General features: G+C 38.3%; 35 protein-coding genes, 1 other RNA gene and 1 riboswitch. Of the genes, 19 read left to right on the top strand and 17 right to left on the bottom strand.

The window, feature by feature from the left end:
* Nucleotides 1-26 precede the first annotated feature (26 nt).
* The gene (gene tgt, locus PF272_RS03370; protein WP_065238966.1) at nt 27-1,151 is read right to left on the bottom strand and encodes a tRNA guanosine(34) transglycosylase Tgt; all 1,125 of its coding nucleotides are present in this window, start codon (nt 1,149-1,151) and stop codon (nt 27-29) included.
* Nucleotides 1,152-1,235: 84 nt separating this feature from the next.
* Nucleotides 1,236-2,315 carry a tRNA preQ1(34) S-adenosylmethionine ribosyltransferase-isomerase QueA gene (gene queA / locus PF272_RS03365; protein ID WP_271141627.1) on the bottom strand — a complete coding sequence of 360 codons (1,080 nt, stop codon included), beginning with the start codon at nt 2,313-2,315 and terminating at the stop codon, nt 1,236-1,238.
* A 268-nt stretch (nt 2,316-2,583) separates the two neighbouring features.
* On the opposite strand from queA, the gene menC reads away from it, so the two are divergent.
* Nucleotides 2,584-3,573 carry an o-succinylbenzoate synthase gene (gene menC, locus PF272_RS03360; RefSeq protein ID WP_271141626.1) on the top strand — a complete coding sequence of 330 codons (990 nt, stop codon included), beginning with the start codon at nt 2,584-2,586 and terminating at the stop codon, nt 3,571-3,573.
* Between the two features lie 110 nt (nt 3,574-3,683).
* On the opposite strand, the gene groL is transcribed toward menC, so the two are convergent.
* The gene (gene groL / locus PF272_RS03355) at nt 3,684-5,330 is read right to left on the bottom strand and encodes a chaperonin GroEL (RefSeq protein ID WP_271141625.1); all 1,647 of its coding nucleotides are present in this window, start codon (nt 5,328-5,330) and stop codon (nt 3,684-3,686) included.
* A gap of 28 nt (nt 5,331-5,358) precedes the next feature.
* Nucleotides 5,359-5,649, bottom strand: a complete 291-nt coding sequence (locus tag PF272_RS03350; RefSeq protein WP_065234389.1) for a co-chaperone GroES — start codon at nt 5,647-5,649, stop codon at nt 5,359-5,361.
* Between the two features lie 330 nt (nt 5,650-5,979).
* On the opposite strand from PF272_RS03350, the gene aspA reads away from it, so the two are divergent.
* Nucleotides 5,980-7,398 (top strand): aspartate ammonia-lyase, encoded by a 1,419-nt coding sequence (gene aspA / locus PF272_RS03345; RefSeq protein ID WP_271141624.1) that lies wholly within the window; start codon nt 5,980-5,982, stop codon nt 7,396-7,398.
* Nucleotides 7,399-7,601: 203 nt separating this feature from the next.
* Nucleotides 7,602-10,385: a DNA polymerase I gene (polA, locus tag PF272_RS03340; RefSeq protein WP_271141623.1), complete on the top strand. Its 2,784-nt coding sequence runs from the start codon at nt 7,602-7,604 to the stop codon at nt 10,383-10,385.
* 66 nt (nt 10,386-10,451) lie between these two features.
* On the opposite strand, the gene udp is transcribed toward polA, so the two are convergent.
* From udp to PF272_RS03310, 6 genes are all read right to left on the bottom strand, one after another.
* Nucleotides 10,452-11,210, bottom strand: coding sequence for a uridine phosphorylase (gene udp / locus PF272_RS03335; protein WP_065239013.1), 759 nt, complete (start codon nt 11,208-11,210; stop codon nt 10,452-10,454).
* A gap of 14 nt (nt 11,211-11,224) precedes the next feature.
* Entirely contained in the window at nt 11,225-11,677 is a 453-nt protein-coding gene (asnC, locus tag PF272_RS03330) for a transcriptional regulator AsnC (RefSeq protein WP_271141628.1), read from the bottom strand.
* Between the two features lie 181 nt (nt 11,678-11,858).
* Nucleotides 11,859-13,079: an FAD-dependent monooxygenase gene (locus tag PF272_RS03325; RefSeq protein ID WP_271141622.1), complete on the bottom strand. Its 1,221-nt coding sequence runs from the start codon at nt 13,077-13,079 to the stop codon at nt 11,859-11,861.
* Nucleotides 13,079-14,269 carry a 2-octaprenyl-6-methoxyphenyl hydroxylase gene (gene ubiH, locus PF272_RS03320; protein ID WP_271141621.1) on the bottom strand — a complete coding sequence of 397 codons (1,191 nt, stop codon included), beginning with the start codon at nt 14,267-14,269 and terminating at the stop codon, nt 13,079-13,081. Before ubiH ends, PF272_RS03325 begins: the two co-directional genes overlap by 1 nt.
* Nucleotides 14,270-14,271: 2 nt before the next feature.
* Nucleotides 14,272-15,603: a Xaa-Pro aminopeptidase gene (gene pepP, locus PF272_RS03315; RefSeq protein WP_271141620.1), complete on the bottom strand. Its 1,332-nt coding sequence runs from the start codon at nt 15,601-15,603 to the stop codon at nt 14,272-14,274.
* A gap of 12 nt (nt 15,604-15,615) precedes the next feature.
* Nucleotides 15,616-16,164 (bottom strand): UPF0149 family protein, encoded by a 549-nt coding sequence (locus PF272_RS03310; RefSeq protein WP_271141619.1) that lies wholly within the window; start codon nt 16,162-16,164, stop codon nt 15,616-15,618.
* 141 nt (nt 16,165-16,305) lie between these two features.
* Between PF272_RS03310 and PF272_RS03305 the strand changes: the two genes are divergently transcribed.
* From PF272_RS03305 to PF272_RS03295, 3 genes are all read left to right on the top strand, one after another.
* Nucleotides 16,306-16,608, top strand: coding sequence for a cell division protein ZapA (locus tag PF272_RS03305; RefSeq protein WP_065233618.1), 303 nt, complete (start codon nt 16,306-16,308; stop codon nt 16,606-16,608).
* 68 nt (nt 16,609-16,676) lie between these two features.
* Nucleotides 16,677-16,858: non-coding RNA, 6S RNA (ssrS, locus tag PF272_RS03300), on the top strand.
* Nucleotides 16,859-16,874: 16 nt separating this feature from the next.
* Nucleotides 16,875-17,492: a 5-formyltetrahydrofolate cyclo-ligase gene (locus tag PF272_RS03295; protein ID WP_271141618.1), complete on the top strand. Its 618-nt coding sequence runs from the start codon at nt 16,875-16,877 to the stop codon at nt 17,490-17,492.
* Nucleotides 17,493-17,562: 70 nt separating this feature from the next.
* Here the strand turns inward: PF272_RS03295 and rne are convergent, their stop codons facing one another.
* Nucleotides 17,563-20,565 (bottom strand): ribonuclease E, encoded by a 3,003-nt coding sequence (gene rne / locus PF272_RS03290; protein ID WP_271141617.1) that lies wholly within the window; start codon nt 20,563-20,565, stop codon nt 17,563-17,565.
* 468 nt (nt 20,566-21,033) lie between these two features.
* Between rne and rluC the strand changes: the two genes are divergently transcribed.
* Nucleotides 21,034-22,014, top strand: a complete 981-nt coding sequence (gene rluC / locus PF272_RS03285; protein WP_271141616.1) for a 23S rRNA pseudouridine(955/2504/2580) synthase RluC — start codon at nt 21,034-21,036, stop codon at nt 22,012-22,014.
* Between the two features lie 34 nt (nt 22,015-22,048).
* Here rluC and recF read toward each other — a convergent pair whose 3' ends face one another.
* Genes recF through dnaA form a run of 3 tightly spaced genes read right to left on the bottom strand, consistent with a single transcriptional unit; the run spans nt 22,049 to nt 25,611 of the window.
* Entirely contained in the window at nt 22,049-23,128 is a 1,080-nt protein-coding gene (gene recF / locus PF272_RS03280; RefSeq protein ID WP_271141615.1) for a DNA replication/repair protein RecF, read from the bottom strand.
* 5 nt (nt 23,129-23,133) lie between these two features.
* Nucleotides 23,134-24,234 (bottom strand): DNA polymerase III subunit beta, encoded by a 1,101-nt coding sequence (dnaN, locus tag PF272_RS03275; RefSeq protein ID WP_065239004.1) that lies wholly within the window; start codon nt 24,232-24,234, stop codon nt 23,134-23,136.
* A gap of 9 nt (nt 24,235-24,243) precedes the next feature.
* A complete protein-coding gene (gene dnaA / locus PF272_RS03270) occupies nt 24,244-25,611 on the bottom strand; it encodes a chromosomal replication initiator protein DnaA (protein ID WP_065233623.1) in 1,368 nt (455 codons plus the stop codon).
* A gap of 329 nt (nt 25,612-25,940) precedes the next feature.
* Here dnaA and rpmH point away from each other — a divergent pair, with 329 nt between their 5' ends.
* The 5 genes from rpmH (at nt 25,941) to mnmE (ending at nt 29,737) form a co-directional block, all read left to right on the top strand.
* Nucleotides 25,941-26,075, top strand: coding sequence for a 50S ribosomal protein L34 (gene rpmH / locus PF272_RS03265; protein ID WP_013745661.1), 135 nt, complete (start codon nt 25,941-25,943; stop codon nt 26,073-26,075).
* Nucleotides 26,076-26,090: 15 nt separating this feature from the next.
* A complete protein-coding gene (gene rnpA / locus PF272_RS03260) occupies nt 26,091-26,450 on the top strand; it encodes a ribonuclease P protein component (protein ID WP_271141614.1) in 360 nt (119 codons plus the stop codon).
* A complete protein-coding gene (gene yidD, locus PF272_RS03255; protein ID WP_065233625.1) occupies nt 26,414-26,680 on the top strand; it encodes a membrane protein insertion efficiency factor YidD in 267 nt (88 codons plus the stop codon). Before rnpA ends, yidD begins: the two co-directional genes overlap by 37 nt.
* Nucleotides 26,680-28,305, top strand: coding sequence for a membrane protein insertase YidC (gene yidC / locus PF272_RS03250; RefSeq protein WP_271141613.1), 1,626 nt, complete (start codon nt 26,680-26,682; stop codon nt 28,303-28,305). Before yidD ends, yidC begins: the two co-directional genes overlap by 1 nt.
* Nucleotides 28,306-28,372: 67 nt before the next feature.
* Nucleotides 28,373-29,737 (top strand): tRNA uridine-5-carboxymethylaminomethyl(34) synthesis GTPase MnmE, encoded by a 1,365-nt coding sequence (mnmE, locus tag PF272_RS03245; RefSeq protein WP_271141612.1) that lies wholly within the window; start codon nt 28,373-28,375, stop codon nt 29,735-29,737.
* A 381-nt stretch (nt 29,738-30,118) separates the two neighbouring features.
* On the opposite strand, the gene PF272_RS03240 is transcribed toward mnmE, so the two are convergent.
* From PF272_RS03240 to metL, 3 genes are all read right to left on the bottom strand, one after another.
* A complete protein-coding gene (locus PF272_RS03240; RefSeq protein WP_271141611.1) occupies nt 30,119-31,513 on the bottom strand; it encodes an alanine/glycine:cation symporter family protein in 1,395 nt (464 codons plus the stop codon).
* Between the two features lie 96 nt (nt 31,514-31,609).
* A riboswitch (glycine riboswitch) is annotated at nt 31,610-31,707 on the bottom strand.
* Nucleotides 31,708-31,878: 171 nt separating this feature from the next.
* A complete protein-coding gene (locus PF272_RS12955) occupies nt 31,879-32,205 on the bottom strand; it encodes a hypothetical protein (RefSeq protein WP_413789418.1) in 327 nt (108 codons plus the stop codon).
* A gap of 11 nt (nt 32,206-32,216) precedes the next feature.
* Complete coding sequence (gene metL, locus PF272_RS03235) at nt 32,217-34,304, bottom strand: bifunctional aspartate kinase/homoserine dehydrogenase II (RefSeq protein ID WP_413789417.1); 2,088 nt, start codon at nt 34,302-34,304, stop codon at nt 32,217-32,219.
* A 181-nt stretch (nt 34,305-34,485) separates the two neighbouring features.
* On the opposite strand from metL, the gene metJ reads away from it, so the two are divergent.
* The 7 genes from metJ to dctM all read left to right on the top strand — a co-directional run bounded on the left by metJ (nt 34,486) and on the right by dctM (nt 40,697).
* Nucleotides 34,486-34,803: a met regulon transcriptional regulator MetJ gene (gene metJ / locus PF272_RS03230; RefSeq protein WP_065233630.1), complete on the top strand. Its 318-nt coding sequence runs from the start codon at nt 34,486-34,488 to the stop codon at nt 34,801-34,803.
* A 217-nt stretch (nt 34,804-35,020) separates the two neighbouring features.
* Nucleotides 35,021-35,281: a FeoA family protein gene (locus tag PF272_RS03225; RefSeq protein ID WP_271141610.1), complete on the top strand. Its 261-nt coding sequence runs from the start codon at nt 35,021-35,023 to the stop codon at nt 35,279-35,281.
* A 9-nt stretch (nt 35,282-35,290) separates the two neighbouring features.
* Complete coding sequence (gene feoB / locus PF272_RS03220; RefSeq protein ID WP_271141609.1) at nt 35,291-37,162, top strand: ferrous iron transport protein B; 1,872 nt, start codon at nt 35,291-35,293, stop codon at nt 37,160-37,162.
* Nucleotides 37,159-37,305, top strand: a complete 147-nt coding sequence (locus tag PF272_RS03215) for a FeoB-associated Cys-rich membrane protein (RefSeq protein ID WP_271141608.1) — start codon at nt 37,159-37,161, stop codon at nt 37,303-37,305. Before feoB ends, PF272_RS03215 begins: the two co-directional genes overlap by 4 nt.
* 417 nt (nt 37,306-37,722) lie before the next feature.
* Nucleotides 37,723-38,709, top strand: coding sequence for a TRAP transporter substrate-binding protein (locus PF272_RS03210; RefSeq protein WP_197494411.1), 987 nt, complete (start codon nt 37,723-37,725; stop codon nt 38,707-38,709).
* Between the two features lie 65 nt (nt 38,710-38,774).
* Complete coding sequence (locus PF272_RS03205; RefSeq protein ID WP_271141607.1) at nt 38,775-39,410, top strand: TRAP transporter small permease; 636 nt, start codon at nt 38,775-38,777, stop codon at nt 39,408-39,410.
* 3 nt (nt 39,411-39,413) lie between these two features.
* The gene (dctM, locus tag PF272_RS03200) at nt 39,414-40,697 is read left to right on the top strand and encodes a C4-dicarboxylate TRAP transporter large permease protein DctM (protein WP_065233635.1); all 1,284 of its coding nucleotides are present in this window, start codon (nt 39,414-39,416) and stop codon (nt 40,695-40,697) included.
* Nucleotides 40,698-40,730 lie beyond the last annotated feature (33 nt).

Raw genomic sequence — 40,730 nt, 5'->3', positions numbered from 1 at the left:
CTCGTGAAGAGGGGCTGGGGGAGATGCTACGGAACTGGCTTACCAATTCTCGCATAGAACTCTTTCACAAAATCCTCAAAGCGATCTTCTTCAATGGCTTGACGAATTTGCTCCATTAAACGTTGATAGTAACGCAAATTGTGAATGGTATTTAATCTTGCACCCAAAATTTCACCACATTTATCCAAATGATAAAGGTAAGATTTCGTGTAGTGCTTACAGGTATAACAATCACATTCAGGATCTAACGGTGTTGTATCATCACGGTATTTAGCATTACGAATTTTTACCACACCATCAGTTACGAATAGATGTCCATTACGTGCATTACGTGTTGGCATCACGCAGTCAAACATATCGATTCCACGTCTTACCCCTTCAACCAGATCTTCCGGTTTACCCACGCCCATTAAATAACGTGGTTTATCTTGTGGAATCTTCGGACAAATATAATCAAGAATACGATGCATATCTTCTTTTGGTTCACCCACAGCTAAGCCGCCTACGGCATAGCCATCAAAACCAATTTCTAATAACCCATCTAAAGATACTTGGCGTAATTCTTCATGCACACCACCTTGGATAATTCCAAATAGGGCATTTTTATTACCTAATTGATCAAAGCGATCACGACAACGTTTAGCCCAACGTAATGAAAGCTCCATTGAGTTTTTAGCGTAATCAAAGGTTGATGGGTAAGGCGTACATTCATCAAAGATCATCACAATATCTGATCCAAGATCATATTGAATTTCCATTGATTTTTCTGGCGATAAGAAGATGCGTTCGCCATTAATTGGATTTTGGAATTTTACCCCTTCTTCAGTAATTTTGCGTAATTTGCCTAAACTAAACACCTGGAAACCGCCAGAGTCGGTTAAAATTGGACGGTGCCATTGCATAAAATCGTGCAAGTCCCCGTGTTTACGCATAATCTCTTGTCCCGGGCGTAGCCAAAGGTGAAAGGTATTACCTAATAAAATTTCTGCCCCTGTTGCACGGACTTCTTCTGGTGTCATACCTTTTACTGTGCCGTAAGTACCAACCGGCATAAAAGCTGGCGTTTGAACAGTAAAAGTACCTTGTGGACGTTCAAATGTCAGTTGCCCTCGACGAGCACGACCATCCGTCTTTTTTAATTCATATTTCATATTTTCTCCATCAACGAATAAACAGTTCGAAGTTAAACAGACCAACTCAAAAAACAGAGCGGCTAAATATCACCTATTTCATTTTTAAATAGGATCATTTTTCTTAGTTAAAAACATCGCATCCCCATAACTAAAAAAGCGATAGCGATTTTCTACTGCATTGCGATAAGCTCGCATAATATTGTCATAACCCGCAAATGCAGAAACCAACATAATCAAGGTGGATTCTGGTAAATGAAAGTTAGTAATTAAGCAATCGACCACCCTAAATTTTTTCCCTGGATAAATAAAAATGGTGGTATCCGCAAAGAAAGGCTCCAACAATTTTCCACTTTGATGTTGCTCCGCTGCTAAAGCAGCACTTTCTAACGATCTTACAGATGTAGTACCAACGGCAATCACACGTTTCCCCGCTGCTTTAGTTGCTAACACAGCATCAACGACATCAGGCGGAACTTCCGCATATTCAGCGTGCATATGGTGATCTTCAATATTTTCTACTCGCACTGGTTGGAATGTTCCTGCCCCAACGTGTAAGGTAACAAAAGCAGTATTTACTCCTTTCGCCCGCAATGCGGCTAATAATTCATCATCAAAATGTAAGCCGGCTGTTGGTGCTGCAACTGCTCCTGGAACTTTACTATAAACCGTTTGATAACGTTCTTGATCGGCATCTTCATCAGGGCGATCAATATAAGGTGGCAATGGAATATGCCCAATTTGTTGCAAAGTATCAAATAGCGATCCTGCAATATCAAATTGTAAGTGGAACAACGCCTCTTGACGCCCGAGCATTAGCACTCGAATACCGTTCCCCTCCCCGAGTTTATCTTCCCCTAAAATTAGCTCGCTACCCTCTTTAGGTGCTTTTGATGCTCGCACGTGAGCCAAACAGCTTTTATCATCTAATACACGTTCAACCAGAACTTCTAATTTTCCACCACTACTTTTTCTACCATAGATTCGAGCTGGAATGACACGAGTATTATTAAAAACTAATAAATCTCCCGGATTCACAAAAGAGAGTACATCTCTAAAATGGTGATGTGAGAATTCGCCACTGTTTCCATCTAATTTTAATAATCGACTGGCGGTTCTCTCTTTTTGTGGATAGCGTGCAATTAATTCATCAGGAAGATCAAAATAAAAATCTGCAACACGCATAATGTTTACCTATCTTTTTTCAATAAAAACCCTTTTCTTCGGCTAAATTCGCCAAGAAAAGTTTCTGCTTATTAATTCGGTGCGTAAGTTTATTGCGATCATCAGCAAAATGCAAAAAACAAGTGTACTTTTTTGTGATATATCATTGATTAATCTTGTTTGTACTAGGTTTGGTGATTGTCGCTATTTGCCCTAATTGATATACTCGCCACTTTGGTAAAACGTCTATTACGACCAAAATAATAAGCTTATTTTTAAGGATTTAATTATGACTGAACGTTGCTATAAACTTTATCGCTATCAAATTCCAATGGATTCACAAGTTGTATTACGTAACCGCTTTTTAAAGCAACGTGAAGGGTTACTAGTACAGATTCGTTGTGGTGAGTCGGAAGGTTGGGGCGAAATTGCCCCCTTACCTGAATTTAGTCAAGAAACACTAGACCAAGCACAACAACAAGCACTTGAATGGTTAAACGCTTGGGATCAAGCACGTTCACGTAATGAAAAATTATCATTAGAAAATTGCTATCCTTCTGTGGCATTTGGTTTAAGTTGTGCTTTAGCTGAAATGAAAAATAAACTGACTACAGAGGGTAATTTTAATGCAGCACCACTTTGTTATGGCGATCCTGATGAGTTATATGAAGAATTAGATCAACTACCAGGTGAGAAAATCGCCAAAATTAAAGTTGGTTTATATGAAGCTAATCGTGATGGTTTAATTGCTGATATGTTCCTAGAAGCAGTGCCTGATCTAAAATTACGTTTAGATACCAACCGTTCTTGGACACCTACAAAAGCAGCTATGTTTGCAAAATATGTAAAACCTGAACATCGCACCAGAATTCAATTTATTGAAGAACCTTGTAAAACACCTGCGGAAAGCCTGCAATTTGCTGCTGAAACTGGAATTGCCATTGCATGGGATGAAACAGTGCGCGATCCAGCGTTTACAGTAAAAGCAGAACCGCACGTTGCAGCGATTGTAATTAAGCCAACGTTAGTAGGATCATTAGAAAAATGTGTCAGTTTAATTGAACAGGCACACCAACAAGGGTTAATTGCGGTAATCAGTTCAAGCATTGAATCTAGTTTTGGCTTAACCCAGCTAGCTCGGATTGCACAACAATATACGCCAAATACCACTCCAGGATTGGATACGTTAGATCTGATGAAAGTACAATTAGTACGTGCTTGGCCAAATTCGACCTTACCGTTAGCAGGATTAGACAGCGAGTATTTTACAGAGGTGTAGGCATCTCTTGGAATCTCGTAATGGTACACTAATACCACAATATTGAGATATAAAAAACCCCTCTCCATTTTTACATGAAGAGGGGTTCAGAGAGATATCAGTGAAATGAATTACATCATTCCACCCATTCCTCCCATGCCGCCCATACCAGCAGCACCTAAATCCGCTTTTTCATCTTTTGGTAATTCAGTCACCATACATTCAGTCGTGATCATTAACCCTGCGATTGATGAAGCGAATTGTAATGCAGAACGAGTTACTTTAGTTGGATCTAAGATACCCATTTCAAGCATATCACCATAAACTTCTGCACCTGCGTTATAACCAAAGTTACCTTCACCTGATTTCACTTTGCTTGCTACCACAGACGCTTCTTCACCTGCGTTAGTCACGATTTGACGTAATGGTGCTTCCATTGCACGTAATGCAAGTTTGATACCTACATTTTGATCTTCGTTTTCGCCTGCAAGTTTATCTGCAACTTTGCTTGCTGCACGAATTAATGCAACACCACCCCCTGGGACGATACCTTCTTCAACAGCGGCACGAGTTGCGTGTAAAGCATCTTCTACACGTGCTTTTTTCTCTTTCATTTCAACTTCAGTTGCAGCACCAACTTTAATTACTGCTACACCGCCAGCTAATTTAGCCACACGTTCTTGAAGTTTTTCTTTATCGTAATCAGAAGTTGATTCTTCGATTTGTTGGCGAATTTGCGCAACACGACCTTGGATTTGTGCTTCATCACCAATACCGTCAATGATAGTAGTATTGTCTTTAGAAATTACAACACGTTTCGCTTGACCAAGATCTTCTAAAGTTGCTTTTTCTAATTCCATACCGATTTCTTCAGAAATCACAGTACCTGCAGTCAAGATTGCAATATCTTGTAACATTGCTTTACGGCGATCACCAAAGCCCGGTGCTTTCACAGCAGCTACTTTCACAATACCACGCATTGTATTCACCACTAAAGTTGCAAGTGCTTCGCCTTCTACATCTTCAGCAATGATAAGTAATGGTTTACCTGCTTTTGCTACTGCTTCTAATACAGGCAACATTTCACGAATGTTAGAAACTTTTTTATCAACAAGTAGGATATATGGGCTATCAAATTCTACTGTTGCAGTTTCTGGTTTATTGATGAAGTATGGAGAAAGGTAACCACGATCGAATTGCATCCCTTCTACTACTGCTAATTCATCTTCTAAACCTGTACCATCTTCAACAGTGATAACGCCTTCTTTACCTACTTTTTCCATTGCTTGAGCAATGATTTGTCCTACTACGCTATCAGAGTTTGCAGAGATTGTACCTACTTGTTCAATTTCTTTTGAAGTTTCACATGGTTTAGAAAGATTTTTTAATTCTACAACTACTTCAGCAACAGCTTTATCAATACCTCGTTTTAAATCCATTGGATTCATACCTGCGGCAACAGCTTTTAAACCTTCATTAACGATAGCTTGGGCTAATACAGTTGCAGTTGTTGTACCATCACCTGCTGCATCATTGGCTTTAGAAGCAACTTCTTTCACCATTTGTGCGCCCATATTTTCAAATTTATCTTCTAATTCGATTTCACGTGCAACTGATACACCATCTTTAGTAATGGTTGGTGCACCGAAAGATTTATCTAATACAACGTTACGTCCTTTAGGGCCTAATGTTACTTTTACTGCGTCGGCTAATACGTTCACGCCTTTTAACATTTTAACACGTGCGTCATTACCAAATTTTACGTCTTTTGCTGCCATTGTTTTGCTTCCTTATTTCTCTATCTAATTATTCTACAATCGCTAAAATGTCGCTTTCAGAGATGATTAATACTTCTTCACCATCAATTTTTTCTGATTTCACGCCATATCCGTCGTTAAAAATCACTACATCACCTACTTTTACATCAAGCGGTTGTACTTGACCATTTTCTAAAATACGACCTTTACCTACAGCTAACACTTTACCACGCGTAGATTTTTGTGCTGCTGAACCAGTTAAAACGATACCACCAGCTGATCTAGTTTCTACTTCTTCACGTTTTAAAATTACACGGTCGTGTAATGGACGAATATTCATAATAAAAGTACTCCTATCTATGTTTAGCTAAATATATGTGTTTGGGTTACCCCATTTTGACAACGGCTCTAAAAATGGGGATCACTCAATCGCTTTCAAGGGGAAAAGAAGAAAAAATTTTTGCCTCTGTAACCTATAAAAAAACTAATGAATAAGATAAAAATAACTCCTATTTAGTAAATTTAATTTTATGATCCATGTCACAAAATTTACGAAAAACTCTCTCTATAATAGGCGGCAATTAAGTTATTCAACGATGATAAAAAATAGATTTTTTATTTTCTTATCATTTTGATTTTTATTATAAAATTACATTAATTGAGGTGTCTTATGAGCGAATTCCGTAAAGAAGTTGATTTACTAGGTGAAAGAGATATTCCAGCCGATGTATATTGGGGAATTCATACCCTTAGAGCGATCGAAAATTTTAATATTTCTAATAATACGATCTCTGATATTCCTGAGTTTGTTCGTGGTATGGTGATGGTTAAGAAAGCTACCGCGATGACTAACGGCGAACTTGGTGCAATTCCACAAAATATTGCTGATGCAATTGTTGCTGCGTGCGATGACATCCTTACTACAGGTAAATGTATGGATCAATTCCCATCTGATGTTTACCAAGGTGGTGCAGGTACTTCTGTGAATATGAATACTAATGAAGTTGTTGCTAACATTGCATTAGAAAAATTAGGTCACAAAAAAGGTGAATATCAATACTTAGATCCAATGGATCACGTAAACGCTAGCCAATCAACTAACGATACCTATCCAACAGGTTTCCGTATTGCGGTTTACAACAGCATTTTGAAACTTATTGATAAAATCCAATATTTACACGATGGATTTGAGAAGAAATCTATTGAGTTCGCTAATGTATTAAAAATGGGTCGTACTCAATTACAAGATGCTGTACCTATGACAGTAGGACAAGAGTTCAAAGCTTTCGCTGTATTGCTTGATGAAGAAATTAAAAACTTACTCAAAACTGCTGCATTGTTATTAGAAGTTAACCTTGGTGCGACTGCAATCGGTACCGCATTAAATACACCAAAAGGCTATACTGATTTAGTGGTGGAAAACTTGGCAAAAGTAACTGGTTTACCTTGTGTAAAAGCAGAAAACTTAATTGAAGCAACGTCTGACTGTGGTGCTTATGTAATGGTTCACGGTGCATTAAAACGTACTGCGGTAAAACTTTCTAAAGTATGTAACGACTTGCGTTTACTCTCTTCTGGTCCACGTGCTGGTTTAAATGAAATCAACTTACCAGAATTACAAGCGGGTTCTTCTATTATGCCAGCGAAAGTCAACCCAGTTGTACCTGAAGTTGTAAACCAAGTATGTTTTAAAGTAATGGGTAATGATATTACTGTGACTATGGCCTCTGAAGCTGGTCAGTTACAACTTAACGTAATGGAACCTGTGATTGGTCAAGCGATGTTTGAATCTATCAGCATCTTAACCAATGCTTGCGTAAATCTTCGCGATAAATGTGTTGATGGCATTACCGTAAATAAAGAAGTTTGTGAAAACTATGTATTTAACTCTATCGGTATTGTAACTTACCTCAACCCATTCATTGGTCACCACAACGGTGATAAAGTTGGTAAGATTTGTGCGAAAACTGGTAAAGGAGTGAAAGATGTTGTACTTGAATTAGGTTTACTCACAGAAGAAGAACTTAACGATATTCTTTCTGTTGAAAACTTGATGAATCCAACATACAAAGCGAAATTAAATAAATAATTCCAAATAGACATACACGGTAATGTGTATCACCTCAGACAAGAACCCGTCCCCAAACGGGTTCTTTCTTTTTTAAAACGTTGATGGTTGCATTTTCAATCTCACGCCTTAGAATGAAGCCTTTTGAATTAGATTAATCCGATTAGTGCCTGATTTTTCTTGCGTACTAATCAACATAATTTCATCACTATATCGAGATCACTATGCCACAAATTGCAGACAATCCTTTCGTCCTTGTTGACGGTTCATCTTATCTCTATCGTGCTTACCATGCTAACTTCCGTTTAGGTTTATCCAACTCTGCCGGTGAACCTACTGGAGCGATGTATGGCGTATTGAATATGTTAAAGAGCTTACTGAAACAAGTACAACCTACCCATATTGCTGTGGTCTTTGATGCGAAAGGGAAAACTTTCCGTGATGAGATGTTTGAACAATATAAATCCCACCGTCCACCGATGCCTGAGGATTTACGCCAACAAATTCAGCCTTTGCACCAAATGATTGAAGCCTTAGGCTTACCATTATTAATTGTGGAAGGTGTTGAGGCAGATGATGTGATTGGTACGCTGGCTAAACAAGCATCCGCACAAAGTCGAGATGTTTTAATTAGTACTGGCGATAAAGATATGGCTCAGTTAGTTGATGATCGCATTACGCTGATTAATACCATGACTAATACCATCTTAGATCGTGAAGGTGTCATTGAAAAATATGGTGTACCACCCGAGTTAATTATTGATTTTCTCGCACTGATGGGCGACAGCTCAGATAATATTCCCGGCGTACCCGGTGTAGGCGAAAAAACCGCACAAGGGTTATTACAAGGTATTGGTGATATTAATACGATTTATGCCAATCTGGATAAAGTCGCCTCTTTATCGGTGCGTGGTGCGAAAACCTTAGCCGAAAAATTAGTTGCCGCTAAACAAGATGCGGATCTTTCTTATCGTTTAGCCACCATTAAAACGGACGTGGTGTTAGATACCACTTTTGATCAATTAACCTTACGCCCTGAGAATCGTGATCAATTAATTGAATATTATGGTCGTTATGAATTTAAACGTTGGCTGAATGAATTATTATCTGATGAACATACTAGCCATACAGCTGCGGCGGCACCAATCGCTAGTGCAACTATGCCCAAAGCGGCTGTGCATAATCCAGTTAGCGTTGAGGTTGATCGCTCTGCCTATCAAACCATTTTAACCGAATCACAATTAGCCGAATGGCATCAGAAATTAGCGAATGCTACGCTATTTGCGATTGATACAGAAACCAATAGTCTGAATTATATGCAGGCAAAATTGGTTGGTTTATCTTTTGCTTTAGAAAATGGCGAAGCTGCATATTTACCATTACAACATCATTATTTAGATTGCCCACCACAACTAGATATCAATCAGGTACTCACTACATTAAAAGATGTGCTAGAAAATCCAGCCATTAAAAAAGTCGGACAAAACCTAAAATATGATGTCACTATTTTGGCGCGCCACGGTATCCAATTAGCGGGAATTGCGTTTGATACAATGCTCGAGTCTTATACACTTGATAGTACAGGTCGTCATAATATGGATGATCTGGCTAAACGCCACCTTAACCACGATACCATTCATTTTGAAGATATTGCAGGTAAAGGCAAAACCCAGCTCACTTTTGATCAAATTGAGATCGAAAAGGCAGCAGAATATGCGGCAGAAGATGCTGATATTACAATGAAATTACATCAAGTGTTATGGCAACAGCTACAACCGCAACCTAAACTGGCACAGTTATTCACTGATGTTGAATTGCCACTATCTCAAGTGTTAGCACGAATGGAACGTCACGGTGTGTTAATTGATAGCGATTTACTCTATCAACAATCTCAAGAAATTAGTGCCAGATTAATTCAATTAGAACAACAAGCTCACCAATTAGCTGGCCAACCTTTTAACCTTGCTTCAACTAAGCAATTACAAGAAATTTTATTTGAAAAATTAGGTTTACCCGTATTAAAGAAAACACCAAAAGGTGCGCCATCAACTAATGAAGAAGTATTAGAAGAGTTGGCGTATGAACACGATTTGCCAAAATTGTTGGTCGAACATCGCGGTCTCAGCAAATTAAAATCGACTTATACCGATAAATTGCCACAGATGATCGATCCAGATACAGGGCGAGTACATACTTCATATCATCAAGCCGTTACCATTACCGGTCGTTTATCTTCTTCTGATCCAAACTTACAGAATATTCCAACACGCAGTGAAGATGGCCGTAAAATTCGCCAAGCCTTTATTGCACCAAAAGGTTATAAAGTGGTGGCAGCTGACTATTCACAAATTGAGTTACGGATTATGGCCCACCTCTCTGGTGATGCTGGGCTAGCTTATGCCTTCTCACATGGTTTAGATGTTCACCGTTCTACTGCAGCAGAAATGTTTGAAACGCCGATTGAGCAAGTAACGGCTCAACAACGTTATAGTGCTAAAGCGATTAACTTTGGTTTAATTTATGGAATGAGTGCTTTTGGTTTGTCACGTCAGCTTGGCATTCCTCGTAACGAAGCCCAAACGTATATTGATCGCTATTTCCAACGCTATCCGGGGGTAAAACAATTTATGTCTGATATTCAAGAACAGGCGAAACAACAAGGTTATGTAGAAACATTACTTGGTCGCCGTTTATATTTACCAGAAATCACCTCAAGTAATGCGATTCGCCGTAAAGCCGCAGAACGTGTAGCGATTAATGCACCAATGCAGGGTACCGCAGCGGATATTATCAAAAAGGCAATGATCGATCTCGATCGCCTAATTGCTGGTAAAGAGGATATTCGTATGGTAATGCAGGTTCACGATGAATTAGTGTTTGAAGTAAAAGAAGAGAAAGTCGCTGAATATCAAGCATTAATTAAACAAGTAATGGAAAATGCAGTGAAATTGACTGTGCCATTAATTGTGGAAGTGAATTCAGGGGATAATTGGGATCAGGCACATTAAGCGATAAAAAACTAACTACAAGATAAATAAGGTTTTACCTAAGGCAAAACCTTATTTTTTATTAGATTACAGTAAATAACTTGCTGCTTTAACTACAATTTTTACTGCATTTTCTTCGGTAGCTTTCATAGTAGCTTCATTCGGGATCTCTTGTTGAGTACGATTCACAATCGCGCCCGCAACCATACCCGCACGTAAACCTAAAGCTGAACACATAGTAAACAAGGTCGCAGATTCCATTTCAAAGTTCATCACATTAAGTTCTTGCCACTGTTTTAATGAACCTTGGAAACGACGCCAAACTTTACCAGAATAGGTATCGTAACGTTCTTGTCCCGGATAGAAGGTATCTGATGATGCTGTAATCCCAACATATGTCTTATTAGGATTTAACTCTTGTGCAGCACGATACAATGCAGTGGTACATTCAAAGTTCGCAACTGCTGGGTACTCTAATGGTGCGAAGTGTTGGCTTGCGCCATCTAAACGTACTGCACCAGTGGTAATTAATACGTCACCAACATTGATATCTGGCTGAATTGCCCCTGTCGTACCGATACGCAAGAATGTTCTTACACCCAATTGTGCAAGCTCTTCCACTGCAATCGATACTGATGGTCCGCCAATACCTGTTGAACACACAACAACGGCTTTACCATTTAAATAACCTAACCAAGAGGTAAATTCTCTGGTAGCCACTAAAAATTTCGGATTATCTAATAATTTAGCAATCACCGGAACACGCTCTGGTGCCCCCGGAACAATCGCTAAACTCGCTCCGTCTAAATCACTTTTTTTAAGACCTAAGTGAAATACATCCGACATAATGCCCTCCTTTATTATGGTTTTATATCTCGGATAATAGGATTTTGCATCGAAATTAAGGTTTCAGTTGATTGAATTTCATCAATTAGCTGAATTTTCGTTGCTAATACGTGATGTAACTCTTCGATAGTATGAGTCATCACTTTAATAAAAATCGAATAATTTCCTGTGGTGTAATACGCTTCCACAACTTCATCAAATTCTTGCAGCTTAGCAATGACTTTTTCATAATCTTTTGCACTTTTTAGAATAATGCCGATAAAACAACAAACATCATAGCCTAGTCGTCTTTCATTAATTTTAACTTTGGTCCCTTCAATAATTCCGGATTGACGCATTTTTTCGACTCGGACATGAATTGTTCCCGGACTTACGCCAAAATTTTTTGCCATTTCTGCATAAGGTGTACGTGCATCTTGTGTTAAAACACGCAAAATTTGTTGATCAAGGTGATCAATAGTGCTGATTGGTTGCATACTTGTCCTTTTAGACTGTGGAATTTTAGATATTATATAATTTATAGACACAAAAAATAAATTTCTTCTAATGATAAGAAGCTTTCATCGCAGTTTCAAGATAAAATCCATCCGTTAGGGATGGATTCCAATAAAAATGTGAAGTGGATCAATCTTTTTTCGTTGGCAACCGCTATTCCAAACTAAAAAGATCTAAACGTTTAACACGCTGTGGCAAATCCCCGCTTAATCCTGTCGCTTGTGCAATCAACTGCTGTTTTACTGGTAATAACTTATCTGTGACTGACATTCCAATGCCACGTACTAATTTCTTCAACGGAAAATCGCCAGCGAAAAGATCCTTAAAGCCTTGCATTGCCACCAACATTTTCATCGCCTCTGTTTTCCGCCAACGTTCATAATGACGTAAATGGCGATAAGCACCGATATCTTTATCTTGTGCTAAGTTAGTTTCAATTTCTTGTGCTAACGCTAATGCATCCATAAAGCCAAGATTAACACCTAATCCCGCCAATGGATGGATAGTATGGGCAGCATCACCAATTAAGGCGATACGTTGCTGAATAAAATCGCGTGCAAATCTCGCTCGCAATGGATAAACATGACGTGCACTCACTACTCGACACACTCCTAATTGAGTATCAAATGCTGTCGCTAATTGGCGGTTAAAACTCTCTTCATCACATTCAGCCAACGTCTTAGCTTTAATTGGATCCTGCGACCAAACAATCGAGCTTAAATTAGGTTGATGTAAAGGTAAAAAGGCTAAGATTGAATCTGGAGCAAAAATTTGTCGGCATATCTGTTGGTGAGGTTCAGTCGTTTCGACATTACACACTAAAGCAGAATGTTGGTAATCCCGAAAATTTAATGGAATTTTCATCTGTTCTCGTAACCAAGAGTTTGCGCCATCTGCACCAACTACCAATTTTGCGACGAGGATTTCGCCATTAGCTAAGGTTAATACGGCATTTTGTTCATTGACGCCTAATGCTGTTGGGATAGCTAATACAAACTCTGCGTTCGGCTGTTGTAATACCGATTGATATAATGCCTGACGAATAATTGGATTTTCTACGATATGTCCAAGATGACTGATACCTAAGTTTTGCGTATCTAATTCAATCCGTGCAAAGCTATCTTTTTCCCACACCTGCATTTTGGCATAAGCTGTTGCTCGCCAATCTTGAATCTGTTGCCACACACCAAATTGGCGTAACATTGCTTCCGAAGAAAGATTTAATGCACTGACGCGGTTGGCGATCTGTTCTAGCTGGAATTGTGGTTGTTTCGCTTCTACTATCGCAATCGAACACGTAGTGTCTTTTAATGCTTGCGCTAAAGCAAGCCCCACCATACCACCACCAATAATGACTATATCAAAACTTTTCATTAAATCCGCCCTAACGTTGGTTGCACAAAAGTATGGCGTAATGTTGCACACTGGCTGAGGGAAATTAGCCCAACATGACGTAATACTTGTAAAGGAAGTAATTCATTACTAAAAATTTGTACTAAATTGGTCGTTAAGCCAATAATCCGCTGTTGATCCTGTAAACGTTCCGCCTGATATTGCTGCAACATCTGATCAGAACCAATATCCTCTGCCTTGACAATCGCCTCTGCTAATGCGAATACATCACGAATTCCAAGATTAAAGCCTTGCCCTGCAACTGGGTGAAGAGTTTGTGCTGCATTACCTACTAACGCAAAACGCTGACCAACATAGGTTGCACTACGTTTTACCTTTAATGGATAAGCATAACGTTTACTCACTGACTTAAATTGCCCCAAACGCCAGCCAAAACTTTGCTGTAAATGCGTTAAAAATTGTTGATCATCTAATGCTAATAACGTTTCCGGCATTTTCGTACAAAATACCAATGACATCATCTTATCTGCCATTGGTAACAATGCGATTGGTCCTCCAGGCGTAAAACGCTCAAACGCTCGCCCTTGATGTGCTTCACTGACAACAACATTCGCAATAATCGCACTTTGCTGAAAATCATATAACTCTTCACTTGCGATCCCAACTAACTGAGCAAGTTGTGAGTCTGTTCCATCAGCAGCGATTAAAATGCTTCCAGTTAAACAGCGTTGATCATCAAGTGTTACCTTAACTTGATCTGATGATACGGTGATTTGTTCAATAAAATGTGGACAAAATAATTCAATATTCGGATATTGGGTGAGTGCCTGCGCAAACGTATTTCCCATATCCTGTAAAGATACCACTACGCCAAGCTGCGCTAAATGCAACTCTTCCGCATTAATCTCAACAATACCTGAATGCCCTCGCTCAGAAACGTGTACTTGCTTAATGGGTTCAGCAAATGATTGTATCTGTTGCCAGAGTGTCGTTTTATCATTGACTTTAATGCGATTTAGTTTACGACACGTACCATCTGATAATGCAACACAACGACTATCGAAGCCTACTCCTTGCTGTTGCGATCGTTGGCGTTTCTCAATCACCGCAATTCTCAATTTAGAAGCAGAAAATGTGTTCAATGCTAAGGCTAAAGTTAGCCCATTCATTGCCCCACCGCCAATAATCACATCGTAGTGTTGCTGTTGCATAATTAATCCTGTTGTGCCATTAAGGCTTCGATTTCATCTATCTCTTTTGGTACCGCAGCAGTTAAGACTTTATTACCATATTCAGTAATTAGCAGATCGTCTTCAATACGCACACCAATTCCACGATATGCTGCTGGAATATCGTCTGCATTTGGAATATATAATCCCGGCTCAACCGTTACTACCATTCCCGGTTGTAAGGTACGGGTACGATCTTCGCCATAACCGCCCACATCATGTACATCTAAGCCAAGCCAATGTCCTAGACTGTGCATATAAAAGCGGGTGTAGGCTTTTTCAGCAATTAATGTATCGACATCACCAGATAAAATACCTAAACGGACTAATCCAGCTACTTTAATTTTCAATACTTCATCATTCGCTTGTTTAATTGAATTGCCATTGACTAATAATTCGATTGCTCGTTTTTCTGCGTCTAAAACAATTTGATAAATTTCACGTTGTGCTGGACTAAATTTGCCATTTACTGGGAAAGTTCGTGTAATATCTCCAGCATACATTGCAAATTCACAGCCAGCATCAATTAACACCAAATCCCCATCTTGCATTAATCGATCATTTTCTGTGTAGTGTAAAATACAAGCATTATCTCCACTAGCTACGATTGATGGATAGGATTCCCATCTTGCCCCAAAGCGATTAAATTCATGCAAAATTTCACTCGCTAACTCATATTCAAAACGTTGTGGACGAGCCTGTTTCATTGCTCGGATATGGGCTAATGCAGAAATTTGCCCCGCTTGTTGCATTAGGCGAATTTCATTTTCAGATTTAAATAAACGCATCTCGTCTAAGATTGGTCGCCAGCAAACTTGGCTTGTTGGAGTTTTAATTCCTTGCCGTTGTTGTGTACGCATATGGGATAAGGTTTGTCGTACAATTTCATCACCCCAACTTTGCACTTCTTCTGCATGATAGAGGGTGGTTAAACCATTAAGTAATAGTGGTAATTGCTGACGAATCTCTTCGATAGAAAATGCGAGATCGATATGTAATGTTGTTGGCGCTTTCTCTACCCCTAGACGTCGTCCATTCCATGTTTCCATTAATGGATCGGATGGTCGTAAAAAAAGGATCGTTTCCTCTCCTTTTTCTGTTTTCTTTAACAACAACACTGCATTAGGTTCATTAAAACCAGTGAGATACCAGAAATAGTTATCTTGACGGAATGGGTAATTCGATGATGCGGTACGCAGATATTCCAAATTTGAAAAAACTAATAATCCACTATTCGTTGGTATTTGTGCGAAAATTTGGGAACGGCGTTGTTGAAACTCTTCAATCGGCATCTCTGCCATATAACTTAAATCCACAATAACTCCTTCTTAATGGATAGTTTTATGTTGAACACTAGCTTGGCTAAAGTGAGAGTAAAATAGCATGGCGATAGTACGTAAATATTCGATGATCTCCTCTAAAGCATGCTCCAAGCTCTCTTCATCATCATCTTCTTCATAGCCTAATTGGCAAATTTCTCGCAGATCAGCTAACGCTTCAACAATATCTTGTTGCTGTTCTTTTTGTAGATTTGGCTGCGCTAAACCTAGCCCTAATAGAAAATGATTACACCATTCACTTAATGATGAAATATTTTGATAGATATCATCTACTCCACCTAAATCCAGATCGAAGGTAAATTCTGTTAAATCAGATAAACTTTGATTTAGTGCTTTGTATAATTCAGCAATTTTGCTAATTAATTGCACTGGATAGGCATGATCTTCATTGGTAAATTTATATAGTAATGATTTCCAACTCTCGTCGCGAATACCACCGCAAATAAAACCAGTTAATAATCCATGTAATTCCACACCATTTAAAGCGATTCCAGCTTGCTTTAGTTCATGGTTGAGCTGCTGTGCTGTAATTGTCATATCATTTTCCATTTGAATTTAAATCTGGACCATTCTAACACCAACCAGAATATCCACCAATAATCTATGACGAAACTTATTTGCTATGGCATAATACCAACATTTATCACATTAATAATTTTTGTCTAAAGAGGTTCTTGTATGTCTAAAAATATTGATTTGTATATTTTTGGTCAAAACCTACGTTTAAGTTGTCCTGAGGATCAACATCAGGCGCTAAGAGAAGCAGCAGATATCTTGGAAAAGAAAGTGTCTGAATTAAAAAGCCGTACAGGCATCATTCAACTTGATAAAGCATTAACGATTGTGGGCTTAAATTTATGTCATGATTTAATCACCCAACAACAGCAAAACTCCGAACGAGAACATTTAATTAATAATAAAATTGAACAGATAGAACACTCTTTAAGCACTATTTTATCTAATATGCCTACAAACAAATAATTTATGATTTAGATTAAGAAAATAAACGCTCTAAACTAGGCAAATTAAGAAAATTAATGTACTATAAAACCATCCTGAGGTGTTCGACAATGGGTTACGTCCCTGAGCCGATACTGATATATATTAGAGTTGGTTATCTACAATCGGTGAGCATGCTTGATTTATCAAGAAGCCTAATGAATGTAAAACTGACTCCCTTGAACCGTAGGGTTCAAGGACCGACCACCCGTATCGGCACCTCGGGTTCTAATAAGAGATAATACTCTATGTCGATTATTTCCAACCAATCTTCTTTTACTTTTCCTCTTACTTCTGCAACCGACAAAGCTAGCCAACGGCAACAATTACGGAAATTTATTCGCCAGCAAAGATCTGCACTTTCCGAACAGCAACAACAAGATGCAGAGAAAAAGATAGTACAAGCTGTTCTCGACTTTTTACAACCTCGCGCAGTAAAACATATTGCCTTATATCTTTCGTTCGATGGGGAAATTTCAACTAAACTTCTCATTCAGCAACTTTGGGAAAAAGGTTATCATCTTTATCTTCCTGTATTGCATCCATTTAGTCCTGGCAATCTACTTTTTCTTGCTTATACATCTGATACACCGTTACGGAAAAATAAATTCGCCATTGATGAACCTATTTTAGATGTAACCAAAGTATTACCTGCTGATCAGTTAGATATTATTTTTACACCTTTAGTCGCATTTGATCAGTATAAAAATCGCCTTGGTATGGGTGGTGGCTTTTATGACCGTACGTTAGAAAATTGGCAACAAAAAAATTTCCTTCCTGTTGGACTTGCACATAGTTGCCAACAAGTGCAAGAAATTCCTGCTGAAATTTGGGATATTCCTTTATTTGAGATTTTGGCGGTGTAATAAAATAAGTAATTTAGTAGAAATGATAAGGCTATACCCTAAAGTATAGCCTCTTTTATGATATGAATATTTATTCTACTTTTGCTTGCGTTGGTTCAACTGTCGCACGATCAATCGCAGTATGATACCCCGCAGCGCCTTTGCCTCTAAAGGTATAGCGAGATCCTTTCCATTCAACAATATTCAACGCCATTGGCGTTAATTCACCTGCTTCCGCTAACGTCATATCTGCTTTGATATGTTCCACTACGGAGAAAGTGCCTAAACGTCCATTAAATTGATATGTCGATTGATACGGCTCAATCACTTTTTCTACCACAACCTCTGCCTCAACTGGGACAACTTGTTGTTCCACTACTTCGGTCACAGTTTCAGTCACAGTGGCATTTTCGATATCTGTCGTTTCAACTTCTGGTTGTGTTTGTTCAGCTGTTTGAGCTAACAACGCTTGATTTAAGCTACTATTCGGTTTAGATTTCGCTTCTTTACCGTTTGCTGCCATAGTTAATACTGGCTCTAACGGACGTGGATTCGCATCTTGACTTATTACCGCAGAAGTTACAGGAATTAAGGTTTCATTCGTATCTTGTTTTTGTTGTTCTAACATCTCATCAACAGATACAAAGCTACTGTTTTTTTCCTTTTCCACTCTATTCACAAATGGCAGACAAATCTTACCACTTGCCAATTCAGGTGACGCTACCGCCATAAATAATGGCATTGGCGAAACAACCTCTTGCGAGTGACGACGTCTGCGATTATTCATCCGTAAATGACGCGGTAAACGACGTGAACGTCCCTCTTTTGGTTGTTTCTCTGATACAGGGGTTTCTTCTGTATCATGTGCTGTCACTACGGCTTCTGCATTCGCTTTTTCTGCTGAATTATCAGCAGATGCAACCTCTAATTTATCTTCAACCACTAATGCAGGAACAGGCGCTTTTTTCTCTTCAACAGCTACCGCTACTTCATTAGCCACTTCAGGAAGTGTTGTTGCTGCAATATCTTCACTCGTTGTTTTTTCAGCATCTGGTGTTGCTTCTAAACGCACTTTCTTACGTAAATCACGACGTTGGCGACGAGAGGCAACCTGTTGTTCTTTGCTATTTTCTTCATCATTTTTACGTGATGAAGCCACATTCAACTCATTAATTTCCTCAATAGCAGCCTTACGATTAGCTCGTTTAGTACGTTTTGTATTGTCCTCTTTTTCAACACTAGCAACATTCTCTTTACGGCGAGAGTCTTCATTGCTACGTCTATCACGTTGGCGTTGATTCTCTTTATTATCACGACGAGAACGTTGTTTATTGTTATTACGCGAGTTATTACGTTTATTTTTCTCTTCGTTCTGCTCTTCAGCAAATAAGCCTTTAATCTTTTGCCAAATACGACCAAACAGAGAAACTTTTTCCTCCTCTTTGCGTTTCACTACTGGCGCTGGTGCCGGGATAGTAATTTCTACTGCTGCCACCTCTGGTTGCGCTGGTGTTGCTGTCGCCGTTGGTTCGATAGTACGGCTAATTAAAGACTCTTCGCCATCAAATTCATCTTGTAAATCGTGCAACTTAGTTAAGTTGTAACTTAACGTATGATTATCTTCCCCATCACGTAAACGGAATACGGAGAAATGTGGTGTTTCCATTTGTTCATGCGGAACTACAATCACCTGCACATTATGGCGTTTTTCAATTTCAGTGATGGCGCGACGTTTCTCATTCAATAAGTATGTCGCAATCTTCACTGGTACAATAGTATGTACTTGTTTGGTATTCTCTTTTAACGCCTCTTCTTCTAATAAACGAAGGATAGAAAGAGAGAGTGATTCATTATCACGAACCTTACCTGTTCCCTGACAACGTGGACAGATATGATGTGTTGATTCATTTAATGATGGACTCAAACGCTGACGTGACATTTCAAGAAGCCCAAAGCGCGAAATCCGGCTAATTTGGATTCGAGCACGATCTTGGCGAACTGCATCACGAATTCGATTTTCGACTTCACGCTGATGACGTGCTGGGGTCATATCAATAAAGTCGATAACAATTAATCCACCAAGGTCACGTAAACGTAATTGACGAGCGATTTCATCTGCTGCTTCTAAGTTAGTATTTAATGCGGTTTCTTCAATATCACCGCCACGTGTTGAACGTGCTGAGTTAATATCGATAGCTGTTAATGCTTCTGTAACATCAATAACGATAGAACCACCTGATGGTAATTGCACTTCACGTTGGAAAGCAGATTCAATTTGTGATTCAATTTGGAAATGGCTAAATAAAGGCACTTCACCTTGATATAACTTCACTCGATTGATGAAATCAGGTCGAACTAATTTGATATGTTCTTTTACTTTATCGAATACTTTGCGGCTATCAATTAAAATTTCTCCAATATCTCGACGCAAATAATCACGAATCGCACGAACAATCACATCACTTTCTTGGTGAATTAAGAAGGGGGCTGGACGAGATTCTGACGCTTTTTTAATTGCTTCCCAATGGTGTAGTAAAACGTGTAAATCCCATTGTAACTCTTCTGGTGAACGCCCTACACCTGCAGTACGAACGATTAACCCTACGCCATCTGGTACTTCTAATGAACCGAGAGCTTCTTTTAACTCTAAACGCTCATCACCTTCAATACGACGAGAAATTCCGCCTGCACGTGGATTATTAGGCATTATCACTAAATAACTACCCGCCAAAGAAACAAAAGTTGTTAATGCAGCACCTTTATTACCACGTTCCTCTTTGCTTACTTGAACAATAACTTCTTGTCCTTCTTGCAAAATATCACGGATATTTGGTCTGCCTTGATAAACATAACCTTCTGGAAAATATTCTCTGGCAATTTCTTTTAAAGGAAGGAAACCATGTCGTTCTGCACCATAATCAACGAATGCAGCTTCTAAACTTGGTTCAACTCGAGTGATTTTTCCTTTATAGATGTTGGCTTTCTTTTGTTCATGCCCTGGAGATTCAATATCGAGGTCAAACAAGCGTTGACCATCAACTAAAGCGACACGCAATTCTTCCTTTTGCGTGGCGTTAATTAACATTCTTTTCATCGTTATTTCTCTATTCTTGTTATAACTTTTATAAAAACGATGATAATACAAACACTTTAATTCTGTTGCTGCAGTATGCCAATCTCCCGATTCTCACTATGCTAAAAGGCAACACAAATGCTCAAACTCGTTATGTTGATTGATTGCTATTTGGTTGCATTGAACTGATTCTTTTGAATTTGCTTAATTTGTGTCCTGTATTAACATCTCTAAAATTGGTGTCTTACGCCCTATTGCTGCACCAAACATCAAATAAAAAAGCACTATCCTGTGAATAATAAAAAACAAAACGCTTTTCACGCATTTCACTCACAAAAAAATGCTCCTTATTATTCCATTTTATCGACGGTTTGCAAAGTTAAAGATAATAGATTTTCGGTCATTACGAGTGAAAAAACTTTGTCAATTTTTCACAACTATTGATACTTAATGGTATGATACGCCGAATTTTTTAAGGTTAGAGAAATTATGAACAATTCTGAAGACAAAGTAATTAATGCGAATGTCCGTTTTATCACTATTGAAAGTGATGAAGATCAGCAACGTATCGATAACTATTTATTGGCAAAATTAAAAGGTGTGCCAAAAAGCCTTATTTATCGCATTATTCGCAAAGGTGAAGTCCGAGTGAATAAAGGTCGAGTCAAACCTGAATATAAATTACAAGCAGGTGATATTGTTCGGATTCCTCCAGTAAGAGTGAGTGAAAAAAGTAATACAGCGCCTATCTCAACAAAACTGAATAAAGTCAGTGAACTAGAACAACAAATTTTATTCGAAGATGATCAGCTATTAATTATTAATAAGCCTTCTGGTATTGCTGTACATGGTGGTAGCGGTTTAAGTTTTGGTGTAATTGAAGCGTTACGTGCTTTACGTCCCCAAGCTAAATTTTTAGAGTTAGTACACCGTTTAGATCGTGATACCTCTGGTATTCTCTTAGTTGCAAAAAAACGTTCTGCCTTACGCAGCCTACATGAACAACTACGTGACAAGACAATCCAAAAAGATTATTTAGCGTTAGTACGAGGTGAATGGCAATCGCACTGTAAATCTGTCAAAGCACCTTTATTAAAAAATGAGCTTTCGAGTGGCGAAAGAATTGTCAAAGTAAGTGAACAAGGAAAACCATCCGAAACACGATTTAGTATCGAAGAACGTTTTAGTTTTGCTACATTAGTAAAAGCTTCGCCAATTACTGGTAGGACACACCAAATTCGTGTGCATACGCAATATGCTGGACATCCTATCGCGTTTGACAGCAAATATGGTAATAAAGAATTTGATCAGCAATTAGCCCCTTTTGGCGTTCACCGTCTATTCTTACACGCATTTTCAATTCGTTTTACTCATCCTAAAACTGGCGAAGAAATGCGAGTACAAGCTCCTTTAGATCAAGCTTGTAAACAATTACTTGTGCAATTAAGGGCGATTACTTATCAGAAATGATCTGTTGTTTAAGTGGTGGTTATCCAACTACCACTTAGCTTAGCTGTTCCACTTCGCCTTGTTGTAGCTGAAATTTCGCCCCGTCTTGCCAATGTGGTTGTTGTAACTGTTCGGGCGTAATCGCGGTAATGATAACTTGTGATTGACTCTCTTTTAAACGTTGTGCCAATAATGCACGTTTATTTGGATCTAACTCTGAAGCAAAATCATCAATTAAAAAAATACAACGGCGCTGTTGCTGTTGCATTAAATGCTCCCCTTGTGCCAGACGTAAAGCACACATTAACAATTTTAATTGACCACGTGACAAAATATCTTCGGCAGGCAATCCATTTGCCTTAAATTTAAAATCAGCACGCTGTGGACCTGACATCGTATAACCAATCGCCTGATCACGCTGGAAATTAGTTTCAAGTATTTCAGCATAATCACTCTCTTTTGCCCACCCCTGATAAAACTGGGTATCAATTTCGACTTCAGGTAAAAAAAGCTGGCAAGTTGCATTAATTTCTGCCTTTAATGCATCTGCGTATTGTTGGCGCCATTGGCTAATTTGTAGGGCAATTTGATAGAGTTGTTGATCCCAAATTTTAATTTGCGCATAGTCATTTACTTGCTGTAACGCAGCATTGCGCTGTTTGAGTAAACGATTCATCATTGACCATAATTGATGAAACCCAGGCTCAAGATGAAACAATCCCCAGTCTAAAAATGCTCGTCGATAACTTGGACCGCCGTTAATTAAGGTTAATCCTTCTGGCGTGATTAATTGCATTGGTAATAGGTGAGCTAAATCGGAAATCTTATTACCATCTTCACCATTAATTCGGATGGTACTCTCACCTTGTCGAGTTTTTTGTAAACCAACTGACCAACTGCTTTGCTGATCCTCAATTTTGGCAAATAAGGTAAAAGCAGGTTGCTCATATTGAATCACTCGCCCAATTACCGAACTTTTAAACGAACGTCCGTGCCCAAGAAAATAGATCGCTTCCAGCAGGCTGGTCTTACCGCTGCCATTATGGCCAATTAAAAAATTAAAGCCTGAGTTTAACGTTAAACTCACGGCTTTAAGATTTCTAAAATGTTGAATATTTAATTGAGATAAAGCCATAACCACTATAAACGCATTGGCATAATCACATATTCAGCATTACTTTCTTCGCAATCTTCCATTAAACAACTTGAAGTTGCATCTGTTAAGCGAATACGTACTGACTTACATTTCAACGCATTTAATACATCTAAGATATAACTAACATTGAAACCAACCTCCATTGGTTCCCCTGTATAACTTACATCAATTACTTCTTCTGCTTCTTCTTGATCTGGGTTTTGCGCCAAGATCTTTAACTGATTCGCTTCAATAATCAAACGTACGCCACGGAAACGTTCATTAGAAAGAATTGCTGCACGCACACACGCTTGTTTAAGTGAATTCCAATCCACTTCTAAAATACGATCCGCGTTGCGAGGTAATACTCGGCGGTAATCAGGGAAACGCCCATCAATCAATTTAGAGGTGAAAATAACATTATTAAGATGTACTTGAATATTATTTTGCCCCATACGGATATGCGCATTATCACTGTTACTGTCTAATAAACGCATGAGTTCAATAACCCCTTTACGTGGCACAATAATCGCATAATCTGGTACATCTTGTGCTAATTGAATCCCACATACTGCTAAACGGTGCCCATCTGTTGCCACTGTACGCAACACATTACTTTCAGTTTCAAACTTCATTCCATTTAGGAAATAACGTGCATCCTGATTAGCCATTGAAAATTGTGTGGCTTCCATCACGCGACGCAATACCGATTGTTCAATGCTGAATTCAACATCTATATCTAATTGCGTTAAATTAGGGTAACTTTCCGCAGGTAAAGTGGCTAAATTAAATTTACTGCGTTCTGCGGTTACTAATACGCGATCATTTTCATAATTCACCGTAATTTCTGCATCATCATTTAATGAACGGCAAATATCTAAAAATTTACGTGCAGGAATTGTAAAAACCCCATCTTCACTTGCTGAAGTTAATTGCACAAAAGTAGATAACTCCACTTCTAGATCAGAGCCTGTAAGCGTTAAGCGATCACCTGTAATTTGTACCAAAATATTGTTTAATACTGGCAAAGATGGACGACTGCTTAAAACACCACATACTTGTTGTAAAGGTTTTAATAAATTTTCTCTTGCTACGATAAATTGCATAGGCCCACCTTAGGTTGATAATGTTCTGATCAAATTAGCATAATCTTCGCTAATGTTATTGTCTGACTCTCTTAATTCCGTAATCTTACGACAAGCGTGTAGAACTGTTGTATGGTCACGATCTCCGAATGCACGCCCTATTTCTGGCAAACTATGATTGGTTAACTCTTTTGATAATGCCATCGCCATTTGACGAGGACGCACAAAGGAACGTGCTTTACTCTTTGATTTAAGATCGGACACTTTGATCCGATAACGTTCAGCAACCACGCGTTGAATATTATCTAAAGTCACTGAACGATCATGTACCGCTAACATATCTTTTAATGTTTCACGGACAAAATCGATTGTAATTGGCTGTCCAGTAAAGTTCGCATTTGCACTGACACGATTTAATGCCCCTTCTAATTCACGTACATTAGTGCGTAACTTCTGACCAATAAAGAATGCCACTTCTTCTGGTAAGACAATATTACTTTCCTCGGCTTTCTTTAATAAAATCGCCACTCGGGTTTCTAACTCAGGCGGTTCAATCGCCACACTTAATCCCCAGTTAAAGCGAGATTTCAAACGTTCTTCGATCTTATCGATCTCTTTTGGATAACGATCAGATGTCAAAATAATCTGCCGTCCCCCTTCAAACAAACTGTTAAAGGTATGGAAAAACTCTTCCTGCGATCCTTCTTTGCCCGCAAAAAATTGAATATCGTCAATCAATAATGCATCTAAAGAGCGATAAAATTTCTTAAATTTCTCAATACTTTCGGTTTTTAACGCTTTTACCAATTCTTGTACAAAACGTTCTGAATGGATATAAACTACTTTTGCATCTGGTTTATTTTTTAGAATTCCATTACCAATAGCGTGCAATAAGTGAGTTTTCCCTAAACCAGTTCCCCCGTATAAAAACAGCGGGTTATAACCTTCATCACCAATTTTTTCTGCTACTTTTTGTGCAACAACACGTGCTAACTGGTTTGATTTCCCTTGCACAAAGTTATGAAATTCATACTTAGGATTTAAATTGGTTTTAATTTTAGTCGGTTGAATATTATTGGTTGTTTGAACAGCTTCTGCCATAGAAGCTTCTGCATTCTGGATCGAAGCTGTTTCTCTAACTGGACGTGTTCCTTCACGTACACGTACACTATATTGAGGGTTAGCCGTTAAAAAATGCACAATTTCTTCAATTTGTGCTAAATATTTATCTTGTACCCAATCACGCACAAATCGATTCGGCGCATAAAGCACCATCGTTGTTTCTGAAATATCTGCTTGTAATGGACGAATCCAAGTACTGAAATCCAGCTGGCTAATTTTATCTTGCAGCTGTAACAGGCAACTTTGCCAAAGGGAAGATAATCTGTGCTGTTCCATAGGTATGTTAATTGTTATCTAAATTTATCAATGATCCATCTAAAACCGACCGATATCATACAATAAACTCGATTTAAGATCTTCTCAAAAGATCAATTTTTACAGAGCTTCTCTTCCCTTTCTTGATTAAGGCTGTATTTTCATTAATAAGAAACCAAGAAAAAGCGATTTTTTCTGTTTATCCATTTGACGAAAGGCAATTTTCTGATTAGAATTGCGTCCTCTTTTTATTGTAACTTTTTGTTTTAATATCACTGATGCTAACTCAAACCAATTGAGTTATCTCTTTTACTAATATTAAAACGTCAATTTATTAGGTAGATAAGAAAATGAAACGTACTTTCCAACCTTCAGTATTAAAACGTAGTCGTACTCACGGTTTCCGTGCACGTATGGCAACTAAAAAAGGTCGTCAAGTTTTAGCTCGTCGTCGTGCTAAAGGTCGTGCACGTTTAAGTGCATAATCTGCTGATTACCGAGTGTCTAAGCTAGGATTTTCAAGGGAGTTACGTCTGTTAACTCCCGCTCAATTTAACTTCGTATTTCAACAACCATTCAGGGCTTCATTACCTGAAATTTCTATTATTGCTCGTCCTAATACCCTTCAACATCCCCGATTAGGTTTAACTGTTGCAAAAAAATATGTAAAACGTGCTAATCAACGAAATCGGATTAAGCGTGTTTGTCGTGAGAGTTTTCGCTTACAACAACATCAATTACCGAATTACGACTTTATTATTATTGCACGTAAAGGGATTGGTAATTTAGATAATGCGTTGTTATATAAAGCGTTGGATAAATTATGGCAACGGCATCTACGTTTCTCAAAAAAATCTTAATTGGCTTTATTCGTTTTTATCAACTGGTGATTAGTCCTTTAATAGGACCTCGCTGTCGTTTCACCCCGACCTGTTCACAATATGGGATTGAAGCAATTCAGACACACGGAGTGATAAAAGGGGGTTGGCTAACTGTGAAGCGTATATTAAAATGTCATCCTTTTGGTTCATCAGGCTATGATCCTGTACCGCCACCTATTGATAATCATAAACCACAGAGAAAAAAATAATGGATTCAAGACGTAGTTTACTCGTAATTGCTTTGTTGTTTATCTCTTTTCTCATCTACCAACAATGGGAAATTGACAACAATCCACAACTCGCTCAACAAAACCAACAAGAACAAACACAAAGCCAAGCTGAACAACCATCAGCCTCAGCAAGTGTTATCCAAGATACTGCTGCAAACAATAATCAGCAAAGTCATCTTGTGACTATCGAAAATGATGTATTGCGCTTAAAAATTGATACCCTTGGTGGTGATATCGTTGAAGCTCAATTACTTAAATATGATGCTGAATTACATTCAGCTCAGCCATTTTCTTTGTTAAAAAATACGCCTGAGCTTGCCTATATCGCACAAAGTGGTTTAATCGGCGCTAATGGTAGCGATACTGTATCTGGTCGTGCAAACTATCAAGTTGAAGGTGACCATTTTGCACTTGCTGAAGGACAAAATGAAATTGCTGTACCGTTTACCTTAGTTAAAGATGGGATTACTTATCGTAAAGTATTCACACTCTCTCGTGATAGCTATGATGTAAAAGTAAACTTTGAAGTAACTAATGCATCTGGTTCGCCAATTCAAGTACAACCTTATGCGCAACTTAAACATACTTTAGTTGAAAATACTGGTCACATTGCAATGCCTACCTATCTAGGTGGTGCTTATTCTTCATCAGAAACCAATTATAAAAAATATTCTTTTGATGATATGAAGAAAGAAAACCTAGCCGTTAAAACCAAACAAGGCTGGGCTGCAATGTTGCAACACTATTTCGTTTCTGCTTGGATTCCAAATCAAGATGCAGAAAACCAACTTTATAGTTCTACACAAGGCAATTTCGCTTATATCGGTTACCGTGGTCCAGTAACAACTATTGCAAATGGTGCTACTGACACAATTACAAGCCAACTTTGGGTAGGACCAAAACTTCAAGATCAGATGGAAAAAGTTGCTCCTCATCTTGATTTAACTGTTGATTATGGTTGGGCTTGGTTTATTGCAAAACCATTATTCTGGCTTCTACAATTTATCCAAAGTCTCGTACAAAACTGGGGTCTTGCTATTATTGGGGTAACTATCGTAGTTAAAGCGATTCTTTATCCTTTAACTAAGGCGCAATATACCTCTATGGCAAAAATGCGTATGTTACAACCAAAAATTCAGGAGTTACGTGAACGTTGTGGTGATGATAGACAACGCATGAGTAAAGAAATGATGGAATTATATAAAGCAGAAAAAGTAAATCCACTTGGTGGCTGCTTACCATTGTTACTGCAAATGCCAATCTTTATTGCATTATACTGGACATTCTTAGAAGCAGTTGAATTACGTCATGCACCATTCTTTGGCTGGATTCAAGACTTATCTGCACAAGATCCATATTATATTTTGCCATTGTTAATGGGTGCATCTATGTTCTTATTACAAAAAATGTCACCAACTCCAGTAGCGGATCCAATGCAACAAAAAGTAATGACCTTTATGCCAGTAATGTTTACTTTCTTCTTCTTATGGTTCCCATCAGGCTTAGTTCTTTACTGGTTGGTATCAAACCTCATTACTATTGTTCAACAACAACTTATTTATCGAGGATTAGAAAAGAAAGGCTTACATTCTCGTAATAAATAAACGTAATGATTAAGGCATCTTTCGAGATGCCTTAAGTTTTTTATATTTCTTTTTTTGATTAACCAATATGATTCAAACAGAAACAATTGTCGCTCAAGCTACACCACCCGGTCGAGGTGGTATTGGAATTTTAAGGGTTTCAGGACCACTTGCTACTGAAGTAGCACAACAAGTTTTAGGAAAATGTCCTAAACCACGTGTGGCGGATTATTTGCCATTCAAAGATATTGATGGCACCACCTTAGATCAAGGTATTGCACTGTTTTTTAAAGCACCACACTCTTTTACTGGTGAGGATGTTTTGGAATTACAAGGGCACGGTGGGCAAGTCATTTTAGATCTATTGTTAAAACGTATCTTACAAATTCATGGGGTTCGTTTAGCTCGTCCAGGGGAATTTTCAGAACAAGCTTTTTTAAATGATAAGATTGACTTAGCACAAGCAGAAGCTATTGCTGATTTAATTGATGCAAGTTCTGAACAGGCTGCACGCTCCGCATTAAAATCATTACAAGGCGAATTTTCGCATCAAATTCATCAGTTAGTCGATCAACTCATTTATTTACGTACTTATGTCGAAGCTGCGATTGATTTTCCTGATGAAGAAATTGATTTTCTCGCCGATGGAAAAATTGAATCTCTATTAAATCAAATCATTCAACAGGTTGATACGGTACAAGCTCAAGCCAAGCAAGGCTCCTTATTACGTGAAGGGATGAAAGTTGTAATTGCAGGCAGACCAAATGCAGGTAAATCAAGTCTTCTCAATGCATTAGCAGGTAGAGAAGCAGCCATTGTCACTGATATTGCCGGGACAACACGTGATGTATTACGCGAGCATATTCATTTAGATGGTATGCCATTACACATCATTGATACAGCTGGTTTACGTGCCGCAACTGATGAAGTAGAAAGAATTGGTATTGAGCGTGCATGGCAAGAGATCGAACAAGCCGATCGTGTGCTATTTATGCTAGATAGCACTACCACTAAAGAAACTTTACCTGAAAAAATTTGGCCAGACTTTATGTCAAAATTACCAAGTTCAATGCCAGTAACCATTATTCGCAATAAAGCCGATTTAAGTGGTGAACCTGAAGGTATTTCGGTTGAGAATGGCTATACCACAGTGACTCTCTCAGCCAAAACCCAACAAGGCATTCAATTACTCAAAGATCATCTTAAGGAGAGTATTGGGTATCAGACGGTAACTGAAGGTGGTTTCTTAGCACGCCGCCGTCATTTAGAAGCGTTAAACCAAGCGGCTGAACACTTACAATTAGGGCATATTCAGCTTACCCAATTTTATGCAGGTGAGTTGTTGGCAGAAGAATTAAAAATGGCACAAAATGCGTTAAGTGAGATCACGGGTGAATTTACTTCAGATGATTTACTTGGCAATATTTTTAGTTCTTTTTGTATTGGGAAATAATAGTGTAAGTGCGTAGTAGTCTTACTACGCACTCTCATCTGATAACTAAGCCTATTTATTAATATTTTTCTCTAATTATTGTTTTAGGTTTCGCCCTAAAGGGCGACTTCATTTTCTTTACTCGTGTAAAGAAAACGAAGCAAAAGAAACACGCCCTCACACACTTGCTAATCCTCATTCCAATAAGATTTTCCGAGCGGCAAAAAACAGAGATTTTTCTCACTCCGTTCGAAAAATGATCACTTTTTTTGCCTGAAAATCTTATTTGCATTCGGGCAAGTGTGAGAGGGAACCCACTAGACACTTATTAAGATTTGTAATTAATTTCAAGTTTACCAACAAGTCTAAGGGCATAATTAGTTATACTACACACTTCACCACTTAATTATAACTACTACTAAACCCCTTCTCAGCTAACTCCTCATCTCGATCTTTCGCTGAAACACGTAAACGAGCAAAGTAATCTTTAGTCTCTTCAATAATGACTTTACGTAATCCAATTAATGCAATTAAGTTTGGTATTGCCATCAAACCATTCACAATATCCGCTAAACTCCAGATAATTTCTAATTTAATGAAAGCACCACCCGCAATTAATAAAATAAAACAAGTGCGGAAAAATTTAATCCCTTTGATCCCTGCTAGATAGACAAAACAGCGTTCACCGTAATAACACCAGCCCAAAATAGTGGTAAAGGCAAAGAACAACAAGCCAATTGTCACAATCGTTGCACCAACGCTATGACCTAAACCTTGTGCAAAAGCTAAATTTGTTACTGCAGCTCCTTCAATATTACTATTCCAGACACCTGTTAATACAATCACTAACCCCGTCATGGTACAAATAATAATGGTATCAAAGAATGTACCAGTCATTGAAATTAATCCTTGGCGTACTGGCTCTTCTGTCTGTGCTGCAGCAGCAGCAATTGGCGCACTACCTAGACCAGATTCATTGGAGAAAATACCTCTTGCCATACCAGATTGAATCGCTTTTAACACCGTGAAACCAATTACCCCACCTAAGGCTGCTTCTGGATTAAATGCACTATGGATAATTAAGGCAAGCGCATCAGGAATGAGATTCCAATTCAATACTAAAATAACTACTGAAGTTCCTACATAAAGTAACGCCATAAATGGCACGATTAATGAAGAAACCACAGCAATACGATTTACTCCGCCTAGAATAATCATCGCGACCAATACAGTCATCACGATTGCTGTAATCACTGTTGAGACCCCAAAGGTATCATTCATTGCATGAGTGATTGCATTAATTTGTGGGAATGTTCCAATACCAAAGAAAGCGACCAACACGCCAAAGATTGCAAATAATTTAGCTAACCATTTGATACCTAAGCCGCGTTCAATGTAATACATTGGTCCGCCTGACATAAAGCCGTTTTTGTCTTTGGTACGATATTTCACCGCTAATAAACATTCTGCATATTTTGTTGACATCCCAAAGAAAGCAACAATCCACATCCAGAAAATTGCCCCTGGTCCACCTGCTTGAATTGCTGTAGCTACCCCGACAATATTCCCTGTTCCAATCGTTGCAGAGAGTGCTGTACATAACGCTGCAAACGCAGATACATCTCCTTCACCGGTATTCCCTTTTTTAAAGATATAGCGTAATGCACGCGGTAAAGCCCAAATCTGTAAGAACCCTAAGCGAAAACTAAAATAAATTCCTGTTCCACCTAATAAAATTAAGAGTGGTGGTCCCCAAACAAAGCTATCAATTGATGCTAAGATTTCATTGAAACTCATGACTTCCTCGTAAATAAAAAAGCTAAATACAAGGAGTAGAAAAGAATAAAAGAAGAAAAATCGCCAAAAAGCGATAACATGAAATGAAATTTTATCTTTCCTGCCCCTGTCCTTTTGCCTGAGCGTTTCAAAAATCAAAGATTTTTTTGCGCCTTCGGCGTCCGTTTATTACGGATCTCTCCAAGGGTTCGTCCAGTAACAGTCCATGCTGTAAACAGCGCCTGAAAGAGTTTACCTCGTCGGCGTAGAGTTAATTCTCTACTCTCCAGCTACCTTCATCCGAACTCGGTTTCAAGTTTGCTCTTGAAACCGAGCGAAATTTTAACAAGTTATCTATACTTGCTCAAGGTGTATCCTTTCGCTTTCTATAATAATTTTACTAAGCGATTTAAATCTGCTTGGATTGCCCCCGCAGTCATTTTCACACCAGCACTTGGCCCATGAATCACTAATGGATTATCGCGATACCATAATGTTCTAATCAGGAATAAATTTTCCCCCGGTAGCACACGTCCCATTGGATCTTCACTTGAGCAAATTTCTAAGCCAATTTTTGATTGTCCATTCGCAAGGAAACGCACTACATAACGTAATACGCCATGTTCCTCTTTGGCATCATGATAATGTTCATTAATAAAAGGCTCAATTTCGTGTAATTGTTCAAAAAACTCTGCTAATGGTACGTCTAGCATATGTTCCGGAATCAAAGTTCTACTTTGACATCTGTACGATCCAAATCATAGCCCGCCGTTCTTGCCACAATTAATAATTTACGTAACGCATCTAATCCACATAAATCTTCTCGAGGATCTCGTTCAGTCATCCTTTGTTGCCATGCTTGTTCTAACAACATAGAAAAAGGCACCGACCCATCATATTGATAGAACAACCAAGCCAAAGTACTAGAGAATGTTCCCTCAATTGACAAGATTGTATCCCCACTTTCCACCAAATCATGGATAGTGGTATTAATAGGTAATCCACCACCCACAGTTGCGTTATACAGCCAATAACTCCCTGATTGTAAGAATGCTGCTTCAATCTGATGGTATGTATCAAGATCAAATGCAGCTGCACGTTTATTCGCACTGATCACATGGAAACCATATTTTGCATAATCTGCATAATGCGCAGCAACTTCATCACTATTGGTAAAATCCAAAATAACTAACTCATCAAACGGATGCATACTCATCCACTGGATCAATTCATCAGGTACAAACTCTCGAGCAGACTGTTCAAATTGATTATCCCAATTATTTTCTTTGATACGGGTTAGCAAGCCTTGATGATCGAGCCACGCTTTTTGGCTAGAAACAATCCCAATTAAAGAAAAATCAAAATGGCTGCGTGCTGCAATTTTCTCTTGTTCTTGGCGAAAAAGATTTACCCAAGTTTTAGCGACCTCACCTTTTCCTAATACCACTAAGCCTACTGTTTTATGTGCTCTGAATAAATCATCATGCACATTACGTAATAATTCTCGACTTACTGATTGACGTAAAATAGCAACTACACTGATGTTATCTTCAGATTGCCACATAAACTCTAATGGCTGTGTTTTTAGCATTTGCGAGAAACGTAACATCTGTAACGAATTCTGACATACACCAGCGCCAACCATCGCCAATAAGGCTAAATCATAACGAATAGAGATTGAATCTGTGATTAACGGTAATTGTTTAAACTGCATAAATGCCGTATCAATATATTCATTGGTATAAACCAAACGTAAAGTACGGCTACTTTCAATAAATTGTTCAACTAAAGCGTCTAATTGATGCTCTTGCATCCAAGCACGAAAACGTTGCAACCAACTTTGCAAAACTTGGTTTTGTGGAATCACTAACTCAATCCAACCGATATGGTTGTGGAAAGTCACAATCTTACCTTGCGCAGAAGATGAATAAACATACTCGACACGTGTTGTCCCTTCATTTGGTTTTAAGCTGCTGCGTAATTGCAATTTTAATTGGCACTCTTTCACTGGCTGTAACGTACGGCTATGCAATACAGGGGCACCTAATCGCGCTAATTCATTCGCTTCATCCAACCGCAATAATGGCAATAAAGTTGCATTTTTTACATACCGAGGATCAGCCGAATACACTCCCGCCACATCGCTCCAAATTGTTACATTTTCAATTTCTGCTAGTTCTGCAATTTGTGTCGCAGAATAATCCGAACCATTTCGCCCTAATAGCACTGTTTCCCCAGCTGCATTACGACTAATAAACCCGGTAATAACTAAACGTTTATCTGGATAAGCCTCTAAAATAGGCTGTAAACGTCGTTTACTTGGCGCAACACGGACTTTAGGTAATACAGTACGTTCTGCCACCATAAAATCTCTTGCATCAACAAATACTGCTGGAATACCTTGTTGGTTTAAATAAGCCGTGACTAAACGTGTTGACCAAATCTCACCATGCCCGACCACTTCTGCATAAATTGCTTCACTAAATGGCTTATCTAATAACGAGGAAAGGTAGAGGGTATCATCAACGAAAGATTGTGCGACTTCTTCTGGGTGATTTAATAGACTATTCACTAAAGAGAGATATTGATGGCGCAAATTCTGTAAAATACGATTAGCACTCACTGTATCTGTACGTGACGCTTCAACCCATTCGATTAATAAATTTGTAGTTTTACCTATCGCCGAGATCACAATTACATCAGTTTCTTTACTATAATTTTGAATGATTGAGGCAACACCTCGGATACAATCCACATTAGCTAAACTGCTGCCACCAAACTTATGCACTTGATAACGAGAAACTGTCTGCATCCTTAACCTCCTTCCAATGGCGATATACAGAAACGCTGCGTATTCTAACACAATCCTATTACAACGCAGCACAACAAAATTTAATGAAAAAGAAATCTAGATGTCTTTAAGGCTAGATTGTCATCATAGGTAATTTTGATTAAAATACTACACATTGTGTGGAATTTAGAGGAAATACATTATGGCTGACTGGGATGGCAAATATATCAGTCCTTATGCAGAACATGGCAAAAAAAGTGAGCAGGTAAAAAAAATTACTGTGTCAATTCCAATTAAAGTTTTGGAAATTTTAACTAATGAACGCACCCGCCGTCAGATTCGAAACCTCCGCCACGCAACCAATAGTGAATTACTTTGTGAAGCATTTTTACACGCATTTACTGGTCAGCCTTTGCCAACAGATGAAGATCTTCTAAAAGACAGACATGATGAAATTCCTGAAGATGCTAAAGTATTAATGCGTGAAAAAGGCATCGATCCCGATAAATGGGAATACTGATTTCCACCTTTTAGGATAAAAACGCCACCTCCTCCTCTTCTATTTTTAGTGCGTTTTTATCCTTTTTTTCTCCTCCTCTCCCCTAAATTAACTTGATATATATCAAACAATATCCGCAGATTATCCGCTAGAATTACTTCCCGTTATCAATATTAGGAATATTTCTTATTTAGATTTAAAATAAGATTCACCAGAAAGAAGTTAGGAAATTATTACTATGTCTGTTTATCCTCTTCATCAGTTAGCTAAACATCAACAAGCTTATATTAAAGATATTATCGATAATCCAGTGTTTGGTTCACAAGATCGTTCTGTTAGCCGTCGCTTAGCAGATCTTGGCTTTTCCTCTCATCGTCCTGTTACTATCATTGCAAAAGGATTTCTCGGGAAAGGGTCTTATGTAGTACGACTTGATAACCATTCACAATTTTCTTTACGCAAAGCGGAAGCTGAAAAAATACTGTGTTACTTAAAATAATTTGTTGTTATGTCAAATCATCTTAATTTTGCCTTAATTGGCCCACCGAATTGTGGAAAAACCGTTTTATTTAATGCCTTAACCGGTTCTAATGCTCGTATCGCTAACTATCCTGGTGTTACAGTAGATAGACGTGAAGGTATGCTACTGGGCCATCCTAATATCACTATTTTAGACTTACCAGGTACTTATAGCCTGCATACCACCAGCCCTGATGAAGAAGTTTCCCGTAATGTATTGCTTGGTCATCTTGGGAAAATTCCAGATGCTATTATTGCGGTCGCTGATGCCACTAATCTACGTATGACATTACGTATGGCACTAGAACTTAAATCACTTGGTTTGCCGATGATTATCTCGATCAACTTATATGATGTAGCAACTGCTCGTGGTTTAAAAATTGATACAAAAAAAATGACTCAACTCCTTGGAGTACCTGTAATTAGTACCATTGCTGTTAGTAAACAAGGGTTAGAAAACGTCAAAACTGCTGTTGAAACATTAATGCAAACCGTTACACCAACGCAAAAAACAACAGCCGAGTTAGAACAAATTACCGATAATCTAGACAGTGAATTATTATTCCAACAAGTAGATCATATCCTTGCTGAGAGTGTACAAAATGTAAATTCATTACCTCGCTGGCATCAAACTTTAGATCATATTTTCTTACATCCTGTCTGGGGATTACTCACTCTTATTATTGTGATGTTACTGATGTTCCAGGCTGTATATACTTGGGCCGCGCCTTTTATGGATCTGATTGAAGCTGGATTTGGTTGGTTAGCTGAATGGGTAACCACAGTATTACCGGAAGGCATTGTTCGGGATCTGTTGGTTGATGGGGTCATTGCTGGAATCAGTAGCGTATTGGTTTTCCTACCACAAATTACGATTTTATTTGCTTTGTTGTTAGTTTTAGAGGATTCAGGTTATCTCCCTCGTGGAGCTTATTTACTGGATAGTTTTCTAGCAAAAAGTGGATTATCTGGTCGTTCATTTATTCCTTTATTATCTGGATTTGCGTGTGCAGTTCCGGCAATTATGTCAGCAAGAACGATTACCGATCCTCGTGAACGTTTAGTAACAATTGCCATTGCACCGTTACTTACTTGTTCAGCTCGTTTACCCGTCTATGCTTTAATTATTGCTGCGGTTATTCCTGATCGACAAGTATGGGGAATTTTTAACTTACAAGGGCTTACGCTTTTTGCACTCTATACGATCGGTGTTATTTCAGCGGGATTCATTGCTTTTGTTTTAAAACTCTTCGCCAAACATAAAGGAAAAGTACAACAGTTCCCATTATTAATGGAATTACCAACTTATCGGATGCCAAACTTTAAACATATTTTAGTCACACTATGGGAACGAGTTAGTGCCTTTCTGAAACGTGCCGGTACAATTATTTTTGCCTTAAGCATCGTTCTTTGGGTATTAGTCAGTTTTCCTTCTGCACCAGAACAAGCAACTGGACCGGCAATTGATTATAGCTTTGCTGGTACCTTAGGGCATTTCCTTGAACCAATTTTCCGCCCAATTGGCTTTACTTGGGAAATGTGTATCGCTATGGTGCCGGGTATTGCGGCAAGAGAGGTGGTAGTTGCAGCGCTTGGTACAGTTTATGCGGTCGGCTCAGTTTCTGAAGAAGCAGCCCAACAATTTTTGATTCCACTAATTAATCAAAGTTGGGGACTACCTACTGCATTATCGTTCTTAGCTTGGTATGTCTACGCACCAATGTGTATGGCTACGCTTGCTGTGATCAAACGAGAAACTAAATCAACCACAAAAACCTTACTAATTACCCTATATCTCTCACTATTGGCATATCTGTTTGCCTATATCGTTTATCACCTCGCATTAGGAGCCGGTTTATGATCCAATATCTTATTGTTGCCTTCTTATTTATTGGTGCTGTAGCTTATTTGTTTTATAACTTTAAACAAAAACGAGCTAAAGGAAATGCTTGTGGCGATTGTTGTCGTTGTGGAACCCAATCAAATCAGAAATCTTGCCACTAATTATTTAGTTGAGATACATTCTTATATACATAATGTATCTCAACCATTTTCTCCTCTTTTTATTAACAAATTCATGTTGCTGATTACTTACTCTCAAAAATAACTATTTACGTATCATCTTCTTCATCCTTTCATTACAGAAACAACGCCAGCTAACTATTACAGCAATGATTCTCTTCCTAACCATAAAAAAAAATTACCACCAAAGAGTTATATCTCTTTACATGCTCAAAAAAGCTTTTCTCTATGCTTATGCTTTATTTTTAAACGGTTTTATTAAATTTCTATTAAATTTTTGAGAATGAGATCAACTTTTTAAAAAAATCCGCTTTACTAAAATTTAGCATTTAAATAATCTTATTTGTGCATACACAAACTCACTCATATAAATTAGAGGATCTGCTTATGAAAAAAACTATGTTTAAAGTTCTTGCTACTGTTGCTGCATTCGGAGCAATTTTCTCTGGAAGCGCATTAGCTGCTGACCCAATTGTGATTAAATTCTCTCACGTTGTTGCAGATGATACACCAAAAGGTCAAGGTGCTTTATTATTTAAAAAATTAGTTGAAGAAAAATTCCCAGGTAAAGTAAAAGTTGAAGTTTATTCAAACTCATCTCTTTATGGGGATGGAAAAGAAATGGAAGCATTGTTATTAAATAACGTACAAATGCTTGCACCATCTTTAGCTAAATTCGATAAATACACACCAAAAATTCAATTATTCGATTTGCCATTCCTATTTGATGACATCGAAGCTGTACAACGTTTCGAAAAAAGTGATGCAGGTAAAAGCTTACTTAATAGTATGAAAGATAAAGGTATCATTGGTTTAGGTTACTGGAACAATGACCTTAAACAACTTTCAGCAAATAAAAAACTTGTCTTACCTAAAGATGCTCGTGGTTTGAAATTCCGTGTACAAAACTCTGAAGTACTTGATGCTCAATTTAAACAACTTAATGCTGTACCTCGTAAAATGGCGTTCGGTGAAATGTATCAAGGCTTACAAACTGGTGTAGTAAATGGTGCTGAAAACCCATACTCAAACATCTATTCACAAAAAATCAATGAAGTACAAAAATACATTACTGAATCTAACCACGGCTTACTTTCTTATATGGTTATCGTAAACAGTAAATTCTGGGACGGTTTACCAGATGATGTACGTAAAGGTTTGATGGAAGTAATGGATGTTGTCAGTGATGATGTGAACAAAAAATCACATGAATTCAACCTTGCTGATAAACAACGTATTCTTGATGCAAAAACAACTGAAATCATTACTTTAACACCAGAACAAAGAAAAGAATGGCGTGATGCAATGCGCCCTGTCTGGAAAAAATTTGAAGATAAAATCGGTGCTGATTTAATCAAAGCTGCCGAAGAATCTAACAAAAAATAGTCTGTAAAACGTAAGTGCGGTACAAGCTACCGCACTTTCTCTGCTCAAGTTTGTAAGGAGCATCTATGCAACAATTTAATTACCTCTGGGGAAAACTCGAGGAGTTCATGATTGCATTTTCCCTAGCGTTAATGACCTTGGTCACATTCGTTTATGTCATGTTTAACAATCTTTATACGCCTTTCTTTGACTTAGCGGATGCCTACCCAAGCCTCGAATCTATCTGTATTCCTATCGCAACATTCTCAATGACAATTGCTCAAGAAATGACATGGAGTGTTGCTTTAACAAAATTATTCTTTGCAATGTTAATCTTTTTTGGCGCTTCCTATGGAGTGCGTACAGCGGGTCATATTGGAATTGATGCTATCGTTAAAAAATTCTCTACACCCACTCAACGATACATCAGTATTTTCGCTTGTCTTACCTGTTTAATTTATACAGGCATCATTATGGTAGCAAGCATCGACTGGGTAACAGCATTACTTATTGCGAATGTAGGTGCAGAGGATTTACAACATTTCGGTATCCAACTATGGCATCTCAGTATGATTATTCCTATCGGTTACTTCATGATATTTGCCCGTTTCATCGAAATTTTTGTTCGCTTATTACAAGGTAAACAAAATGATCTCGGTTTAGCTGATGAAGCGAAAGACGCCGTCAAACTACAAGATTCTGAAGAAGAACATAAGGAGTAATCTATGACTATTATTTTCTTGTTTGCATGTTTATTCTTCTTAATGTTTATCGGCGTACCAATTGCCGTTGCATTGGGATTATCGGGTTCTTTAGTAATTATTTTATTCAGCCAAGACTCTATTAGCTCTGTGGCAATAAAACTTTTTGAAACCTCAGAACACTATACTTTATTAGCGATTCCATTCTTCCTCCTTGCGGGTGCATTTATGACAACTGGCGGTGTAGCTCGCCGTTTAATTGATTTTGCTAATGCAACCGTTGGACATATTCGCGGTGGTCTAGCCATTGCCTCTGTTCTCTCCTGTATGCTTTTCGCTGCACTATCAGGTTCAAGTCCCGCTACTGTAGCGGCTGTAGGTTCGATCGCAATTGCTGGGATGGTAAGATCTGGTTATCCGGTTGAATTTGGTACTGGTATCGTATGTAATGCAGGAACATTAGGTATCTTAATTCCACCATCTGTAGTTATGGTGGTTTATGCCGCAGCAACGGAATCTTCCGTAGGACGGTTATTTATGGCTGGGGTTGTACCGGGATTACTCCTTGGTGTGGTCTTAATGGTTGCTATCTATATTGTTGCTCGACTAAAAAATCTGCCTGCTTTACCAAGAGCGAGTGTAAGAGAGTGGTTCAGAGCTGCCAGAAAAGCATTGTGGGGATTAATCCTCATGGTCATTATTCTTGGTGGTATTTATAGTGGTGCATTTACACCGACTGAAGCTGCTGCCGTTGCAGCTGTCTATTCATTCTTTGTTTCTGTGTTTATCTATAAAGACATCAAATTAAAAGAGTGTCCAAAAGTGCTTCTCGAAGCAGGTAAGTTAAGTATCATGTTGATGTTCATCATTGCCAATGCAATGTTATTTGCGCATGTACTCACCACTGAACAAATTCCACAACAACTTACCCAACTTGTGACAGAAATGAATCTCCAAGGCTGGCAATTCTTAATTGTGGTTAATATCGTTCTGTTGATTGCTGGTGCATTTATGGAACCCTCTGCAATTATCTTAATTTTAGTACCAATTTTATTCCCTATTGCAACTCAACTCGGAATTGATCCAATTCACCTAGGTATCATTATGGTTGTAAATATGGAAATTGGTATGATTACCCCACCAGTTGGACTTAACTTGTTCGTTTCTTCAGCGATTACAGGATTATCATTACCACAAGTTATCAAAGCAGCTACACCTTGGTTGTTATTGATGTTGGCATTCCTCCTCGCTGTAACCTATATTCCAGCTATATCTCTTGCATTACCAAATGCAATAGGTGCGGTATAACTTACTTAGATATAATAAATAAAGGCACATTAA

It is taken from the genome of Gallibacterium faecale, from assembly GCF_027920745.1.
GTDB classification, from domain to species: domain Bacteria; phylum Pseudomonadota; class Gammaproteobacteria; order Enterobacterales; family Pasteurellaceae; genus Gallibacterium; species Gallibacterium faecale.
The sequence above is the reverse complement of the archived record's forward strand: the minus strand, read 5'-3'. Positions and strand labels throughout refer to the sequence as shown.

Bases quoted from the DNA above. Each gene is read 5' to 3' on its own strand.
- tgt (WP_065238966.1), bottom strand. From the start codon at position 1,151: ATGAAATATGAATTAAAAAAGACGGATGGTCGTGCTCGTCGAGGGCAA.
- queA (WP_271141627.1), bottom strand. From the start codon at position 2,315: ATGCGTGTTGCAGATTTTTATTTTGATCTTCCTGATGAATTAATTGCA.
- menC (WP_271141626.1), top strand. From the start codon at position 2,584: ATGACTGAACGTTGCTATAAACTTTATCGCTATCAAATTCCAATGGAT.
- groL (WP_271141625.1), bottom strand. From the start codon at position 5,330: ATGGCAGCAAAAGACGTAAAATTTGGTAATGACGCACGTGTTAAAATG.
- PF272_RS03350 (WP_065234389.1), bottom strand. From the start codon at position 5,649: ATGAATATTCGTCCATTACACGACCGTGTAATTTTAAAACGTGAAGAA.
- aspA (WP_271141624.1), top strand. From the start codon at position 5,980: ATGAGCGAATTCCGTAAAGAAGTTGATTTACTAGGTGAAAGAGATATT.
- polA (WP_271141623.1), top strand. From the start codon at position 7,602: ATGCCACAAATTGCAGACAATCCTTTCGTCCTTGTTGACGGTTCATCT.
- udp (WP_065239013.1), bottom strand. From the start codon at position 11,210: ATGTCGGATGTATTTCACTTAGGTCTTAAAAAAAGTGATTTAGACGGA.
- PF272_RS03325 (WP_271141622.1), bottom strand. From the start codon at position 13,079: ATGAAAAGTTTTGATATAGTCATTATTGGTGGTGGTATGGTGGGGCTT.
- ubiH (WP_271141621.1), bottom strand. From the start codon at position 14,269: ATGCAACAGCAACACTACGATGTGATTATTGGCGGTGGGGCAATGAAT.
- PF272_RS03310 (WP_271141619.1), bottom strand. From the start codon at position 16,164: ATGACAATTACAGCACAGCAGCTCAACCATGAACTAAAGCAAGCTGGA.
- PF272_RS03305 (WP_065233618.1), top strand. From the start codon at position 16,306: ATGTCTAAAAATATTGATTTGTATATTTTTGGTCAAAACCTACGTTTA.
- PF272_RS03295 (WP_271141618.1), top strand. From the start codon at position 16,875: ATGTCGATTATTTCCAACCAATCTTCTTTTACTTTTCCTCTTACTTCT.
- rne (WP_271141617.1), bottom strand. From the start codon at position 20,565: ATGAAAAGAATGTTAATTAACGCCACGCAAAAGGAAGAATTGCGTGTC.
- rluC (WP_271141616.1), top strand. From the start codon at position 21,034: ATGAACAATTCTGAAGACAAAGTAATTAATGCGAATGTCCGTTTTATC.
- recF (WP_271141615.1), bottom strand. From the start codon at position 23,128: ATGGCTTTATCTCAATTAAATATTCAACATTTTAGAAATCTTAAAGCC.
- dnaN (WP_065239004.1), bottom strand. From the start codon at position 24,234: ATGCAATTTATCGTAGCAAGAGAAAATTTATTAAAACCTTTACAACAA.
- dnaA (WP_065233623.1), bottom strand. From the start codon at position 25,611: ATGGAACAGCACAGATTATCTTCCCTTTGGCAAAGTTGCCTGTTACAG.
- rpmH (WP_013745661.1), top strand. From the start codon at position 25,941: ATGAAACGTACTTTCCAACCTTCAGTATTAAAACGTAGTCGTACTCAC.
- yidD (WP_065233625.1), top strand. From the start codon at position 26,414: ATGGCAACGGCATCTACGTTTCTCAAAAAAATCTTAATTGGCTTTATT.
- yidC (WP_271141613.1), top strand. From the start codon at position 26,680: ATGGATTCAAGACGTAGTTTACTCGTAATTGCTTTGTTGTTTATCTCT.
- mnmE (WP_271141612.1), top strand. From the start codon at position 28,373: ATGATTCAAACAGAAACAATTGTCGCTCAAGCTACACCACCCGGTCGA.
- PF272_RS03240 (WP_271141611.1), bottom strand. From the start codon at position 31,513: ATGAGTTTCAATGAAATCTTAGCATCAATTGATAGCTTTGTTTGGGGA.
- PF272_RS12955 (WP_413789418.1), bottom strand. From the start codon at position 32,205: ATGCTAGACGTACCATTAGCAGAGTTTTTTGAACAATTACACGAAATT.
- metL (WP_413789417.1), bottom strand. From the start codon at position 34,304: ATGCAGACAGTTTCTCGTTATCAAGTGCATAAGTTTGGTGGCAGCAGT.
- metJ (WP_065233630.1), top strand. From the start codon at position 34,486: ATGGCTGACTGGGATGGCAAATATATCAGTCCTTATGCAGAACATGGC.
- PF272_RS03225 (WP_271141610.1), top strand. From the start codon at position 35,021: ATGTCTGTTTATCCTCTTCATCAGTTAGCTAAACATCAACAAGCTTAT.
- feoB (WP_271141609.1), top strand. From the start codon at position 35,291: ATGTCAAATCATCTTAATTTTGCCTTAATTGGCCCACCGAATTGTGGA.
- PF272_RS03215 (WP_271141608.1), top strand. From the start codon at position 37,159: ATGATCCAATATCTTATTGTTGCCTTCTTATTTATTGGTGCTGTAGCT.
- PF272_RS03210 (WP_197494411.1), top strand. From the start codon at position 37,723: ATGTTTAAAGTTCTTGCTACTGTTGCTGCATTCGGAGCAATTTTCTCT.
- PF272_RS03205 (WP_271141607.1), top strand. From the start codon at position 38,775: ATGCAACAATTTAATTACCTCTGGGGAAAACTCGAGGAGTTCATGATT.
- dctM (WP_065233635.1), top strand. From the start codon at position 39,414: ATGACTATTATTTTCTTGTTTGCATGTTTATTCTTCTTAATGTTTATC.